This window comes from Streptomyces sp. H27-D2 (assembly GCF_035828615.1).
Lineage (GTDB): Bacteria > Actinomycetota > Actinomycetes > Streptomycetales > Streptomycetaceae > Streptomyces.
This window is the reverse complement of the sequence record NZ_JAYMZR010000004.1, coordinates 89,209-146,488: the sequence shown is the minus strand read 5'-3', so window position 1 is coordinate 146,488 and position 57,280 is coordinate 89,209. Positions and strand designations below refer to the sequence as shown.

The following is a 57,280-nucleotide window of genomic DNA, read 5'->3' as shown; positions in this document are numbered from 1 at the left end:
GACCCGGGCGCCGGCCTGATCCCCGGGGCCGGGGCTCGGCTCGGGCCCGCCCCGGCCCCGGGGCAGAGCTCGGCCCCAGGATCGAGCCCCGGCTCCCCCCGACTCCGGCCCGCCCCGCGTCGTGCCGGGTGGGGCACCCGCAGCGACTCCGCAGCGAGATCCTGTTATTTCGCCCATGACGTAGCTCCACGACGCAACTCCATGCCGCAGCTCCACGACGGACCGAAAGGGACACCAGCCATGCTCGACCACCTCATCCGGCGCGCGACCGTCGTGGACGGCACCGGCTCGCCCGCGCACCTCGCCGACGTCGGCATCCGCGACGGCAGGATCGCGGTGATCGCCGAACCCGGGACGGTCACCGAGGAGACGCGGACCAGCGAGGACGCCCGGGGACTGGTCCTGACGCCGGGCTTCGTCGACCCGCACACGCACTACGACGCGCAGCTGTTCTGGGACCCGTTCGCCACGCCGTCGATGAACCACGGGGTGACGACCGTCGCGGGCGGCAACTGCGGCTTCACGCTGGCGCCGCTCAACCCGGCGCGACCCGAGGACGCCGACTACACGCGGCGGATGATGAGCAAGGTCGAGGGCATGTCGCTGGTGGCGCTGGAGGAGGGCGCGCCCTGGAACTGGTCCTCCTTCGGCGAGTACCTCGACCGGCTGGAAGGGCGCACCGCGGTCAACGCGGGCTTCATGGTGGGGCACTGCGCGCTGCGCCGGTATGTGATGGGTGCGGACGCGGTCGGCGGGCAGCCGTCGGCGGAGCAGCTGGAGGAGATGCTGCGGCTGCTCCACGACGCGATGGCGGCGGGGGCATGGGGTCTCTCGACGACGCAGTCGTCCACCCACTCGGACGGCGACGGGCAGCCGGTGGCCTCGCGGCACGCGGAGCCCGCCGAGCTGCTGGCCCTGTCGCGGGCGGTCGGCGAGCACGAGGGCACGCAGCTCGAAGCGATCGTCGCGGGCTGTCTGGACCAGTTCGCGGACGAGGAGATCGACCTCTTCGTCGAGATGAGCGCGGCGGCGGGGCGGCCGCTCAACTGGAATGTGCTGACGATCGACGCGGCGGTGCCGGAGCGGGTGCCGCGACAGCTGCTCGCGTCCGAGCGGGCCCGCGAGGCGGGTGGCAGGGTCGTGGCGCTGACCATGCCGATCCTGACGCCGATGAACATGTCCCTGGGGACGTTCTGCGCGCTGAACCTCATACCGGGCTGGGGGGAGGTCCTCTCGCTCCCGGTGCCCGAGCGGATCGCCGCGCTGCGCGAGCCCGGCGTGCGGGCCGAGCTGCTGCGGCGCGCACAGAGCAAGGAGGCCGGGGTCTTCCGGCGGCTCGCGAATTTCGACCGGTACGTCATCGGCGACACCTATTCCGCGACGAACGAAGGGCTCAGCGGGCGGGTCGTACGGGACATCGCGGCCGAGCGCGGGCAGGACGCCTTCCACTGCCTGGTGGAGATCTGCGCGGCGGACGAGCTGCGTACGGTGCTGTGGCCGATGCCGGCCGACAACGATCCGGCCAGCTGGGAGCTGCGGCGGGCGACCTGGGAGCACCAGGACGTGCTGCTCGGCGGCTCCGACGCGGGCGCGCACCTGGACCGGATGTGCGGGGCCCCGTACACGACGCGGTTCATCGGGGACTGTCTGCGCGGGCGGAAGCTGGTCGCGCTGGAGCGGGCGGTGCAGATGCTCACCGATGACCCGGCGCGGCTGTTCGGGCTGCGGGAGCGGGGCCGGATCGCCGAGGGCTACCACGCGGACCTGGTGCTTTTCGACCCGGAGCGGATCGAGGCGGGGCCCGCGACGCTGGTGCACGACCTGCCGGGGGACAGCCCGCGGCTGGATTCGCGGGCCATCGGGATCGTGAGTGTGCGGGTGAACGGTGTGGAGACGATCCGGGACGACGAGGTGACCGGGGCGGTTCCGGGCACGGTGCTGCGCTCCGGGCGGGACACCCGGACGGTGCCGACGGCGGGTTGAGCCGCCGCGAGGAGCCTGGGCAACCCGGACACCTCCGGCAACGTCTTCGCGACGCTCGCCAACCCGGTCATGGGCCCGGTGCTCGGCGTCCTGCTGTTCGTCGCCGTCCTCGCCTCGGCCGCCGCGAGCCTTCAGACGACCTTCATCCCGGTCGCCCGCACCGTCCTGGCGATGAGCGCCTATGAGGCGCTGCCGCCCTCCTTCGCCCGCATCCACCCGCGCTTCAAGTCCCCTGGCCGGGCCACCATCGCGACGGGCGTCGCGACCGGCCTCTTCTACGCCGTGATGACGTTCCTCAGCGAGAATGTGCTGATCGACACGATCTACGCGCTCGGCCTCATGATCTGCTTCTACTACGCGATCACCGCGTTCGCCTGCGCCTGGTACTTCCGGCACGAACTGCTCAGCTCCCCCCGCGACTTGTTCTTCAAGGGCGTCTGCCCGGTGCTCGGCGGCACGCTGCTCGCCGGGGTCTTCGGCAAGACGCTCTACGACATGTGGGACCCGGCGTACGGCAGCGGCAGCTCCGTCTTCGGCGTCGGCAGCGTCTTCATCATCGGAGTCGGGCTGCTGCTGCTCGGCGTCGTGATCATGCTGGTGATGCAGCGCCGCAGTCCGGCCTTCTTCCGCGGTGAAGTCCTCACCCGGGACACCCCGGCGCTGATCGTTGCGGACTGACGGGCCGGGTCCCCGGCGGGCAGCGCTCAGCCCGAGCCCTGCCCGCCACCGCGCGCTGTCAGCCCGTCCCCGTCAGCCCGTCAGCGCTCGCCGAGGAACACCGGGTTGGTCATCGCAGCCATCGCCCCCGGCAGCCCGGACGCCCCGCCGTCCGCCGCCGGATGGCGTATCTCGGCCCGCGCATAGGCCGCGTAGGACGCGGTGGTCCGCCAGCTGACCGTGCCGCTGCCGGACGGCGGCAGCGGTTCGGCGTGCAGCTCGCCCTGGTCGGTGATGAAGCGGACCGTGCAGCCGGGGGCGCCCGAGACCTCCAGAGCGACCGTCACCTCGGTGTCGGGCGGCACGGACAGCCGTTCGCCGATGCCCGCGTGGCCGCCGCGCCCGCCGGTGGCCGCGAAGGACAGGCCGGTCTTCGAGGACTCGGCGATCCAGCTGCGCCCGGCCCTGATGCCGTCCTGGATCGCTTGCCGCGACAGGTCGTCGGCGAGCACTACGGTCTGCGGCAGTCCGACCGGCTGCGGCTCGCGGTGCGCGTCGCTGTTGCCCATCGCCGGAATCCAGCGCCTGTCGTCGCGGACCGAGGCGACCAGCATGCCGTCCCACAGGTTGAGCGACATCTCGTCGTCGGGCGTCCAGTCGCTGTTCCAGACCTCGATGGCGTCTGCTTCCTCGTAGCCGAACTTCCAGTTGCAGCCGACGCAGTTGCCGTACGGGTGCGCTGGCACCACCAGGCCGCCGGCCTGCCGGATGCGGCGGGCGTAGTGGGCGAAGACGTCATCGCGGGCGCGGTAGCGCCAGTCGATGAACGCGCCCGGCCGGCTGCCCAGCGCCACTAGGTGGCCGTTGCGGGTGGTGATCTCCTCGCCGGTCATGATGAGCAGGTCGTCACCCCACAGCCCCTCCCACGCGCGGTGCGAGGAGGTGGTGTTGTGCTCGGTCGTGGTGATGAAGTCGAGCCCGGCGGTGCGCGCGGCGGCAGCGATCTCGGCCGGGGTGCGCTTGCCGTCGGAGTGCACCGAGTGCAGATGGCAGTCGCCCCGGTACCAGGCGCGACCGCGCCCCCTGGCCCGCTCCGGGGGATACACCGGCTTCGGCGTCCGGCCAGGATCGCCGTACCGCAGGGTGATCCGCACGGAGTAGTCGAGTCCCTGCGGCGCGACCGTGTACGGGCCCAGCACGACATGCCAGGTGCCCGGCTTGACGGGCCCCGCGAGATAGCCGGGGGTCGCTTCGGCGGCGCTGATCGCGAATTCCGTACGGGCGCCGCCCGACCAGCCCCGGCAACTGCGGATGTGCGGGGCGTGGCCGCCGGAGACCGGGCCGCGCTCGTCGAATATCCCGATGTCGCACGCGTTGCCGGGGGTGCCGAGCGGGACCCTCGGCTTGTCGTAGCTGTACGACACGGCGATCTCACGGACTCCGTGCCCCACCTCGACCGGCAGGTAGACGAAGTCGGGCGCGCCGGTGGGCAGATGACCGGTGACCGTCCGGGTCTCTTCGTCCCCGTCACGGCCGCTGCCGGCCCTGCCGTTCCCGTCCGCTGCTCGGGCGAAAGTCACAGTGTCGAGCGTAAGCACGCCGGTCGCGCCCGCGATAGCCGAAAGCCCGAGTACCTCGCGTCGTCGCATCCGTTTCCCCCAGCGTCGGAAGTGTCGCGTGACACCGTTGTACGCCCGGGTGACGGGGAGCGAAAGGCCTGTGGATAACCCGGCGACGGCCGGGCGTCCGGTGAGGTGGCCACCGGCGGGAGGCCACCTCACCCGGCTTCAGGTCTTCGCCCGATCGTGTCCCGCCTCGACCGGATCTCAGCCCGACGGGGTTCCCGCCTCGACCGGATCTCAGTCCGGCGGGTGGATGGGTGTCTTACCTGGACCGGTGCCCTACCCGGACCGGGATCTCAGTCCGACGGGTGGCCGACCTCGACGTCCTCGAGGATGCCGAGGGCGTCGGGGACCAGGACGGCGGCCGAGTAGTAGGCGCTGACCAGGTACGAGATGACGGCCTGTTCGCTGATGCCCATGAAGCGGACGGACAGGCTGGGCTGGTATTCGTCGGGGATGCCGGTCTGGTGCAGGCCGACGACTCCCTCGTTGTCCTCGCCGGTCCGCATGGCCAGGATCGAGCTGGTGCCGGCGGCGGAGATGGGGATCTTGTTGCACGGCAGGACGGGGATGCCGCGCCAGGTGCGCACCGGATGCCCCTGGAGCTCGGTCTCCGGCGGGTAGATGCCCCGGCTGCTGCACTCCCGGCCGATCGCCGCGATCGCCTTGGGGTGCGCGAGCAGGAACTGCGTCTTGCGCCGCCGCGAGATCAGTTCGTCGAGGTCGTCGGGGGTGGGCGGCCCGCTGCGGGTATGGATGCGCTGCTTGAGGTCCGCGTTGTGCAGCAGCCCGAACTCGCGGTTGTTGACCATCTCGTGTTCCTGGCGCTCGCGCAGCGCCTCGACGGTGAGCCGCAGCTGCTGGTCGAGCTGGTTCATCGGTTCGTTGTAGAGGTCGGCGACGCGGGTGTGCACCTTGAGCACGGTCTGCGCGACGCTCAGTTCGTACTCGCGGGGGGCGAGGTCGTAGTCCGCGAAGGTGTCCGGCAGGGTGTACTCGCCGCTCTGGCCCGAGGCCAGTTCGATGACGGCCTCGCCGTGCTTGTTCTGCGCGGGCGTCGGGGCGGCGGCGGCCTGCTCCAGGTGGCCGCGCAGCGCCTCGGACCGCTCGGTGACCTCCTGGAACGTCTGCCGGGGCAGCACCAGGACGGTGCAGGCGGTGACGGCTTTGACGCTGTACTCCCAGGCCCTCTCCGATCCGAGGAGCGCGTGGTCGCCGAAGTGGTCGCCGTCCGCGAGGACGGCCAGCACGGTCCGTTCGTCGTACTTGCCGACGCCGAGCTTGTCGGTCTTGCCGTGCGCGATGAGCACGAGTTGGTCGGCCGGCTGCCCGGCCTCGACGATGAGCTGACCCGGCGCGTACTCCTGCTGGGTGAAGCGGCCGGCCAGTTCCTCCAGCGTCGCGGTGTCGTCGAAGTCGCGGAGCATCGGCAGTTCGCGCAGCTCGGCGGGGATGACGCGGACTTCGGCGCCGGTGGTCACGAAGTCGATCCGGCCGTCCCCGACCGTATAGCTGAGCCGCCGGTTCACCCGGTACGTACCGGCCGACACCTCGACCCAGGGGAGCACGCGCAGCAGCCACCGGGAGGAGATCCCCTGCATCTGCGGAACGGTCTTGGTCGTGGTCGCCAGATTGCGCGCTGCCGCTGTGCCCAGGCTGAGCTGCGGCTGTCCGTCCCCGGTGCCGGTACCGGATTCCACCGACGTTGTCACGAAGTACACCACCAATTTCTCTCAAGATCGCGCACGGAAGATTGCTGTTCGGATCTGCTGCACGGGCCTGCTGATGGGACCCGTTGTTCGGACCCGTTGTTCGGACCTGCTGCGAGAGCCGATTACGGGCGGCCCGCTGTCAGTGGCCGACCTCGACGTCCTCGAGGATGCCGAGGGCGTCGGGGACCAGGACGGCGGCCGAGTAGTAGGCGCTGACCAGGTACGAAGTGACGGCCTGTTCGCTGATGCCCATGAAGCGGACGGACAGGCTGGGCTGGTATTCGTCGGGGATGCCGGTCTGGTGCAGGCCGACGACTCCCTGGTTCTGCTCGCCGGTCCGCATGGCCAGGATCGAGCTGGTCCTGGCCCCGGTGACCGGGATCTTGTTGCACGGCAGAATCGGTACGCCTCGCCAGGCGGGCACCGCGTGGCCGTGGAAGTCGATGCTCTGCGGGTAGATGCCCCGGCTGCTGCACTCCCGGCCGATCGCCGCGATCGTCTTGGGGTGGGCCAGCAGCAGGCTGGGGTCCTTCCAGACCGTGGACAGCAGTTCGTCGAGGTCGTCGGGGGTGGGCGGCCCGCTGCGGGTGTGGATGCGCTGCCCCAGGTCCGCGTTGTGCAGCAGCCCGAACTCGCGGTTGTTGACCATCTCGTGTTCCTGGCGCTCGCGCAGCGCCTCGACGGTGAGCCGCAGCTGCTGGTCGAGCTGGCTCATCGGATCGTTGTACAGATCGCTGACGCGGCTGTGCACCTTGAGGACGGTCTGCGCGACGCTCAGCTCGTATTCACGGGGCGAGAGTTCGTAGTCGGCGAATGCCCCCGCGATCTGGGGCTCGCCGGTGTGGCCGGAGGCTACATTGATGTCGGCTTCACCGGAGCTGTTTTGCGAAAGTCGTGGCTCGGACCGGAATTCTTCGATATGGCTGCGAAGCGCTTCGGATCGGCTGGCGATTCGCTGGAAAGCCTGCCGGGGGAGGGACAATACGGTGGAGCGGGTAACCGCCTTGACCGTGAAGTCCCAAGTGCCCGGGGTGTCCGTGTCGGTCACGATCCGGTCGCCGAAGAAGTCACCGTCCGCGAGCACGGACAGCACGGTCCGCTCGTCGTACTTCCCGGTGCCCAGCTTGTGCAGCTTGCCGTGCGCGATCAGCACGATCTGGTCGGCGGGGTTGCCGGCTTCCACGATCACATCACCCGCGGCGTACTCACGCTGGACGAAGCGGCCCGCCATGGTCTCCAGCGTCGCGGTGTCGTCGAAGTCGCGCAGCGCGGGCAGTTCGCGCAGCTCGGCGGGGATGACGCGGACTTCGGCGCCGGTGGTCACGAAGTCGATCCGGCCGTCCCCGACCGTGTGGCAGAGCCGCCGGTTGACCCGGTAGGTGCCGCCCGACACCTGTACCCACGGCAGCATGCGCAGCAGCCACCGTGAGGTAATTCCTTGCATTTGCGGGACGGTTTTGGTCGTTGTCGCCAGATTGCGGGCAGCTGCCGTTCCCAGACTCAGCTGCTCTGGTTCACCCGACGTCGTCACGAAGGACACCACCGATCTCTGTGCGGAGAAGAGGAATTACCGGACCCGGGCAGCGACGCTAGTGCGGACATTCGGCGGGCGGCAATCGCTCGAAAGTGTGGGTTGATCTGTTAATGGCAGGAAAGGCCCGCGGGATTCCGGGCGTGTCGTGCGCGTCGCGCGTCATGTCGTGCGTCATTCCGGGCGCGTCGTGCGTCCGGGCACGGCTTCTTCTCTCCTGGTCCGCCAGCGGGTATGAAGGTCACCACGACCGAACCCGGAGGTGCGGACCACTGTGCGGATCGCGACGACCATCTTTCTGACCGACGAGACCATCCGACCCGACCGCCTCGCCCGGGAGTTGGAGGAGCGCGGCTTCGCCGGCCTCTACCTCCCCGAGCACACCCACATCCCGGTCGAGCGGACGACGCCCTACCCGGCGGGGGATCCGCTGCCGCCCGAGTACGGCCGCACCCTGGACCCCTTCATCGCGCTTGGCCAGGCCGCCGCCGTCACCGAGCGGCTCGGCCTCGGCACCGGCATCACGCTCGTCGCCCAGCACGACCCGATCGACCTCGCCAAGCAGGCGGCCACCCTCGACTTCCTGTCCGGCGGGCGCTTCACGCTGGGCGTCGGCTTCGGCTGGAACGTGGAGGAGGCCGCCGACCACGGGGTGGAGTGGGCGACCCGGCGCGAGCTGAGCCGGGACCGGATGGCCCTGATGCGCGCCCTGTGGGCCGCCGAGCCGACCGCGTACGAGGGCGCGTTCGGTTCCGTGCGCGCCAGCTTCGCGCACCCCAAGCCGGTGCGCGAGCCGCGCGAACGCAAGGGCGCGGACGCCCTGACCGGACCTCGCACGCTGATCGGCGGCGGGGCGGGACCCAAACTCTTCCGGCACATCGCGGAGTACGCGGACGGCTGGCTGCCGATCGGCGGCCGGGGACTGAGCGAGGCCATTCCGGTGCTGCGGACCGCCTGGGAGGAGGCCGGACGCGACCCGGAGGCGCTGCGGGTCGTCCCGTACGCGGTGCTGCCCTCGGCCGGGAAGCTCGCCCACTACCGCGACCTCGGGATCGACGAGGTGGTGCTGCAACTGCCGCCCAGCGGGGAGTCGGAGGTGCTGCGGGCGCTGGACGACTACGCGCAGTATCTGTGAGGGGAGCAGGGCGAGCGTCCGCGGCGGGACGCGTGGCCGAACCCGTGGCTGAATCCGTGGCGGAACCATCGAGTGCGGCCCGGCCGAATCCGCGATCCGGCCGGGGGGTGCGGACCCTGTCGGTGCTCGCTCGTATCCTCGAAGGATGACGACGAGCGCGCAGGGAACCGAGCAGGCTGCTCCCACTGCCAACGCGATGCGGCGCGCGTTGCGCCGCGCCAGGGACGGGGTCGCGCTGGACACCGGCGAGGCGGCGGTGCTGCTCCAGGCGCACGGCGCCGACCTCGCCGACCTCACCGCCTCCGCCGCGCGGGTGCGCGACGCGGGCCTCGAAGCCGCGGGCCGCCCCGGCGTCATCACGTACTCCCGCAAGGTCTTCATCCCGCTGACCCGGCTGTGCCGCGACACATGCCACTACTGCACTTTCGTGACTGTGCCAGGCAAGCTGCGCCGCGAGGGGCACGGGATGTTCCTGTCGCCCGACGAGGTGCTGGACATCGCCCGCAAGGGCGCCGAGCTGGGCTGTAAGGAAGCGCTCTTCACGCTGGGCGACCGCCCCGAGGACCGCTGGCCCGAGGCACGCGAGTGGCTGGAGGCGGAGGGCTACGACGACACGCTCGCCTATGTGCGCGCGATGGCGATCCGGGTGCTGGAGGAGACCGGGCTGCTGCCGCACCTCAACCCCGGCGTGCTGTCCTGGACCGACCTGCAGCGCCTCAAGCCCGTCGCGCCGTCCATGGGCATGATGCTGGAGACCACCGCGACCCGGCTGTGGAGCGAGCCCGGCGGCCCGCACTACGGCTCCCCCGACAAGGACCCGGCGGTCCGGCTGCGGGTGCTGGAGGACGCCGGCCGCTCCAACGTCCCGTTCACCAGCGGCATCCTGATCGGCATCGGGGAGAACTACGAGGAGCGCGCCGAGTCGCTGTTCGCGCTGCGCAAGACGGCCCGCTCCTACCACGGGCTGCAAGAGATCATCGTGCAGAACTTCCGCGCCAAGCCGGACACCGCGATGCGCGGCATGCCCGACGCGGAGCTGGACGAACTCGCCGCCACCATCGCCGTGGCCCGGCACATCCTCGGCCCCTCGGCCCGCCTCCAGGCCCCGCCGAACCTGGTGGACGCCGAGTACGCCCAGATGATCGGCGCCGGGATCGACGACTGGGGCGGCGTCTCGCCGCTCACCCCCGACCACGTCAACCCCGAGCGCCCCTGGCCGAACATCGACGAGCTCGCCGAGCAGACCGCCGCCTCCGGCTTCGCGCTGCGCGAACGCCTCACCATCTACCCCGAGTTCATCCAGCGCGGCGAGCCCTGGCTCGACCCCCGGCTGCTGCCGCACGTACGGGCGCTGGCCGACCCGGAGACCGGGATGGCGCTGGAGGGCGTCAAGCCGGTCGGGCTGCCCTGGCAGGAGCCAGACGAGGGCTTCACCGCCACCGGGCGCACGGATCTGCACCGCACCATCGACACCGACGGGCGCACCGCGGACCGCCGCGACGACTTCGACGACGTCTACGGCGACTGGGAGGCGCTGCGCGAGCAGGCCGCGCCCGGCATGGTGCCCTCGCGCATAGACGGCGATGTGCGCACGGCCCTGGCCACCGCCGCCGACGACCCGACCAAGCTGACCGACACCGAGGCGCTCGCGCTGCTGCACGCCGACGGCCCGGCGCTGGACGCGCTCTGCGAGATCGCCGACGGGGTGCGCCGCGCGGCGGTCGGCGACGACGTGACGTACATCGTGACCCGCAACATCAACTTCACCAACGTCTGCTACACCGGCTGCCGCTTCTGCGCGTTCGCCCAGCGGCGCACCGACGCCGACGCGTACACCCTGTCGCTGGACCAGGTCGCCGACCGTGCGCAGCAGGCGTGGGAGGTCGGCGCGACCGAGGTCTGCATGCAGGGCGGCATCCACCCCGACCTGCCCGGCACCGCGTACTTCGACATCGCGCGGGCGGTCAAGGAACGCGTCCCCGACATGCATGTGCACGCCTTCTCGCCGATGGAGGTCGTCAACGGCGCGACGCGCACCGGCATGTCGATCCGCGAGTGGCTCGCGGCGGCCAAGGAGGCCGGTCTCGACACCATCCCCGGCACCGCCGCCGAGATCCTCGACGACGAGGTCCGCTGGGTCCTGACCAAGGGCAAGCTCCCCACCGCCACTTGGATCGAGGTCGTCAAGACCGCCCATGAGCTGGGCATCCGGTCCAGCTCGACGATGATGTACGGACATGTGGACCAGCCCCGGCACTGGCTGGGCCATTTCCGGACGCTGGCGCGGATCCAGCAGGAGACCGGCGGCTTCACCGAGTTCGTGACGCTCCCGTTCATCCACACCAACGCCCCGGTCTACCTCGCCGGCATCGCCCGCCCCGGCCCGACCGCCCGCGACAACCGGGCCGTCATCGCGATGGCGCGGCTGCTGCTGCACCCGTACATCCCGAACATCCAGACCAGCTGGGTCAAGCTCGGCGCGGAGGGCGCGGCCGAGGCGCTGCGCTCCGGCGCGAACGACCTGGGCGGCACGCTGATGGAGGAGACCATCTCCCGGATGGCGGGCTCCTCGTACGGCTCGTACCGCTCGGTCCAGGACCTGATCGCGATCGCGGACGCGGCCGGCCGGCCGTCCAGGCCGCGCACCACGACATACGGTGAGGTCCCGGCGGAGCGGCAGCGGGCGGCCGTCGCCTCGGACGGCCATCTTCCGGAGCTGCTGCCAGTACTGGACTGAGACGGCGGCGTAGAGACCGCCGGGAGCAGGCGGTGAACCTTTCGGCTCCGGCTGACATCATGCTGGTCAGCGGGACATGCCGTTCAGCAGGTAAAAGAACGAAGGAGTCGGGGGACGCCAATGACCTTGTTTCTTGGTCTCGGCATAGCGGGCGTTGTCCTGCTGGCCCTGGCGCTGGTCTTCGACGGGATTCTGGAAGGGCTGTTCGGCGGTGTGCTGGAGGGGCTCTTCGCCGGGCTGCTGTCGCTGCCGGTGATCGCCGGCTTCGTTTCGATGTTCGGCTTCGGCGGCGCGATCGTGCTGGGGACCACGGGGCTGGGGGCCGTCGTGGCATCGGCGGTCGGCGTGGTCGCGGGTGCGGTCACCGGCCGGCTGACGCTGTCCTTCAGCCGCATGCTGATGCGCGACCAGACGACCGCCACCCCACGCGGCTCCGACCTCATCGGCAGCGCCGGCGCGGTGGTCACCCCGATCCCGGCCCAGGGGTACGGCGAGGTGCTGCTGTACATCGGCGGCGCGCGGGTGAAATACGCGGCGCGCAGCGCGGAACCGGTGGCGCGCGGCGCCGAGATCTGGGTCGAGGCGACGCTCTCCTCGACCTCGGTCCAGGTCCGCACGGTCGAGCGCTGAGCGCGCCGCCCGCGCCGAGCCGATGCCCAGCCCGGACCTGCCCCGACCTGCGGTGAACTCTCTTAACCGGCCCTGCCTTGAACTGCCCTGACCGACGCAAGAACGCAAGAACGCAAGCCATTCAGACCTGACATATCCGCAGCACACAACCCGCCGTTCCCTGTGGAAGGGCAGTGGGGATTTTCCCTGTGAACTCGGTCATCATCGCCGTGCTGGGAGTATTCGTACTCCTCGTGCTGCTGGCCCTCGTCGTGATCACCCGCTACAAGGTCGCGGGCCCCAGCCAGGCGTTCATCATCACCGGCCGCCGCGGCAAGGAGTCGACCGACCCGGTCACCGGCCGGGTCAGTACGGACCAGAGCGGCCAGAAGGTCGTCGTCGGAGGCGGCGTCTTCGTCGTCCCGTTCGTCCAGCAGCGCTTCACGCTGGACCTGTCCAGCCGGCACATCCCGATCGCGGTGCGCGGGGCCGTCACCCTGCGCGGCGTCAAGGCGAACCTCGAAGGCGTGGCGATCGTCAAGGTCGGCGGCAACGAGGACAGCATCCGCGCCGCCGCCCAGCGGTTCCTGCAACAGCAGGACGGCATCGTCGGATTCACCCAGGAAGTGCTTTCCGGAGCGCTGCGTTCCATCGTCGGCCGGATGTCGGTCGAGGACGTCATCCGGGATCGCGCGGCCTTCGCCGGCCAGGTCGCGGAGGAGGCCGAGGCCAGCCTCTCCGGGCAGGGCCTGGTACTGGACGCCTTCCAGATCCAGGACATCACCACCGAGGGCAGCTACTTGGAGGACCTCGGCCGCCCCGAGGCCGCCCGCGCCAAGCAGGAGGCGGACATCGCCGAGGCGGTCGCCCGGCGCGCCTCCGAGCAGGCCCGGCTGAAGGCGGCGGAGGAGATCGCCATCGCCGAGCGGACCTTCTACCTGCGCCAGGCGGAGATCAAGGCGGAGACCGAGGCGGCCGGAGCCACGGCCAACGCGGCCGGTCCGCTGGCCGACGCCGCGCGTCAGCAGGAAGTCCTCATGGAGCAGGAGAAGGTCGCCGAGCGCCAGGCCGCGCTGACCGACCGCCAGCTCGACAGCCAGGTCCGCAAGCCCGCCGACGCCGCCCGCTACCAGGCGGAGCAGGAGGCGGAGGCCCGCAAGGTCAGCCGGGTCAAGGAGGCCGAGGCGGAGAAGTCCGCGGTGATCGCCGACGCGCAGGCGGACGCGGAGCGTTCGCGGCTCACCGGTGAGGGCGAGAAGCAGCACCGCGTCGCGCTCGCCGAGGCGCTGCGCCAGGAGGGCGAGGCGCAGGCCGCGGCCACCGCGGCGATCGGCGCGGCCGAGGCCGAGGCGATGCGCAAGAAGGCGGAGGCGTTCGCGCAGTACGGCGACGCGGCCATCCTGCAGATGCTCGTCGAGGTGCTGCCGCAGATCGTCGCCAAGGCGGCCGAGCCGCTGTCCGCGATCGACAAGCTGACCGTGATCTCCACCGACGGCGCGGGCCAACTGCCCCGTACGGTGGCGAACAACGTGGCCCAGGGCGTCGAACTGCTCTCTTCGACCACCGGCATCGACGTAGCCCAGCTGCTCTCGGGGATCACCTCGCGCGGCAACCGGGGCGGCAGCGCCGGCGACGGCGGCACGGGGACGAGCGCGACCGGCGGCGCCAAGGACGGTGCCGGGGCCGGTGCGGATGCCAAGGACGCCTCCGCGGTGCCGGCGCAGCAGAACGGAAAGATCGACATCACCGACTGAGCGTGACGGTGGAGTGTGACGGTGCTGCTGCGGGGCCCGGACGGCTGAGGGAAAGCCGACCGGGCCCCGCAGCCTGTTCAGTTGCTTGTTCAGCTGTCTGTTCGGCCGTCCCTATGCCTGTCCGGGTGACTGTCGGTATGGCAGGGCCCGGGGCGGTTGCCGGGGGGAGCGGAAGTTGATCGTTCTGTTTCTAATACAGTGCTGCGCCAAGGCGGGTGCCGATCGTTTTTGTACGGATGGAGAGGCGCAGTGACCGGATCAGTGGGCGGGGCGACCGCCGTGTGGGGGCGCCGCGAGCAGCAGGACTTCCGCAGCCGGGTGCGCGGCTGCCTGCTCGGCGGCGCGATCGGTGACGCCCTCGGCGCGGCCGTCGAGTTCGAGTCGCTCGACGCCATCCGCACCGCCCACGGCGCCGACGGCGTCACCGACTACATTCCGGCGTACGGGCGGCGCGGCGCGATCACCGACGACACCCAGCTGACCCTGTTCACGACCGACGGCCTGATACGCGCCCAGGTGCGCCGAGACACCGGCGCCTGGCACCCGCCCAGCGACGTCCACCGCGCCTATCTCCGCTGGGCGGCCACCCAGCGGGACTGGGGCCCGGACGAGCGCAGGAAGGACGCGGGCTGGCTGGCCCGCGAGGAGTGGCTGTACGCCCGCCGCGCCCCCGGCCGGGCCTGCCTGACCGGTCTGGGCGACGAGACCATGGGCACGCTGGAGAAGCCCAAGAACCCGGACTCCAAGGGCTGCGGCGCGGTGATGCGCTCCGCGCCGTTCGGGCTGCTGGTGGGCTGGGAGCCGCAGCTCGTCTTCCAGCTCGCCGTCGAGTGCGCCGCCCAGACGCACGGCCACCCCACCGGCTATCTAGCGGCCGGCGCGATGGCCGTCATCGTGCACAGCCTCGCCCGTGGCGAGGGCCTCGACGGCGGCATCCAGCACGCCCTCGCCCTGCTGGGGACCCGCCCCGACCACCAGGAGACGACGGACGCCCTCCAGCGCGCCCTGGGGGCGGTCCGGCAGGGTCTGCCGACCCCCGCCCGGGTCGAGGCGCTGGGAGCGGGCTGGACCGGCGAGGAGGCCCTCGCGATGGGCGTCTACTGCGCGCTGGTCGCGGAGGACGTCCGGCATGGCCTGCTGCTCGCTGTGAACCACGGCGGCGACTCCGACTCGACCGGTTCCATCTGCGGCAATCTGCTGGGCGCGATGCACGGCGAGACGGCACTGCCACCCGGCTGGCTGGTCGAACTGGAGGGCCGCGGCACGATTCTGGAGCTGGCGGACGACTTCGCGATGGAGATGACGCAGGGCCCGGCGCTGCACAGCCCCGCGGCGGCGGCCCCGGGGTGGCTGGCCCGCTACCCGAGGGGGTAGCGGGCGCCCGCGGCGAGCGCCCGCGGCGAGCGCCCCCGAACAGGCCGGTGGCCGGACCCTGTCGAGGGCCCGGCCACCGGATACGGCGGGCTGAGCCCGCGCCTGCTGTGCGCGCTCGGGCCTGCTGCTCGCGCCCCGCGCACGCCGGCTCGTCAGTCGGCCGAGCCCGCGCCTCCGGCCCCGCCCCCGGCTCCGGCGCCCGCGCCGCTCCCCGCTCCCGTACGCGCCACCGGCTCACCCTGCTTCGGCAGCGGAAGCGCCCTCCCCGCGCTGCCCGTGCCGTCGTCGTCCGTGCTCAGCGAGGCGAGCAGCGCGTCGCGCTCCGGCGTGTCCTCCGGCTTGATGAAGCCGATCAGGATGTACAGCACGAGCGAGACCGCGAGCGGCAGCGAGATCTGGTATTGCAGCTCGACGCCGTCGACCCCGTACTTCAGCACCGCGAAGGCGGCCAGCCCCATCGCCCAGCTGAGCAGCGCCGCCGTCGGTCCCGACCTGCGGAACGGCCGCAGCAGACCGAGCATCAGCGGGATCGCGATCGGGCCCATCAGCCCGGCGACCCACTGGATGACGACGGTCAGGATGTCGCCGAAGAAGTCCGAGTCGACCTGGGTCGCGACCGCCATCGACAGCCCGAGGAAGCCGAGCGTGGTCCACCGGGCGGCCAGCAGACCGGCCCTGCTGTCCCAGGCCCGCACCCGCCGGGAGACCGCGGGCATGATGTCGCGGGTGACGACCGCGGCGATCACATTCGCGTCCGAGGAGCACATCGCCATGGTGTGCGAGAAGAAGCCGACGATGACCAGCCCCAGCAGACCGTGCGGCAACAGCTGTTCGGTCAGCAGGGCGTACGAGTCCGTCGGCTGGTCGGTCTTGATGATCAGCGGCGCGACCCACATCGGGAAGAAGAGGACGAGCGGCCAGACGGCCCACAGGATCGCGGACAGCCGCGCCGAGCGCTTCGCGGACTGCGCGCTGTCGGTGGCCATGTAGCGCTGGGCCTGGTTCCACATGCCGCCGTTGTACTCGAACGTCTTGATGAAGAGATACGCGAGCAGGAACGTCACCGTGTACGGGCCGACGGTCGGCTCGTGGTGCGCCTCCGGCAGCCGGTCCCAGACGTTCCACAGCGCGCTGACGCCGCCCAGTTCGGACAGCACCGCCACCAGCATCGCGATGCCGGCGAAGAACTGGATGATGAACTGCCCCAGTTCGGTGAGCGCGTCCGCCCAGAGCCCGCCGACCGTGCAGTAGACGGCGGTGACCACGCCGGTGATCAGGATGCCCTGGTTGAGCGTGATGCCGGTGAAGATGGACAGCAGGGTGGCGATGGCCGCCCACTTCGCCGCCACGTCCACGATCTTGAGCAGCACGCCGGACCAGGCCAGCGCCTGCTGCGTCGGCAGGTTGTAGCGGCTCTTGAGGTATTCGAGCGGTGACGAGACGTTCAGCCGGGAGCGCACCCGGTTGAGCCGGGGCGCGAACACCTGCGACCCGATCGCGATGCCGATGGCGATCGGCAGGGACCACGTGACATAGGAAGTAATGCCGTACTCATACGAGATGGCCGCGTAAACGGTGAACATCACGGCGCTGTAGCCGGACATATGGTGCGAGATGCCGGACAGCCACCAGGGCATCTTGCCGCCCGCGGTGAAGAAGTCGCTGACGTTGTCCACTCGCTTGTGCGACCAGACGCCGATCGCGATCATCACGCCGAAGTAGCCGATGAGCACGGCCCAGTCGAGACTGTTCATGCCCCCTCCAGGGGTCCGCCTTGTGAACGGGAACGCACTTCGCCGTGACGTCCTCGGTGGCGGGGCCCCCGCGCGGGAGTGGGGACTTCCGGGATTGAACCGCTTGGGAAGGGGCCCGGTCAAGGCCTTGGGCGGTCATGGATATGAACGGAAATCAGAAAGCAGAACGATTTTGCTTGTTCTTGACCCACGGGGGCGTTGTCGTGAACGTGACCGCGACCACACGATGGGCGGGCGCTTCGTCGGACGCTCCATCGCCAGTGCGGCCAGTAAGGCCAGTAAGGCCAGTAAGGCCAGTACGAGTGGATGGTCAGCCGGACCAGAGCCGGACCAGAGCCGGACCAGAGCCGGACCAGAGCCGGATACGCAGCAACACCAGCAGGCGCACGCGGGCTCGTTCCCGGATGCGCCTGCCCGATGGCCGTGCGGGAGCGGGATCCCGCACGGAAGAGAGGAGCGACGGCTGAGCCGCAGCGCACGGAGCCCGGCCCGCCGACCCCGGAAGCCCGGTCCGCGCCACCGCGTCAATCCGCGCTACCGCATCAACTCGCCCGCGTTGACCAGCAGTGACTGGCCGGTGATCGCCCGAGCGCGGTCGGAGGCCAGGAACACCGCGGCGTCCGCCACGTCTCCGTCCGTCGCCAGCTCAGGCAGCGCCATCCGGTCCGTCAGCCTCCCCAGCACCTCGTCCTCGAACACGCCCTCCCCCTGCGCCGCGAACCGTACGTACGCCTGCACCGGCGGGCCCCACATCCAGCCGGGCTGCACGGTGTTGACCCGGATCCGGTCCGGACCCAGCTCGCGCGCCAGCGAGTACATCGCCGAGACGAGCGCGCCCTTGGAGGCGGCGTACGCGGCCTGCCGCACCTGGCTGGGCGCGGCGATCGAGGACTGCGTTCCGATCATGACGACCGAGCCGCCGCGCTCCTTGAGCGCGGGCAGGCAGGCGCGGGTCATCCGCAGCGTGCCGAGGAGGTTCACGTCGAGAACGCGCTGCCAGGCCTCGAAATCGGCGTCCGCGAGGCCGCCGAAGTGACTGTCCAGGGCTGCGACGTGCACCACGGCGTCGATGCGGCCGAAGCGCTCGGCCGCCAGCGCGGCGAGCGAGACGCACTGGCTCTCGTCGGTGATGTCGGTGGCCCGCCAGGCGGTGCGCTCGCCGGCCGGGTCGATCTCCGCGGCGGTCTTGGCGAGGTTCGCCTCGGTACGCGCTCCGAGCACGGCGTTCGCGCCTTCCCGTACGCACGCGGCGGCGACCTGCTGCCCCAGCCCGGCTCCGACGCCCGACACCACGACGGTCCTGCCCCGCAACAACATCATGTCGCCTCCCAGCGCCGGGCACTTCTGACGATCAGTCAGATTAGGGTGGTGCTGCGCAGAAGGCCAGGGGTGCGCGGAAGGCCGGACGAGTAGGGTCGCGGGTCGGCGATCGCGGGCCGGGGATCGGCTGAGCCCGGCGCCGCCCTAACGCAGCGCCTTCGCCAGCCGGTTCAGGCCCTCGCGGATCTCGGCCGGCGTATGGGTCGTGAAGGACAGCCGCAGCGACGTGTTGTCGGCCGGCCCGGCGTAGAACGGCGCGCCGGGCACGTACGCCACGTCCTGCGCGGCCGCCGCGGTCAGCAGGGCCGTCGCGTCCATGCCCTCGGGGAGCTGCGCCCAGATGAACATGCCGCCCTCCGGCCGGTTCCAGCGGGAGCCCTCGGGCAGCGCGGCCGGCAGCCCGGCGAGCAGCGTGTCCCGGCGCTCCCGATAGGCCGCGCGTACCCTCTCCAGGTGCGCCTCCAGGTCGGTGTCGGCCAGGTAGTGCGCCGCCGCGAGCTGGTTGAGCGTCGAGGTGTGCAGGTCCGACGCCTGCTTGGCCACCACGCAGGCCCGCCGCAGCGGCTCGGGCGCGCGCAGCCAGCCCAGCCGCAGGCCGGGCACCATGATCTTCGAGAAGCTCCCGAGCAGCACGGACCGGTCCGAGACCTCGGGGTAGGAGGAGATCCACGGCACGGGCTCGCCCTCGTAGCGCAACTCGCCGTACGGGTCGTCCTCGACGATCCACACCCCGTGCCGCTCGGCGACTCGCGCGACCGCCCGCCGCCGGGCCTCGGGCAGGGTGCGGCCCGTCGGGTTCTGGAAGGTGGGCACCAGGTAGAGCAGCTTCGGGTGCTCGCGCTCGATCAGCCCGGCGAGCGCCTCGGTGTCCACGCCGTACTCGTCGCAGGGCACCGGCACCACCCGCGCGCCCGCGAAGGCGAAGCACTGCAACGCCGCCAGATAGCCCGGGTCCTCGACCAGCACCACGTCCCCCGGATCCAGCAGCGCCGTGCTGACCAGGGTGAGGGCCTGCTGCGACCCGCTGGTCACCACCAGGTCGTCCGCGTCCGTGGGCAGCCCGCGCGCCGCGATCCGCCCGGCGACGGCGGCCCGCAGCGCGGGGACGCCCTCGGACGTCGAGTACTGGAGCGCCTGCTGGGGGGATTCGGCCAGCGTCCGCGCGAAGGCGGCCCTGACGCCCTCCGCGTCGAACAGCTCGGGGGCGGGCAGTCCGCCCGCGAAGGAGATCATTCCCGGCCGGCCGGTGAGTTCGAGGATCTCGCGTACCGGAGAGCCCGCGACGGACATCGTGCGGCTGGACAGGGAGGGGGCGGCGGCACGCATGGGGCTCCTTCACTCGTACGTCTGGCACGCGCGCGTCTGCTTCATCGGCGTCGGCACCCGTACGTCTGGTTCATACGTCTGGTTCATGGGTGCGTCCGGCGCCGCGCGAGCCAGGCGCGGGATGCGGGCATCTTAAATGCGGGCATCCTAAACGGTGCGGACGAGCCGCGCCCCGGCCACCCGGATGCCGGACGGGTCGCACCCCTCCACATCTGACGTGACGTCAGCTACACCTGTGGCCATGGCAGAAGACACCCGCAGCGAGACCTACGCCGAACTGGCCTCCGTCGGACCGTACGGAGTGCGCCCCGGCCACGCCCTGATCACCATGGTCGAACCGCATCCCGGCCATGAGCACGCCTACAACCGCTGGTACGAGGACGACCACTACATGGCCGGCGCGATGGCCATGCCCTGGATGTACGCGGGCCGCCGCTGGGTTGCCACTCGCGAACTGCAACTCCTGCGCTATCCGGAGAAGTCCGCGGTCGCCCAGCCCGTCACGGCGGGCTGCTACCTCTCCACCTACTGGATCACCGAGGGGCGCTACGCCGACCACATGAAGTGGACCGTCGGCATCAACAAGCGGCTCAACCGGGACGGCCGTGTCCACCAGGACCGTACGCACGTCTTCACGGCCTTCCAGGACCACGAGGCCACCGTCTACCGCGACGGGGCCGCCGGGCCGCGGGACTTCCACGCCCTCGACCACCCGTACGCCGGCCTGGTCGTCGAGGTCATCGACGCGGACAGCCCCGAGCAGCGCGCCGAACTCCTGGCCTGGCTGCGGGCGAAGCGCCTGCCGGAGCGGCTGAGCGGCTCCCCGGCGGCCATGGTCACCGTCTTCAGGCCCACCCCGCTGCCGGGCGACCGGATGACGTACGTGAAGCAGGTGGAAGGCGTCGACACCCGCCTCACGCTGCTCTGGTTCCTCCAGCGGGACCCCCGCGAGATCTGGGCGGAGCGATTCGCCGGCCTCGGCGCGGAGGTGGCGGAGTCCGGGCTCGGGCGGGTGGAGTTGATGGCTCCGTTCATCCCGACGATTCCCGGCACGGATCGCTACGTCGACGAGCTGCGGTAGGGGGAGGGGGAGAGGGGAGGGCTGGGGCTTGGGAGGCACCGGGGGCTCGGGGGAGGCCGGGGGCTCGGGGTGCCGGGCGTGGCCGAGCCCCCTCGGCCGGGACGGCGTCCAGTCGAGAGGGCCCGTTGCTGTGTGTGATGCGATGCGGTTCAACCGCGGTACTGCGGTGACGTTTCACCGCGCGTTGTGCCGCACTGCTGTGGTGGCGGATGGGATACGACGTCCAGTGGTGGTGGCTGCCTCAGCCGAGGTCGAAGTTTCCGGCGCTGACGTCCGCGACGAAGGCGGACCAAGCACCGGTCTCGAAGGTGAGCCGGGGGCCGTCAGGGTCCTTCGAGTCGCGTACGGCGATCGCGCTTGTCACGGGAGCGGCTACCTCCACGCACGCGCCATTGCCCCCTGAGTGCGAGGACTTCTTCCAGGAGAAGGCGGAGTTCGGTTGCATGACCATGATCTACTCCAGCGTCACTGTGTGTTGCTCTGGTTACGACACAAGCGACGCTACGCCGCAACATCACTGTTGACAGCGGCCGTTCACCCGACCGGATGGCATATTTCTTGATCCCTGTTCAACGGTGGGTACTGGGGTGTAACCTGCCGCGTTTTGCCCGCGAGGCAAGGAAATCGCGGGACGTCATCCGGACTGGTCCGCATGCCGCTTGGCTGCCGCCGCGATGAACTCACGGCTCTGGTCGGCGGGCAGCGCCTGCGCCCTGAGGTGCTCGTACATGATCGTGTACTTGTGCACATCGTTGGTCTTCTCCAGATACAGGTCGCTGGTCACGCCCTCGATGTAGACCACGCTCGAATCCGCGGCGTCGTCGAACTCCAGGATCGAGAAGGTGCCCGACATGCCGGCGTGCGCGCCGGTTTCGTACGGGAGCACCTGGACGGTGACGTGCGGCAGCAGGCTGATCTGGGCGAGGTGCTCCAGCTGCTCGCGCATGACGAGGTGGCTGCCCACCACCCGGCGCAGCGCGCTCTCGTCCATGACGACCCAGAGCCGCAGCTCGGGCTCCGGCTGACTGACCCGCCCCTGGCGGCGCATCCGCACCTGGATGCGCTTGTCGAGCTGGTCGGGGGCCAGTTCCGGCACCGTGCCGGGGATGACGGCCTCCGCGTAGCCGGGCGTCTGGAGCAGCCCCGGCACCAGCAGCGACTCGTACACCCGGAGCGAGGCGGCCTCGGTCTCCAGGCCGATGTAGACGCTGTAGGGGATGTCGCCGAAGGCGTGCCACCAGCCCTGCTGGCGGGAGTCCTTGGCCATCTGCATCAGCGAGTCGACGATCCGGTGGTCCTCGACGTCGTAGACCCCGCACAGATCGCGGACATCGCGCTGGCTGATGCTGCGGCGGCCGTTCTCCAGCCTGCTGATCTTCGACTGGGAGACGAGCAGCCGCTCCGCGACCTCTTCGGCCGTCATGCCCTTGAGCTCGCGGAGCCGACGCAGCTCCTGCCCCAACCGTCGTCGCCTGACGGTGGGATTGACATTGGACGCCACGGGACGTGCACCTCCGGCTTTGTACTGCTTGTGCGGCTGTTGTCCCAGCAGACTGCCACCACTGGTCAGGGCCGCGCTGGGAAATGGGCACAGAGGGTTCCGCCGAGCTTCCGACGCGTACACGCCAGGCGCGCGAGGCCCGCGCGGCACAGGCCCGCGCGGCACAGGCCCGCGCGGCACAGGCCCGCGCGGCACAGGCCCGCGCGGCACAGGCCCGCGCGGCACAGGCCCGCGCGGCACAGAAATGCGCGCGGGGCGGGGGGGGGGGGGGGGAGGGTTCCGCCGAGCTTCCGACGCGTACACGCCAGGCGCGCGAGGCCCGCGCGTCACAGCGGCTCCCGAACCGGTCATTGGGGACTGCGGTGCGGTTGGCGGATCGATGGGATCCGGGTTGAGCGGTTGGTGCTCCGTGGGGCGGTTGAGGCCCCAGGGAGCGATCGGTGATCTTCGGTACTGCGGTCTTTCGGTACTTCGGTGCTGCGGACTTCCGAGCGGCGGTGCGCTCGTTCCCGCCCGCGCTGCTCCGGCCGTAGGGACCGGAACTCAGCGCGCCGCCCCGACGCGGGCCATGCTCCCGTGCCGCGACTGTGCGGGAACGCCCGCGGACTCGACTGCCGACTGGCGCATGGGCGCCACTACGGCCGGCGAGCGCCGCGGCTGGGCGCCGACGCCGTTCTGCACATCCATCACGGCGTGTGCGACGAGACCGCCCATGGGGTCGTGCCTGATCAGGTCCCGGAGCCGGGAGCGCGATGAGCGCCCCTCGTTCCCGGGGTAGAGGTGCTTGCCGAGCCCGACCGCGTGGGCCAGAGCGGCAAGCGCCGCGGTCCGCGGGTCCGGCGGAACGCCGGTGCGGATCGCATTGTCCAGTCGGGTCCTGATCTCCCGGCTGATCGCCGTTTCCGTCGCTTGGTAGCGAGTTGTCGGTAGTACCCCGCACATCTGGCCGGCCACGGCATGCACCATGCCGCACCGCTCCAGGTGGTTGAGATACGTCTGGCGCAGCCCCAGTCGGGGCCCGCCGATCCAGTTGACGGCCCGCACCGGACTGCCGCGGCGGCGCAACAGTTCGAGCGCGGAGTCCAAAGTCGGATCTCCTGTCGGCCGTGGCAGCACCACGGCGATACGATCCCCGTCAGGGGCTATCCGTCCTGCCAGAGCCAGCTCCACTAGCTGTGCCCCGGCCAGGCCGAGGTCGAGCGACTGCGGCTGCGCCGTTGTTCCCGTGGTCGGGTCCAAGGCGAGCAACAGAAGCTCCTCCGGAATTGTTCTGCGGCTCCTGCCCATCCATGCCTCCCCGCGTGGATGAATGACAGGGTGACCCCTCTCACACCGACCTGTCGAGAGTGCGTGGGTGCTTCGGGAGGGAACCAGTAGGTATGTCGTTCTCGTCTAGCACGTGGGCGACGCCTTCATGGGGGGTGTGGCTGCGTGGCGAGGAGGCCGCGCATCGGCGGACACAGGACACTGGGACAGCGGTAGAGGGCAGCGGGGCACGGCGTCACAGGGCGTTCGGATGTCCCGCGTGACGTATGGAGGCATCGGTGGCGGGCGAGTCCCCCGACAAGTTGGAGCAGCGGAAGTCGTCGGGGGAGACGACCCGGGAGAAGCGCGATCCGCGCTTGGCGGCTTTCCGCACAGCGGAAGTGCCGGGCGGTGGCGCGCGAGGCGGTGGAGTACTGGCCGATGAGGCCGGCGAACCCGGCGCGGGCGGTGCGCCCGAGGCCGAGCGTTCCCGGCCCGACGAAAGCGCTGAGGCCGGCGTGACCGGCCCGAAGAGCTCGGACGGCCCGGACGGTCCGGATAATCCGGACAGTCCGGACGACAGGAAGGCCGCGGACGAGAGCGGCACGGATGACAGCCCCGCGGGTACGAGCACAAGCCCCGCGGGTACGAGCACAGCGAAGCCCACTGCCGATGGCTCGCCCGGTAGCGAGGAGCGGCTGCGTGCCGCCGTCGCGGCCTGGGTCGCCGGTACTGGCCCGGACGAACTTGAGGAGGACGCCGACATCGAAATCGACCACGCGCAGAAGCCGCAGGTCGGCGACGACGCGCCCGAGGTTCCCGACGCGGACGGCTCCAAGGCCGCCGCCCCGACCGCGGCCACGCCGACTGCCGTCACGCCGACTCCTGAGACGTCGACTCCCGGCTCGTCCGGCTCGTCCGGCTCGTCCGGCACGTCCGGCACCAGCGATGAACCCACGGAACCCGCGCGAGCGGACCTCGCCGACGACCGCGAGAGCGACACCGGTGACGAGGCCGACAGCGCCGGCGAGGCCGACAGCGACAGCGGCAACGAGGGCGACAGCCCCGCCAAGGCTGCCGAGCGCCCCGCCGCGAAGCGTGTGGATCAGCCGACGACAACGTTCGCGGCTGTGAAGCGCGGCGCTCCCGAGCCGTCGAAGAAGACCGCTCCGAAGACCGCTCCGAAGGCCGATCCCAAGCCTGAGCCGGAAGCGAAAACGGCAGCGGAACCAGCAGCGAAGACAGCAGCGGAACCAGCCGAACCCACAGCGGAACCGGCTGCGAAGCCGGAGGCCGGAGCAGCGGACCGGCCGGCCGCCGGGGCGAAGCCCGTGGATCGGCCGACGACCGCGTTCAAGGCCGTACGGCCCCCGGCCGGCTGGGCGTCCAAGCCTGGCGGGGCGCAGCGCTCCGACGAGGAGTCGCCCGCCGAGCGGACCAGTCGCTTCGTGCCGTTGAAGTCCTCGGACGACCCGGCGACCAGCAAACCGCCGATGCCGGCGATGCCGCCGACAAAGCCGACGGTGGCCCCTGGCGAGGCGGCCAAGGCGACTCCCAACGCGGTTCCCGGCGCGCCCCCCACCCCCCGCGCGCCCTCGGCGCCGTCCGCCCCGCCCGTACCTCCGTCCGCCCCGCCCGCTCCACCCGCGCTCGCCCCCGCTGCCGCGCCCACCGCGGCTCGCGCGCCGGGTGTGCAGCCGGGGCTGCCCGAGGCGGAGCGGACCAAGCAGCAGCCGCTGCCTCCCGAGCCGCCCGGCACGGACGTGCCGTCCGACGGTCCGGGCGAACCGTCGGGTCCGCCGGCGCCGCTCGACCTGCTCGCCGCGCTCACCAACACCCCGCCCAAGCGCGAGACTCCGACCCGGACCATCGTGCGGCGGTTCAAGATCTGGACGCCGATCGCCGTGCTGCTGGCGGTCGTCTTCGCGGTCGTGCAGGCCGCCCGGCCGCTGCCGACGCCGACGCTGCCGCTGACCGCGCCCGCGACGCATACGTTCGACGGCGCGAAGCCGGCCATGCCGTGGCCGACCGAGGGCCAGGGGTACGTGGAGGTCACGGGCCTCGGCAGCCTCGGTACGTACGGTGCGCAGAAGCCGCTCCCGATCGGCAGTGTGGCCAAGGTGATGACGGCGTACGTCATCCTCAAGGAGCACCCGCTGAAGGTAGGCGAGAAGGGCCCGCTGATCCCCGTCGACAAGAAGGCGGAGGACGACGCGTCCGCCGAGGGCGAGTCGGTGCTCGACACCGTGAAGGCCGGCGACAAGATCAACGAGCTGGAGGCCATCAAGGCCATCATGATCCCGTCCGCGAACAACATCGCCCGGCTGCTGGCGCGTTGGGACGGCGGCTCCGAGACGGCGTTCGTGAAGAAGATGAACGCCGCCGCGAAGGATCTCGGGATGAAGAACACCACGTACACCGACCCGAGCGGGCTGCGCGAGGCGACGGTGAGCACCGCCGTGGACCAGGTGAAGCTGGGCAAGATGGCCATGCAGATCCCGGCGCTGAAGGCCGTCACCAAGCTGCCCTCGTTCAAGGACACTTCGGGCAAGACCTGGCAGAACTACAACAGGCTCGTCCCGTACGACGGCGCGGTCGGCATCAAGACCGGCAGCACGACGAAGGCCGGTGGCAACCTGCTCTTCGCTGGTGAGAAGCAGGTCGGCGGCACCACACAGCTGATCGTCGGCGCGGTGCTCGGGCAGCACAAGCCCTCGATCATCGACACCGTGAACGCCGCGAGCAAGAAGGTGCTGTTGGCGGCGCAGGCGACCCTCAAGTCCACCACGGTGGTGAAGAAGGGCGACGTCGTCGGGAAGGTGGACGACGGCCTGGGCGGCACGACGCCGGTCATCGCGACGAAGGACGTGACGGCGGTCGGCTGGTCCGGACTCAAGGTGCGGCTGGCGCTCAACGACGGCGGCAAGACCGTCCCGCACGAGGCGAAGGCGGGCACAGTGGTCGGCACGCTGACGGTGGGCAGCGGCCCCGGCCAGGTGAAGGTGCCGGTGGCGCTCCAGAAGGCGCTGACGGAACCGGCCTTCGGCTCGAAGCTGACGCGCGTCGGCTGATCGGGCAGCCGGTCAGCGATGATCACAGGGCTGAGCGGAGGAGCCCCCGCCGTCTTCTTGGACGGCGGGGGCTCCTCCGCGTTCGCTCTTGGGCTCAGCCGGGCCCACGCTCAGCCGGGCTTGCGGGCTTCGATCAGATAGCGCGTCGTGTGCGCGACGAACGGGCCCTGGCTCTCGATCCGGTCGTGCAACTGCCGCAGCCGGTCCCGGTACTGGTCGACGCTGAAGCCGGGGACCATCCAGATCACCTTCCGCAGGAAGTAGACGACCGCCCCGATGTCGTAGAACTCGGTGCGCAGGCTCTCCGGCCGCAGGTCGACGACCTCCAGCCCGGCGGCGACGGCCTCCCGTCGGGCGTCCTCGGGGTCGCGCTTGCGCCGGATCTCCTCGGGCTGCGGCCCGAGGAAGTACTCGACCAGCTCGAAGACGCTGGCCGGGCCGACCTGCTGGGAGAAGTACGTGCCGCCGGGGCGGAGCACCCGGGCGACCTCGGCCCACCACACGGTCACCGGGTGGCGGCTGGTCACCAGGTCGAAGGCCGCGTCGGCGAACGGCAGCGGCGGCTCGTCCTCGTCCGTGACGACGACGGCCCCGCGCGGGTGCAGCAGCGCGGTCGCCTTGGCGACATTCGGCGGCCAGGATTCGGTGGCCGCCATCAGAACGGGCAGCTTCGGGGCCCCGGCGAGGACTTCCCCGCCGCCGGTCTGGATGTCCAGCGCGGCGGACACGCGGGCCAGCCGCTCGCCCATCGCGCGCTGATAGCCCCACGAGGGGCGTTGTTCGGTGGCCCGGCCGTCCAGCCAGGAGAAGTCCCAGCCGTCCACCGGGACGGTCTCGGCCTCGGCCACCAGATCGTCGAAAGCATGTGACATATCTCGATCATCGCGGCAAAGCAGCGGATACGCCACCGAATACCGGCCGCCCCAGGAGCCGTTCCGAGAGCCGCCCCACCTGCCGTTCCACGGGGCCGCCGCACCTGTCGCTGCACGAGCCGCCCCACCGGCCGAGCCCGCGCCGCCTCCCTGAGCGCACCCGGTCCGCCGCGCCGACGACCCCCGAACCCGCCGTACGCCACGGGTGAGACGCGAGTCCAGCGCGCGCCGACCTGACGCCGCCGCGCGCCCGCGCGCGTGCTAGCGTCGCGACCGTCGCACGGTCGGTACGCCCGGTATGACCAGCTGGGGGAACCATGGGGAACCGGCGCAGCGTTAGACCTGGCAGGACGCCAGGGGAAGACGGGGAGAGCCGTAGTGACCACCGCTGAGCCGACGCGTGCCGATGACGATTCCGGCTGCGGGACGACTGCCGCGCGAATACGCATCCCGGCACAGCGGCAGCCGCCGGAGGCGGTGGACGGCGGGAAGGACGCCGGGCGAGGGGCGCCGCGGGTGCTGCGCGTACTGCGGCACCCGGTTACGGTCACGCTGTTCACGGCGGCCGTGCTGCACATTCTCTGGGTGTTCTTCCTCGCGAACAGCGGCGGCGACCTGGCCGCGCAGGACGCCTGGGCGGAGTTCGTCGGGCAGCACCCGGCCTCGGCGTACAACCTCGCCTGGTACGGCGGGATGCACCCGGTCTCGTACAGCGTCATCTCGCCGTATCTGATGGCGGTCCTCGGCGTGCGCACCACGATGGTGCTGGCGGGCACGCTGTCGGCCGGGCTGCTGGCGCTCATCCTGACCCGCAGTGGTGCGGTCAAGCGGCCGATGACGCCCGCGATCTACGGGGCCGTCGCGCTGACCTGCAACGCGATCTCCGGCCGGGTGACCTTCGGGCTCGGCATGCTCTTCGGGCTGGCCGCGGTGGCCGTGGTGTTCGTCTGGCCCGCGCGCTGGCGGACCATGCGGGTCTCGCACCGGTACGTACGGGCCGGGGTGGCGGTGCTGCTGACCGCGGTGGCGACCGCCGGCAGTCCGGTGGCGGGGTTGTTCATCGAGGTGGTCGCCGGCGGGCTGTTCCTGTCGAAGCGCCGTCAGGCGGCGTACGCGCTGGGCATCGGGCCGCCGCTGGTGGTCGGGCTGTCCGCGTGGCTGTTCCCCTTCTCCGGCACCCAGCCGATGTCCTTCGGGTCGGCGGTGCTGCCGATGACTCTCGGCGTCGCGGTGTGTCTGGTGGTGCCGAAGAACTGGCTCACGGTGCGGGTGGGGGCCGTGATCTACACCGTCGGCGTGCTGCTGACCTGGGTCGTCCCCTCCCAGGTGGGCACGAATGTCAGCCGGCTCGCGATGATCTTCGCGGGGGTCGTGCTGCTGTGCGCGCTGCCGCTCGTGGCGCGGGGCACCCGGCAGTGGAAGGCGCTGGTGCTCGCGCTGGTGACGGTCACCGTGTGGCACGGCTTCAAGACGATCGACGACATCATGCACACGAAGCCCGCGGCCGCCTGGGCCCGCGAACTGGCGCCGCTGGTCGACCAGCTGCAACGGCTCGACGCCGACCGCGGCCGGGTCGAGGTCGTCCCGGCGCGGAGCCACCGTGAGGCCTCGGCCCTCGCGCCGTACGTCAACCTCGCTCGCGGCTGGAACCGGCAGGCGGACCTCGAACGCAATCCGCTCTTCTATGACGAGAACGCGCTGACCTCCAGCACGTACCACGAGTGGTTGCACCGTTGGGCGGTGCGCTACGTCGTACTGCCCGCGGGCGAGCCGGACGGGGCGGGCCTCGACGAGGCGAAGCTCCTCACGGAAGGCCAGCCGTACCTGCGCGAGGTGTGGTCCGACGCGAACTGGAAGCTCTACCGCGTGAAGGACCCGACGCCGCTCGCCGACCCGCCCGCGTCCGTACAGCGGGCCGACGCCGGTGAGCTGACCATCACCGTGAAGTCCGCCGGGCCGGTGCTCATCCGGATTCCGTACTCGCCGTGGCTGGGACTGGTCGACGGCCAGGGCAAGAGCGTCAAGCCGCCGAACAAGCCGGAGGACGGCGCGTCCATGGTGAACCGCGACGGCTGTCTGACGAAGACGGAGACCATGGACGAGACGGGCGAGGTGGAGGACGAGTGGACCCTGCTGCACGCCCCGCACCCGGGTACGTACCGGCTGGCCGCCCCGTACCAACTGCCGCGCGGCACGCCGTGTCCGGACGAGTCGGACTGATCAGGCCGGACGGATCACGCTGCACTGATCTGCACTGATCACGCTGCACTGATCAGACGGGCTGATCAGACCGGGCTGATCAAGTCGGACGGACAAGTGGGACGGACAAGTCGGTGAGCGTGATGACGGCCGCGAGGCCGTCCGTGCGCAGCGTTGCCGGGGTGGCGGTGGTCAGCAGGGCGGCGTCGAAGCGGGCGAGGGTTGCCGGAGCGGGGGCCGTCGCGCCGGAGCCCGCCGTGTCGAGTGTCGTTGAGCCGGCCAGCGCGACGACGAGCACGCTCACGCCGGGACGGCATACGGGCAGCGTTTGCGGCTCCTCGTCCCGGCCGTTCCGGTTGTCACGGCTGTCCCGGTCATCCCGGACTATCTCGACGGTCGCGGCGGCCCGTGCTCGTCGGACCATGACGTTGAGGTTGACGATGGGCCCGCCCACGAGCCGGCAGTCCGTCGCCACGTTTCCGGGAAACGAGTACGGCGCGTACGGCTCGATCACGGAGGGCGGCCCGCCGTCGACAGTCAGCGTCATGCCCGGCCCTTCCACGACCGTGATGATCCGGTCGACTTCGGCGAAGGGCGAGTACGGGCCGTCCCGCGCCACGTCGGCCAGGCTGACGCGCCAGTCGAAGTCGGCGAGCGCCGCACCGGCAGGCCCGGCGGCGACCTCCCGGGTCACGCCGCCGCCGTTGGCCCACGGCACGGGCCTGCGATCACCGGCCCGCAGCAGCAGGACCTGAACCGCCGCGCTCTGCTTTCCGTCCATGCGGGCAACCGTACGGGCAGCCACTGACATCGACCCGAGAGCCCTGCCCGACCGCGCCGCCGGACCCCGCCCCCGGCGTCCCGCCCCCGGCGTCCCACCCCCGAACCGGCCTTCTGACGCTACGAGTCGGCCGTCCCTCAGCGGTGCTCCGGGTTGTCGAAGTCGAAGCGGCAGCCCGCGTCCCACTCGGAGCGCTGGTTGCCGTAGACCGGGAAGCCGCCCGCGTCCTTCAGCATCCGGGCCAGGTGCAGCAGGTTCCAGGTCATGAAGGTGGTGTTGCGGTTGGTGAAGTCGTTCTGCGGCCCGCCGGAGCCGGGGTCGAGGTAGTTGGGGCCAGGGCCCGCCTCGCCGATCCAGCCCGCGTCGGCCTGCGGGGGGATGCTGTAGCCGATGTGCTGGAGACTGTAGAGGATGTTCATCGCGCAGTGCTTGATGCCGTCCTCGTTGCCGGTGATCAGACAGCCGCCGGCCCGCCCGTAATAGGCGTACTGCCCGGCGTCGTTGAGCACGCCCGAGCAGCCGTAGAGCCGCTCGATGACGTGCTTCATCACCGAGCTGTTGTCGCCCAGCCAGATGGGGCCGGCCAGCACCAGGATGTCCGCGCCCATCACCTGTGAGTACAGGACCGGCCATTCATCGCTCTCGGCGCCGTACTCGGTCATGTCGGGGCGGACGCCGACGGCGATGTCGTGGTCGACGGCGCGGATCTCGTCCACCCGTACGCCCTGCTTCTCCATGATCGAACGGCTGATGTCGATGAGCCCCTGGGTGTTGCTCACCTGGGGCGAGGGCTTGAGCGTGCAGTTGATGAAGAGCGCGCGCAGGTCCTCGTAGCGGTGCGGCGGCTGTCCGGGGTTCCCGGATTCTGTGGTCACGGTATGCCTCCTCGGGCGGTGCGGTCCCTGCCCCACCCGAGCATGGTGGGGCAGGGACCGCACCCGCTGCTACTCCCAGGAGCCGCCGACCGCTGACTGACGGTTGTCCGGCTACTTACTGTCGCTGAGCGCGGCGTAGACCACGATGTTGTCGGCGTAGCGGTGGTCCGACTTGGAGTACTCGCCGCCGCAGGTGATCAGCCGCAGCCCGGCGTGGTCCAGGTTGCGGTAGACCTCCACGGTGGGGAACCGGTCCTTGGCGTAGCGGGCGATGCGCTGCACGGTGAACACGGCGGTGCGCCCGTCCCGGCGGGTGACGTCGATGCGGTCGCCGGCCTTGAGGGAGGCGAGCCGGAAGAACACCGACGGTTCGCCGTTCCAGGTGACGTGACCGGCGATGACGGACGGCCCCTGGGCGCCGGGGGCCGGGCCGGGGGTGTACCAGCCGGCCTTCGCCGGGTCGCGCGGGGTGTCCATGGCTCCGCCGGTGCCGAGGCCCAGTTTCTCCAGGCCGGCGGAGACCCTCAGCGCGGGGATCTTGATGCGGGCGGGCGTGGACGCCTTCAGGGGCGGATGGCGGGGGACGTCCACCTCCTTCCCCGAGTCCTTCCCCGAGCCGGAGCCGCCGCCGGCTTCGCCCGCCGGGGGCGGCTCGCCGGATGCCGCCGAGCCGCCGGCCTGGGGGTTGCCCGGCGCTGATGGCGGTGTTCCCGACGCGTTGCGCGCGGGTTCCGATTCCTGCTGGGAGACCCCTAAGGCCAGCAGCGTGATGGCGACGACGGCCAGGGTGCCGGCCGTGGCCAGGAGGGTGCGGCGGCCGCGCTTGGAGCGGCGGCCGGAGCGTGAACCGGAGCGTGAACCGGAGCGTGCACCCGATCGGTGCCCGGAGGCAGCGGGGTCATTCACGCCGGGCCTGTTCAACGGCTCTGCCGAGTCCGCAGCCGCATCGCGGCGAACGCCCCGGCGGAGGCGAGCAGCGCGGTGCCCCCGATGGCGAGCGCCGGGGTGTCCGCGATGCCCTCAGGGCTCCCGGACCCGGTCTCGACGCCGCCGACCGGCATCGCGCCGACCGACGCGCCCTTGACGATGCCGCAGACGGCCGGTGCGGTGGCTTCCTGCGGAAGCTTCGGGTCCAGTTCGCTCTTGCCCTTGCCGAAGTCGTATTCCTTGTTCTTGTTCGGGTCGATGCCGTGCTGCACGACGTGCAGGTCCTGGATGTGGGTCGCGACGGCCTTCGAGACGGTGATGGTGCGCTCGTAGGACACTTTCCCGTTCGCGTCGGCGGTGGGCATCCGGTCGATGGCGAGGCCGCTCTCCTTGGAGGTGTCGCCCTTGGTGGTCAGCGAGATGTTGATGTCGCCGTAGTGCGGGATCCCCTCGCCGGTGCTGACGATCCCGTCGCCGTCCTTGTCCGCGCTCGCCGGGGGGCAGTGGAAGTTGTGCCCCTGGGTGGAACCGTGGATGTGCTGGGCGTGCGGCTGGCCGGGCACCAGCCCCTCGGACTCGATCTTGACCGTCAGTTGGCTGCCGTTGATGCTCAGCATGGCCGTGCCGCTGCCACCGGAGTCGTTCAGCTGCTCGAGGTCGATCTGAAACGCCTGGGAGTCCGCGGCCAGGGCGGGGGAGGCCGCGCAGAGGGCGAAGACGGCGGGGAGAGCGGCCAGAGCCGCGATCCGTATCGAGCGCTTGACTGTCATGAGCGTGGAACCCCTTTCCGGGCGATCCCCGCGGGGGCGGGAACCGCAGAGCGGTCACGGATGCCGGGCGCCGACTGCCGCGCTTGATGCGCGGGCCGCTGCCCTGCATTGCGCATTCGGAGCCGCTGGGGGTTCGGATTGGTCCGGTGGGGCGTCAACTTGCTTGTGGGGTGGGCGAATTGACCGCTCAGGGGCGTTGGCCTGCGGGTTTGGCGGGTGGGTGACCCGAAAGAATCTTGGTTGGGGGGCGGATGTGTGTCCGGCCCCGCCGGGCTCTCGCGTCGTCGCATCGTTGCGTCGTCGAGCCGTCAGGCTGTCAGCCTTCGGCTCGCCGTCACTCACTCGTCGTCCGGCGGCGGTCCGTCCTCGTAGAACGAGGGCTCCTCCTGAGCCGCCCAGTCCTCGAACTCGCCCGCGCTGCCGCGGGCCGCGCCGCCGCGAGCCGACCCGCTGCGGGCCGTGCCACTCGTACCGCTCGCCCCGCCGGCGCTCGCCGCACCCCGTGCGGGAGCCGGCGCTGCTGCGGCGGCCGGTACGGGTGCTGCCGCAGCCGGTGCGGGGACCGCGCCCGGCGCAGGAGTCGCGCCCGCCGCATCCGGCTGACCCGACCCGCCCGCCGCACTCGCCGCGCCCGCCTCACCGCCGAGCGTGCTCAGGATCTGCTCCCCGAACTTCGCGAGTTTGTTCTCGCCGACGCCGCTGATCGTGCCGAGTTCGTCCAGCGTCGACGGCGCGGCCGTCGCGATCTCGCGCAGGGTCGCGTCGTGGAAGATGACGTACGCGGGCACGCCCTGCTCCTTCGCGGTGGCCCCGCGCCAGGCGCGGAGCCGCTCGAAGACCGGTACGGCCTCCTGGGGCAGGTCCACGGGCGTGGCGGAACGGCGGGACTTGGCGGCCTTCGCGGCGCGGGCCGGCTGCTCGGGCTCGCGGCGCAATTGCACCTCGCGCTGCCGGCTGAGCACCTCGGAGCTGGCGTCGGTGAGCACCAGCGTCCCGTAGTCGCCCTCGACGGAGACCAGCCCCTGCGCGAGCAGCTGGCGGGCCACTCCGCGCCACTCCGTGACGCTCAGCTCGGTGCCGATGCCGAAGACGCTCAGGGCGTCGTGGTCGAACTGGATGACCTTGGCCGTCTTCTTGCCGAGCAGGATGTCGATGATCTGGCCCGCGCCGAACTTCTGCCGCCGCTCGCGGGCGAGCCGGAGCACCGTCGAGAGGAACTTCTGCGCGGGGATCGTGCCGTCCCACGAGGCGGGCGGCGAGAGGCAGGTGTCGCAGTTGCCGCACGCGGTGCTCTGCTGGCCGAAGTAGGCGAGCAGCTGTATACGGCGGCACTCGACCGTCTCGCACAGCGACAGCATCGCTTCGAGGTGGGTGCCGAGCAGCCGGCGGTGTGCCTCGTCGCCCTCGGAAGTCTCGATCATCTTGCGCTGCTGGACGACGTCCTGGAGCCCGTAGGCGAGCCAGGCGGTGGAGGGCAGCCCGTCGCGCCCGGCGCGGCCGGTCTCCTGGTAGTAGCCCTCGACGGACTTGGGCAGGTCGAGGTGGGCGACGAAGCGTACGTCGGGCTTGTCGATGCCCATGCCGAACGCGATCGTGGCGACGACCACCACGCCGTCCTCGCGCAGGAAGCGCGACTGGTTCGCGGCGCGCACCCGGGAGTCGAGCCCCGCGTGGTACGGCACGGCGTCGACGCCGTTCTTGACCAGGAACTCGGCGGTCTTCTCGACGGAGTTCCTGGACAGGCAGTAGACGACGCCCGCGTCGCCGGGGTGCTCGGCCCGCAGCAGGTCCAGGAGCTGCCGCTTCGGCTCGTTCTTGGGCGCGATGCGGTACTGGATGTTCGGGCGGTCGAAGCTCGCCACGAAGTGACGGGCGTCTCCGAGGTTCAGCCGGGAGGCGATCTCGGTGTGGGTGGCCTCGGTGGCGGTCGCGGTCAGCGCGATGCGGGGCACGTCGGGCCAGCGCTCGTGCAGCGCGGACAGCGCGAGGTAGTCGGGGCGGAAGTCGTGCCCCCACTGGGCCACGCAGTGCGCCTCGTCGATGGCGAACAGCGAGATCTTGCCGCGGTCGAGCAGCCGCAGCGTCGCTTCGACCCGGAGCCGCTCCGGGGCCAGGTAGAGCATGTCCAGCTCACCCGCGAGGAAGGACGCCTCGACCATCCGGCGCTCGTCGAGGTCCTGCGTGGAGTTGAGGAAGCCCGCGCGCACGCCGAGCGCCCTGAGCGCGTCCACCTGGTCCTGCATGAGCGCGATCAGCGGCGAGACGACGACGCCGACACCCTCGCGGACCAGGGCGGGGATCTGGTAGCACAGCGACTTGCCGCCGCCGGTGGGCATGAGCACGAGGGCGTCCCCGCCACCGCACACATGGTCGATGATCTCCTGCTGGCTTCCGCGGAAGGAGTCGTAGCCGAAGACGCGGTGCAGGACCCGCAACGCGTCGCTTGTCTCGGGACGGTTGTCGAGGTCAGTCATTCGGGCAGTCTACGAGGAGCGTCGCGGCTCGTGTGACGCTGTGGATAACCCGGGGGCGACCGGGACCAAGTGACCCGGACCAAGTGAGCGGAGTACGTGAGACGGATGCGCATCGCACTGAGCCAGATCGCCGCCGGAACCGACCCGAAGGACAACCTCGCCGCCGTACGCGCCCAGGCGCGTGCGGCCGCGCAGGCGGGCGCACGGATCGTCGTCCTGCCCGAGGCAACCATGACGCGGTTCGGCATCCCGCTCGGCCCGGTCGCCGAACCGCTGGACGGCCCCTGGGCCACCGAGGTCCGCTCGATCGCCCAGGCCGAGGGCATCGTGGTGGTGGCCGGCATGTTCACCCCGGCGCCGGACGGCCGCGTCACCAACACGCTGATCGCGACCGGCCCGGGAGTCGAGGCGAGCTACGACAAGATCCACCTCTACGACGCCTTCGGCTTCGCGGAGTCCGACACGGTGGCGCCCGGCGCGGAAATCGTCACCATCGACGTGGACGACGTCCGTTTCGGCCTCGCCACCTGCTACGACATCCGCTTCCCGGAACTCTTCCGGGCCCACGCGGACGCGGGAGCCGCGGTCTCGCTGCTCCCCGCCTCCTGGGGCGCGGGACCGGGTAAACGGGACCAGTGGGACCTGCTCCTCCGCGCACGGGCCCTGGACGCGACGATCTGGCTGGCGGCGGTCGGCCAGGCCGACCCCACGACGATCGGCGAGCCGACGCGGGGGAGTGCGCCGACTGGCATCGGGTACAGCGCGGTGGTCGGCCCGGACGGCCGGATGCGGGAGCAGCTGGGTGCCGGGCCGGGGCTGCTGGTGGCGGACCTGGACATCGCGGAGGTCGCGTCCGTGCGGCAGAAGGTGTCCGTACTGGCCAACCGGCGCTTGCCGCTGGGGTAGGGGGCGGCCCCCGGCGGAGGCCCGGCCGGGGAAGCGCGGACCGCTACGGCGAGCGCGCGGCCGGGAACGCACGGTAGGGCCGCCGCCCGCGCCGGTACGCGGGTGGCGTCCCTCCGTCTCGGGTCACTCGGGTCACTCGGGTCACTGTCTTCGGGCCCGAGGTTCGACTCTCTCCGGACCTTCCTCAGGTCTCTCTGTTGTTGCGCATCACCATGCCCGCGGCTGTGAGTCCGAGCAGGCAGATGCAGGCTCCGACGATGATGTTGTTCCAGATCATGCCGGTGCCGGGATCGCGGGTGACCACCCACGGCGCCACGATCAACCACACGCCGATAGCCGCGCAGGCCCCGCTGAGGCCCTGCATCCGCTCCGGTGCCGCGGTCAGCGCCAGGCCGATAACGGCGACGGCGATGCCCATGATCAGGTTGTTCAACGCGAGTTCACTGCTCGATGCCGAGAAGTGAACCGTCCAGGGCGAGATCGCCGCGTACAGACCCGCGAGCAACAGCAGCCCGTCGACTGCCACGACACCCCGCTTCCCGAGCATGCGGGCATACCTGTCCCGCATTTCCGACGCGTCTGGGTGCCCTGCGAGATCACCTGGGCGGTGTGAGACGTCGGCCATACGACTCGCCTCCTTCGGCTTTTACAAGTCTGACCGCGTTGCGCGACGTGGAGTCGCGACTCCATTGTGCACTTATCTTCCCTTTATGTGTAGATGTAGCTTATGGGGGATTGAGAAAGTTCCGGGTAGCGCGGATGGCGGCGGTCGACGCCCAGGGCTGCCGCGGCCAGCCGGGCTGTTTGCCGAGATGACCTCCCCGGCGGGTGTCATGCCAGGAGCCGGGCGGACCGGTGCCTCAACGCATCCGCGCCGGTCAGCCCCTGGAAGCGGTTGAGTCGTGTCCGCATGTCGGCGGCGGCGGTGCGGACCTTCACCGAGCGGATGCCCTCCGCACAGCTGACGAACTGGCCCCAGGTGACCAGCGCCCCATCTACGTCGCCTCGGCGCAGACGGACTCCGCCGAGGTCGGCGAGGACGATCGCGCGGGTCCGACGGCGGTCGAGGCCGTGGATCTCCAGCGCGAGGCGCAGGTGTTCCTCGGCGGCGTCCAGGTCGCCGAGGCGGGTCAGGATCATGCCTGATTCGTGAGCCCACCGGCCTGGTGAGTAGTGGGCGGCCCACGATGCGCCCGAGCCGGAAGCGGGGCGGCCGATGGCTGCTTCCGAGAGTGCGAGGTGGCGGGCGGCTGCGTGCCGGTCGTCATCCTGCGCTGCCGCGTTCGCCAGGGTGGCTTCGTAATACGCCACAGCTCTCGGGTTCTCCAGGTGCCGGCCGTAGCTGACGCATGCTTCGCCCAACTGGACGGCTTCGGCCCGGTATCCGAGGTCGATGGCCTGCACCGCCATGCCGCGCAAGGCGGTGGCGGCGAGTTCGCGGTCACCCGCTTCGGCGGCGAGCCGGTATGCGTGCGCGTAGTACTGCTGGGCGCGGCCCTGGTTCTCGGGGGCGTTGCCCTCGTCCTGGGCCATCCAGCCTGCCAGGTGCACGAGTTGGCTGGTGGCGGCGAACAGTTCGCGGCCGGTGGCTTCGGTGTACTTCCCGTTCAGCCAGGGGGCCACGTCTTCGGTCAGGTAGCGCACGGCGAGGTGCCGGGCGTGGCCGCCGCCGAGTTCCGCGGCCGCGTCGCCGAGCGCCCTGACCATCTGCGCAATGGCCGCGACCTCACCGGCTCCGACGCGCACGGCTCCGGCCGGCGCGGTCCTGGTGCGGCGGGTGACGCTCTCCAGGTCGGGCAGTGCGAGGGCACTCAGCGCATAACCGCTGGTGGCGGCCAGGAAACTCCGGCGGTGCACGTCGCTCCTCCCCAGCTCGATGACTGATGTCACGGTATCGGTGGCTACGACTGCCGGCTCGGCGGATTCCTCAGCCTCTGAAGCAGCCGCTGAAGCCTCCGGCCCGTCCAAGTCCAGCTTGAGGACGTCAGCGATGTACGGAAGCCAGTAGGTGGGGCACCGCTTGCCCGTCATCCAGCGGCGAGCCGACTGCCGGTCGACGCCGTGCGGTCCGTGCCCCTCGGCGACACCGACCGCACGGGCGAGTTTGGAGGGCCCCCAGCCGCGCGCCGCGCAGGCCTGTCGAATTGCTTCCGCGATCTCCTCGCCGCCCAGCACCCCGCCTCCTTGCCGCTGGCCCACACGGGACTACGCCTGGCCCACATCCTGGCCCCTCCACGCGGGCTGCGTGAGGTCGTTGACTGGACATCACCCGCCCAATCCTCACGGTCCCGGTTGGGCCGGCCTCATCCATCGATGCTTCAGAGAGAGTGAATCCAATGCCCCGCTCACCTCGCGAAAGCGCCTCGGCCGACCGGACGCCCGATGCCGCCGACGAACCGCGAACCACCCCCGCCGACCAGCTGCCACCAGCCACTTCCGAGGAACAGGACGGCTCGACGATGATCCAGCACGTCACCATGCTCAAGCGGGATGTGCGCTACGACCACGGGGCCGAGCAGGCGTCGCTCCGCGTGCGGGTGCACTTCCGCGACGGCCGCACCACGGACACGGCCCTGCTGCTCGACCCGGCGCAGATGCAGGTGTTCGCCATCCAGATGGAGCGGGCTATCGACGCCCGGCAGGACGCGCTCTCGCGGCGGCTCGGGTGAGGCGCGGCCTGTGCCGGCGTGCCAGCTGCAACGCCGAGATCATTTGGGGCGGATTCGGGAGATTATCCCTCGAATCCACCCCGTACGCGGACCGTTTTGAGGCCGTACGCCGAGCGTGAGGGATGAGTAAGGCTCGGGCCGGAAGCTGCTCCGACCTGGGCCTTCTCTGCTGTTCCGGCTCGTACTACTGGTGCCCCCGGCAGGATTCGAACCTGCGGCACCCGCTTTAGGAGAGCGGTGCTCTATCCCCTGAGCTACGGAGGCGTGACTGCCGAAGCGGTCCAGGACAGGTTAGCGGATCTGCTGTACGGGCGGGGCGGGCGTCCTCGGCGGGGCCCCGGCGGGGTGGCCGCCGGGAGTGGGGGCGTTGAAGCGAGGAGGGGCGAGTCGGGGCGCTACGCGGGCAGGATTGTGGAACGAACGGTCAAATATGTATAGGGTCGACGTCGTGGGCAGGGGGAAGGGGTTCGACCCGAACGTGACGCTGGGGGGCCGGGCCGTGCGGGCTGCCTGGTCGGCAGGCGCTGGCTGGACAGCGCGGTGGGTCAGGTGTTGGGTCCGTCGCGCTCCGGGGCTTCCTCGGGGTGGGGGCGCGTCCCCGTCTGTCCGCTTATTGGAACGATCGGTCAGGAAAAGCGAAGGGTTGGCTGTACGGGCTCATCCCGCCCCACGGGATGCATTGGACGCAGGAGAGGGAGCACTCATCGTGCCTCGTGCTGTATATGTACTGGCCCTCGGCATCTTCGCCATGGTGACCAGCGAGTTCGTCGTCGCCGGGCTCATGCCGCAGATGGCCGGGGGGCTGGACGCCACCATCCCGCAGGTCGGCTACCTCATCACCGCCTTCGCGGTGGCCATGGCCGTCGGGGGGCCCGTGCTGACCGTCGCGATGCTGAAGGCGCGTCAAAAAGCAGCGCTGATGGTGCTGTTCGCGGTCTTCCTGGCGGGCAACATGCTGGCTGCCACAGCGACCGACTACTCGGTCATGGTGGTGGCGCGTGTCATCACCGGCATCGCCTCGTCCGCGTTCTTCGGCGTCTCCCTCTCGATGTGCGCCCAGCTGACGCGACCGGAGATACGGGGGCGGGCCATCGCGGTGGCCATGAACGGTCTGATGCTGGGCACACTGCTGGGGCTGCCGCTGGCCACGCTGATCGGAGAGCACCTGGGCTGGCGCGCGGCATTCTGGGCCATCGCCGTCCTGACGGTGATCGCAGCCTTGGCCACGGTCGTCGGCGTGCCACGGCTGGAGCGTGCCGAGGGGGGCGGGGATTTCCGGCAGGAACTCGGCGTCTTCAAGAATCCCAGGCTGTGGTTGGTGTTCGCCACGAGCACCCTCATCATCGGCGCGACGTTCTCCGTGTTCAGTTACCTCAACCCGATCCTCACCGAGGTCACCGGGTTCAGCACCGGCACCGTCCCGCTGCTGCTCATCGCCTACGGCGCCGCCACCGTGATCGGCAACCACATCGTCGGGCGGCTCGCGGACCGGCACACCATCGCCGTCCTGCTGTGCGGCTTGGTCCTGAACCTGATCTTTCTCGTCGGGTTCGCGCTGCTGGCCCACCTCAGCGTTCCGGCGGTGGTGTTCATGATGGGCATCGGTCTGGTCGGAGTCACCATGAATCCGGCGATGATCACCCGTGTCCAGCGCACGGCCAACGCCCGGCCGCTGGTCAACTCCGTCCACTCCTCCTTCATCACCCTCGGCGTCATCGTCGGCTCCTCGCTCGGCGGGCTGGGCATCGACTGGTTCGGACTGCGCGCCCCGGTGTGGCTCGGCGCCGGCATGGCTGTGATCGGAATCGCCACCCTCATCCCCGATCTCAGGCGCCGTCTCGCACCCGGTCTCGCGGACGCTCCTGTGTCTGCCACACCCGTACCCGCACCGGTACCGGTGCTCGCGGCCGTGCCTGTCCCCTGCGCCGGCGGTCGCGGCTGAGTCCACCGGCGTCACGCCGGCCGGAGCGGGCCGGCCGCCCGCGTCCGGCGGTCGGCCGGCCCCCGCAGCACCAGCGCCAGCAGCGCCGCCATCGCGCACAGCGCGCCCGACGCGATCCAGACCAGGTCGTACGAGCCGAAGGCGTCGCGCGCCAGGCCGCCGAGGAAGGCGATGAGGCCGGCGCCGAGTTGGTGGGCGGCGAGGATCCAGCCGAAGACGATGGCACTGTCGTCGCCGTAGAACTCGCGGCACAGGGCGATGGTCGGCGGGACCGTGGCCACGTCCAGGAGGCCGAAGAAAATGACGAAGGTGACGAGTGAGGGCTGGACCGTCGAGGACAGCAGCAGCGGCAGCAGGACCAGCGAGAGCCCGCGCAGCGCGTAGTAGACGGCTAGCAGACGGCGCGGGTCCAGGCGGTCGGTGAGCCAGCCCGAGGCGACGGTTCCCGCCACGTTGAAGACGCCGATCATGGCGAGCAGCGAGGCCGCGGCGGTCGCGGGCATGCCGTGGTCGTGGGCCGCCGGGGTGAAATGCGTCCACATCACGCCGTTCGTCGACGCGCCGCAGATCGCGAAAGTCACCGCCAGCAGCCAGAACGGGCCTGTTCTGGCCGCGTCGCGGAGGACGCGTACGGTGCGGCGGGCCGCCCCGGGTGTCGGGCCGGGGGCAGGGGCGGGGGTCGGAGCGGGGGTCGGAGCGGGGGTCGGGGGGCTCCCTGGTGCCCCCTGCGTCGGGGCGGATTTCGGGGTGAACTCCGTTGCCCCGTACGGCTTCGGGATCGGAGCCGGCCCCGACGCCCCGTACGGCATCCGGATCGGAGCCGACCCCTCCGCCCCGTACGGCCTCAACCCCACGTCCGCCGGGTGGTCGCGCAGCAGGAACCAGGCGAACGGGACCACGATCAGCGCTGTCAGCATCACCGTCACGGTCGCCGTGCGCCATTCGTAGCGCTCGATGACCCAGGCCAGCAGCGGCAGGAAGACGAACTGGCCGAAGACGCCGGCCGCCGTCAGCGCGCCGGTGACCAGGCCGCGGCGGCGGGTGAACCAGCGGTTGGTTACGGTCGCGGCGAAGGCCATCGCCATCGAGCCGCAGCCCAGGCCGACCAGGACGCCCCAGTAGAGGGCCAGTTGCCAGGCCGAGGTCATGACCGTCGTGAGCGCCGCGCCGACCGCCACCGTCGTCAGCGCCCCGGCCACGACGCGGCGGATGCCGAAGCGGTCCATCAGCGCCGCGGCGAACGGCGCGGCCAGGCCGTTGAGCGCCATGTTCACCCACACCGCGAAGCCGATCGTGCCGCGCGACCAGCCGAACTCCTCGTGCAGCGGGCCGACCAGCAGGCCCGGCATGGTGCTGAAGGCTCCCGCCGCGATGATCGCGAGCGCGGCCGCCGCGGCTACCCACCAGGCGCGGTGGATGCGGCGCGCGGTCCGCGGGCGGGGCGTGGTCCGCGGGCCGGGCGTGGCCTGTGGCAGCGGTTCGGTCCGCTGCTCAGTGCTCCGTTCCATGCTGCGTGTCATGCAAAAAATCATGCTGCGCCCGTCCCGGCCGAACGAGTGGCCCGATGGCCATCCTGTGCAAGAATCGGGCCATGGCCGCATTCGCGCACCCCGACCGGCACCACGTCGCCGTCCTGGTACGGAACGGTGTGCTGCCGATGGAGCTGGGCCTCGTGCACCAGCTGTTCGGCGCGGCAACGGCGACGACGACGGCGTCAGCGGCTTCGGTGGCGGGCGGCGAGCCGCTGTACGAGGTCGTGACCTGCGCGCTCGTCCCCGGTCTGATCCGTACGGACGCGGATTTCCCCATCTACGTCGAGCACGGTCCCGAAGCGCTGGGCGAAGCCGGCACCGTGGTGATTCCGGCCTCTCATGAGGAGGATGAATCGCTCGGGGGAGGGTGTCTCCCGGCAGCGCTCGGCGACGCCCTCGCCCGTATCCGTCCCGGTGCCCGGACCGCCTCGATCTGCACCGGGGCCTTCGTGCTGGCGGCGGCCGGGCTGCTCGACGGGCGGCGGGCGACGACGCACTGGAAGTCGTCCGGCCGCTTCCGGGAGCTGCATCCGGACGTGGATCTCGACCCGGATGTGCTCTACACCGAGGACGGGGACGTCTTCACCTCGGCCGGCGAGGCGTCCGGCATCGACCTGTGTCTGCACATGATCCGCCGCGATCACGGCGCTGCGGTCGCCAATGACGTGGCCCGCAGTACGGTCGTCCCGCCGCACCGCGAGGGCGGACAGGCCCAGTACATCCAACGTCCCGTCCCCGAGCCGCAGTTCTCCTCCACCGGCGCGGCTCGCGCGTGGGCGCTCGGGCATCTCGACCGGCCGCTGTCGCTGCGCGAGCTGGCCGCGCGGGAGTCGATGAGCGTGCGGACCTTCACCCGGCGCTTCCGGGAGGAGGTCGGGATCTCGCCGGTGCAGTGGCTCACCCAGCAACGCATCGAGCGCGCCCGGCAGTTGCTGGAGGAGACGGACCGTCCCGTCGACCGGATCGCGGCGGACGCGGGGTTCGGCACGGGGGCTTCGCTGCGGCAGCATCTGCATGCGGCTCTCGGCGTCTCGCCGAGGGCTTACCGCAGTACGTTCCGGGGGGCGGGAGCGGCAGCGGAGGCGGCGCTGATCAGCCGCCGAACTGCCAGATGACGCTGCCGTGGATGTTCACCAGCACGCCGAGGATGATCAGGTCGGCCGCGCCGAGGGCGAGGCCGAGGCAGGCCCTGCCGCGTCGGTCGGTGCCGCGTACGAGTGCGAGGCCGGCCAGTACGAGGGCGCAGGGGCCGAGCACGATGTTGAACATCAGCAGGCCGAGCAGGCCCAGGATGAACGAGGCGACCGCCATGCCGTCGGCCTGCGTTCGCGCGGCGGGACGGGAGCCGGGACCGGAGGTCGGCTTCGCGGCGTCCTGCGCGGGGGCCGGTGTGGCGTCTGGGGCGTCTGCTGCGGTGACTGCGGCTGCGGCTGTGGCGGTGTCGGTGTGGTCAGTGGATGTGCGAGTCGGTGCGTAGAGGTTCACGGGTCAGCTCCCTGAGTGAGGTGGTGTCCTGCGCCTCGACGGAACGGGGTGGGGGACGTCGGGGTCGGGGTCAGTGGCTGTGGCTGTGGTGCTGGTGGGTGTGGGCGATGCGCTCGCGGACTCCGAAGATCAGCAGCCAGCCGCCGATGGCGGCCAGGGCGGCGAAGAAGATCGGGAGCGGGATGTGGGCCGCTGCGCCCAGCAGGACCCCCATCAGGGCGAAGGCTGCGACGAGGAACAACATGTTCGGCCTTTCCTGGTACCAGAGTGGGGACTTGAGCGTGGACTTGGCGGGGCGTGGACTTGGGCTGACGGTCCGAGACTGCCCGGTCGGGATTTCCGGCCGGAGTCGTTCGGGAGTGCGTTCAGTAAACAGTTGGTGTAACACTTGTTCACTGAGTTTGAGTCTACGCTGGCCAAAGTGAGAGAACGGTTGTTTACTGAATGACATGAGTCACACGCTTGGGGTCCGGCAGGCCCAGAAACAGAAGACGCGCCAGGCGCTGATGGACGCGGGTCTCCACCTGCTGGAGGAACAGAGCCTCAGCAGCCTGGGATTGCGCGAGGTCACACGGGTGGTCGGGGTGTCCCCGGCCGCGTTCTACCGGCACTTCCGGGACATGGGCGACCTCGGTGTCGCGCTCGTCGAGGAGTCCCTCGAAAGCCTGCACACGATGATCCGCGCGACCCTCGCCGAACAGGACGACGCCGAGGCCCGGATCGACCGCACGGTCGACCTGATCGCCGAGTACGTCCGCCACCACGGCCCCCACGTGCGCTTCATCGCCCGCGAGCGGCACGGCGGCGTACGGCCCGTACGGGAGGCGATAGCGGCGGAGCTCGACCGGTTCAGCGAGGAGGTCGCCTCGGCGCTCGCCGTCCAGACGGTGTCCGACGGCTGGAGCCGGGAGGACATCCGGATGCTCGCCGGGCTGTACGTCGACCACATGGTGATGACCGCCGCGGCCTTCCTGGAGGCGCTGGCCGTCGAGCCCGGAGGCGACCGGTCCGCGACGGAGGCGAGCGAGGCCGAGCAGCGCATCGCCCGTACGGCCCGGCTCGCCCGTCGGCAGCTCCGGCTGGTCAGCCTCGGGCGGCTGCACTGGAAGGACGGCGACAAGTAGCCGGGGACAAGTAGCCGGGGGCGACTGGCTGGCGGCGACCGGCCGGGGGTGACCGGCAGTCCTCAGCCCCGCAAGCCCGCAGGGCTCACTCGCTCACCCGCTCAGCGGTGCCCAGACGTCCAGCGGGATCACGCCCACCGCGCGCCCGCCCGGACCGACCCTGCGCCTCATCAGCTTCACCTGGCGCAGCGCGATGGCGCGGTCCAGCAGGGTCAGGTGCGGCAGCCGTTCGGCGAGCTGGGCTTCCAGCCGCTGGACGTCGGCGACCGAGCGCAGCCAGACGGTGAAGAGCAGGTTGTGCGGGCCGGTGACCGAGGCGCACAGCCGGACCTCGGCGAGCGAGAGCAGGCCGCGGGCGGTGGACTCCAGGATGTCGGCGGGGACGCGGGCCGGATCGTCGACCGGGCGACCGAGAAGGCCGACCGGCGCGCGATGCTCCGCGAGGCGCGGCCCAACATGGTCGCCGTCTTCCTGGCGAGCGGTGCGCTGCCGGTGTGGGGCGCGACGCTGATCCAACTCCTGTGCCTGGCCGCGCCGCTCGCGCTCGCCAACGTCTTCTTCGCCCGGCTCTTCCCGGTCCGCATCCGGGTCGTCGCGATGGGGCTGCCGTTCACCTTGGCGGTCGGCCTGTTCGGCGGTACGTTCCCGCTGCTCGCCGAGGTGCTGGCGACCGCCGGGCGCATCGGTCTCGTCCCGCGGGTCGCGGCGGGCGCGGCAGCCGTCTCCTTCGGCGCGACGTTCCTCGTCCGCGAGCGCTGAACCGTGGGCATGCGGGCAGGCCCACGGGCATACACGTACCGACGGGCATACACGTACTGACGGGCATACACGTACTGAACCGCCGACGCCGAACCTGTCGGCGCCGAAACCTCCGCGCAGCTCACCCTCCGCACCGCTCAACCCCGGGAGATCCCATGAATCTGCTCGAAGACGCCCACTCCCTTCAGGACGGCCTGGCCCGGCTGCGCCACACGCTGCACCGCGCCCCGGAGACGGGCCTCGACCTGCCCCGGACCCAGGAGACCGTGCTCGGCGCGATCGACGGGCTCGGCCTGGAGGTGTCGCTGGGCGGCGGGGTCAGCTCGGTCACCGCCGTGCTGCGCGGGGCCCGGCCGGGGCCGACCGTGCTGTTGCGCGGGGACATGGACGCGCTGCCCGTCGCCGAGCGCACCGGGCTGGACTTCGCCTCCGAGAACGGCAACATGCACGCCTGCGGGCACGACCTGCACACCGCGATGCTGGCCGGCTCGGCCCGGCTGCTCGCGCAGCACCGGGACCGGCTCGCGGGTGACGTGGTGTTCATGTTCCAGCCGGGCGAGGAGGGCTTCGACGGGGCGCGTCACATGGTCGCGGAAGGGGTCCTGGACGCCTCGGGGCGGCGGGCCGAGGCGGCGTACGCGATCCATGTCATGTCGGCCGGTACGGAGCGGGGCCGCTTCACCACGCGCGGCGGGCCGACCATGGCGGCGTCCAACATCCTCACCGTCACCGTGCGGGGCGCGGGCGGCCACGGCTCGATGCCGTACCGCGCGAAGGACCCGGTGCCGGCCGCGTGCGAGATGGTGACCGCGCTCCAGACCTGGATCAGCCGGTCCTTCGACATCTTCGACCCGGTCGTGCTGACCGTGGGCATGTTCCACGCGGGCACCCAGCAGAACATCATCCCGGACTCGGCCACCTTCTCCGCCACCGTCCGGTCCTTCTCACCGGCGGCCCAGGCGCTGGTCAAGGACGGCACGGTGCGGGTCTGCCGGGGGATCGCCGCCGCACACGGGCTGGAAGTCGACGCGGAGTTCCGGGAGTTGTACCCGGTGACCGTCAACGACGCCGCCGAGGCCGCCTTCGTCGCGCGTACCGTCGCCGAGTTGCACGGCGAGGAGCGCTTTCTCGCGATGCCGCAGCCGCTCGCGGGCTCCGAGGACTTCTCGCGGGTCCTGGACGAGGTGCCGGGAGCGATGATCATCCTCGGCGCGGCCCCGGACGGCGCGGACCCGGCCACCGCGCCCAACAACCACTCCCCGCTCGCCACCTTCGACGACTCGGTCCTCGCGGACGGGGCGGCGCTGTACGCGCGGCTCGCGGTGGACCGGCTCGCGCTGGACGAGACGGTGGCGGACCGGCTCGCGGTGGACGCGATCGCGGCGAAAGCGGCGGACGGCGTCGCGGGCGAGTGACCGGAGCCGAGTGGCCGGAGCGGAGTGAGCGGTGCCGAGCGGCCGGAGCGGACTGACCGTGGCGGGCCGCCTCAAGGCCGAGTGACCCGTAGCCGGACCGCTTCACAGCAAGCGCCCCGTGGCGGGGTCCCCACGGCCGATTGCCCCGTAGCAGCCCCCCTCACGGCCGAGTGACCCGTACCCGCCAGTCCCCGTCCGCCCGCTGCTCGGTGACCGCGACGCCGATGCCGCTGCGCGCGTCCTGGTAGGTGTCGCCCACCTGGTGGGTGGCGTCGGAGAGGTCGGCGTCCACGTTCACGTCGTGCAGGTAGCAGCCCTGGCTGCCGGGGGTGGCGTCGGCGACCCGGACCGGGCCGTCGCCGCTGTCGGTTCTGGTGTCCACCCGGTAGACGAGGACGCCGGGCCGGCAGACGGCCTGGTCGAGCTCGCCGTTCTCGCGCGCCTCCACGACCAGCGCGCTGCTCGGTGAGGTCGGCACGACCACGATCTTCGTGCCGCCGTCGCGCCCGGTCGGGGTGAGGGTGTGGTCGCTGCCGCCGGGCAGGCCGGCGCAGTCGACCTGCCCGGCGTCGAGCCAGCCCATCTTCCACTTGTGCCAGCCGAGGAAGTCGTTGCTGGGGCCCCAGCCCTCGTCCATCAGGTCCCAGTGGCCGGTGGGCGCGCGGGTGGCGTCCTCGCGCCCCAGATAGAGATCGGGCAGCCCGAAGGAGTGCGCCGTCTCGTGGTTGAGGACGCGGAAGGGGCTGGGGCCGGTCTGCCGGCTCCAGATGAAGCTGACGTTGCCGAACCGCACGCCGTCGCCCGTCTCCAGCGGCGTCCCCATGCCACCGCTGAACGTCACTGAGAGCACGTCGTCGGTGGCCTCCGGACCGGCGTCGGGGCTGGCCAGGACGTTGATGACGTCGTACGCGGCGAAGTCGACCGAGGCGTCGACGGCGTTCACGATCTCCCGCGAGAGCGCGCCGTAGCCGAATCGGGAGCCGGGGTCGAAGCCCGTGCCCCGCCGGATCCGATAGCCCGCGAACGGCCGTGCCATCCGGATCCACCGGAGGTGCGGGGTGGGCCGGTAGGCGAGCTTGCCGTACGAGCTGCGGTCGAAGTAGCGGGTCGCCGCGGGGAAGAACTCGGCGAAGCGGTCGCTCGGGCTGTTGCTCCAGGCCGGGGCGTCGGGGAAGTCGATGAAGAGGGTCAGCGCCTTGACGGTGCCTTGCGAGCGGGCGAAACCGGCCGGGGTGGGCAGGCCCTCGTAGGTCCCGCCGCGCTCCGGTCCGCCGAGCGCGCACGCACCGGTAGGGATGGAGGCGGCGTCGGCCCGGCTCCCGGGCCCGGTGGCCGCCCCCGAGAGCCCCGACGCGGTCGACAGGGCCGCCGGAACCGCCTCGGCGGGGGCGAGCCCGAGGGCGAGCGCGGCGGCGGCGACAACGAGCGCTACGCCCCGCAGTCCCCGGCTTCGGGCCTGGGTTCGGGCCTGGGTTCGGACCCGGCCCTGGCCCCGGCGGACCCGACCCCGGCCCCGGGAGCGGCCGAGGGGGCAGCGGATCTCCCGGCGGAGGCCACGGCTGTGCTCACCGACGCGCGTGGCGTGCTGCTCCATGCCGCTGACCTCCGGGTGCGGGCAGCCATATCCGGGTGGCCGCGCTCTGTGATCAGCCTGTGGCGCTGCGTACCGGGGCGCTCGCGGAGTGGGCCGATCGGCGGTCCGGGGGCACGTGGAGCGGGGTGCGTGGAGCGGAGGGCCTGGGGCGGGCGTCGAGGTTCGGGGTCAGGGCCGAGTTCGGGTCAGCCTCGCGGGGCGGGGCGTGCGGACCGTACGAGCCGGCGCGCCGCCGCCACCGGGTCCCAGCCGCCGAGTCCCGGCCGGCCGCGGACCAGCGGGAAGCAGGCGAAGCCGAGGAGTACGGCGCTGACGTGGCCGATGTCGGTGAAGGTCCGGCCGTTGACCAGGGGGAGGCCGTAGAAGACGAGCACGCAGAAGGCGTAGAGCGGTCGCCAGGACGCGGCGACGCGGTACGTCAGCACCGCCGCCACCCCCGCGAGGGCGTAGCTGACGCCGACGTCCAGGGTGTCCGCCGCCGCCGCGGGCGCGTGGCCGTGCCGGATCGCCCAGAACAGGACGCCCTCGCTGAGATAGGTCGCCCCGATGTGCGCGACGGCCACCACGCCGAGCCAGCGCAGCGTGCCGAGCCAGCGCTCGGCGGGGACGTGGAAGACGTTGTAGGCGACGAAATAGAGGATCCAGCCGCCGCCGCCGAGCCAGAAGGCGCTGGAGATCAGCACCCGGACCGGGTCGTGGGCCAGATTGTGCAGATTGGTCGAGCGCTCGCCCAGGAAGTCGTTCAGCAGTCGGGGGGAGAGGTGCCGCATCAGGTAGGTCGTCGCGAACAGGACCGCGAGCCAGAGGTAGCTGCCGGGGGCGCGCCGCACGTACGTCCAGACGCCGCGAGGGAGGGACAGGAGGTGCGACCTCCGGGTGGTGTCCACGCTGCGAGTGTGGCGGACTGAGCCCTTCCGGGCCGTTATTTCCGCCCTAAGTAACCCAATTCGCAATGTGGCGCAGGTCACATACCGGTTCTGAAATATCCGGGGAGGGTTTCCCCGTTTAATCGGGTGTCTTAACGAAGTGGGGAATCCATCCCCGGTTCCGCGTCCGGAAGCAGAAGGGAGTGCCGTCGTGAGCAGCAACACCGCAGTCGCCACCGAGGCCGCAGTCGTCACCGTCACCGAGACCGACACCGCGGTCAAGCGTGCGAAGCCGCGCGAAGAAGCGCGTCAGGAACCACGCCTGCGAGCCGACGCCCTGCGCAACCGGGAGCGGATCATCGCCGTGGCCCGTGAGGCGTTCGTGGAGCACGGGCCCGAGGTCCCGCTCGACGAGGTCGCCCGGCGGGCCGGAGTCGGCAACGCCACCCTCTACCGGCACTTCGCCGACCGGCATGAGCTGGTCCACCGCGTCGTGCTGTCGGTCATGGCCCGCACCGCGGACCAGGCGGAGACCGCGCTCGCCGAGGAGCCCGACGCCTTCGCGGCGCTGCGGCGCTTCGTGCACGCGGCGGCGGACGAGCGCATCGGCGCGCTCTGCCCGATGATCTCCGACGGAATCGACAAGTCCGATCCCGAACTCCTCGCCTCCCGAGCCCGGCTGGACCAATCCGTCGAAGCGATCATGCGGCTGGGGCGCGAGGCGGGCCAGCTGCGAACCGACATCGCCGTCGGCGACCTGATGGTCGCGCTCGCCCAACTCACCCGGCCGCTGCCCGGCACGGTCTGTGTGGACGTGGACCAGTTCGTCCATCGCCACCTCCAGATCTTCCTCGACGGCCTGATGGCCCCGGCCCGGTCGGTGCTGCCCGGTTCGGCCGCCACCCTGGAGCGCTTGGAGCGCCTCTCCCGGCAGCCGTAACCCACCACCCGGCATCCGCCCGGAATCCACCACCGGAATCCACCACCGGAATCCACCACCGGAATCCACCACCGGAATCCACCACCGGAATCCACCACCGGAATCCACCCGGCATTCATCGCCCGGCCCGGCCGCGGGACTTCCCCCGTAGCCCGGTCGCACCACGTCACCCGTGACCCGGTCGCATGACCACGCGCCCCCACGGCCGCAAGACTTCTCGACATTTCGACTGCGCGGATTCGGCGTCACGGATTCGACTGCGCAGAACCGTACGACCTCACGACCTCACAACTTCACGTCCTCAACGTCCGTTTTCAGTGTCTCCGCACCCTTAGGTGAGTCCCGCCATGCCTGTTGCCTCCAAGCCCGACCCTCTGCGCTGGAAAGCGCTCATATTCATCGCCCTCGCGCAGCTGATGGTCGTCCTCGACGCGACCATCGTGAACATCGCGCTGCCCTCCGCCCAGGCCGACCTCGGGATCTCCGACGGCAACCGGCAGTGGGTCATCACCGCGTACGCCCTCGCCTTCGGCGGACTGCTGCTCTTCGGCGGCCGGCTCGCCGACCTGTGGGGCCGTAAGCGCACCTTCATCGTCGGTCTGACCGGCTTCGCGGTCGCCTCCGCGCTCGGCGGCGCCGCGATCAACACCGGCATGCTGCTCGGCGCCCGCGCCCTCCAGGGCGTCTTCGGCGCGCTGCTCGCGCCGGCCGCGCTCTCGCTGCTCGCGGTGATGTTCACCGAGGCCAAGGAGCGCGCCAAGGCGTTCGGCATCTTCGGCGCCATCGCGGGCGGTGGCGGTGCCATCGGCCTGATCCTCGGTGGTGTGCTGACCGAGTACCTGGACTGGCGCTGGACCTTCTTCGTCAACATCCCGTTCGCGATCGTCGCCGCCATCGGCGCCATCGCGGTGATCCACGAGCCCGCTGAGGGCCGCAACCCGTCCAAGCTGGACGTCCCCGGCGTCATCCTGGCCACCCTCGGCCTGGTCTCGCTGGTCTACGCCTTCACTCGCGCGGAAGGGGACGGCTGGCTCGCGAACACCACCGTCGGCCTCTTCATCACCGCCGTCGTGCTGCTGGGCGCCTTCGTCTTCGTCGAGTCGAAGGTCAAGGCCCCGCTGCTGCCGCTGCGCGTGATCCTGGACCGGAACCGGGGCGGCGTGTACCTGTCGCTGGGTCTCGCGGTCATCGGCATGTTCGGGCTGTTCCTGTTCCTGACCTACTACATGCAGATCGTCAAGGGGTACACCCCGGTCGTCACCGGCCTGGCGTTCCTCCCGATGATCGTGGGCATGATCACCGGCTCGACCCAGATCGGCGCCCGGCTGATGACCCGGGTCGCACCGCGCCTGCTGATGGGGCCGGGCTTCCTGCTCGCCGCCGTCGGCATGCTGATCCTCACCCAGATCGACCTCGACACCTCGTACGCGGGGCTGATCCTGCCCGGCCTGCTGCTGATGGGCCTGGGCATGGGCACGGCCTTCATGCCGGCCATGAGCCTGGCCACGCACGGCGTCCAGCCGCGTGACGCGGGTGTCGCCTCGGCGATGGTCAACACCTCGCAGCAGGTCGGCGGCGCCATCGGCACCGCGCTGCTCAACACCATCGCGGCCAGCGCCACCACGGCGTACGTCGCCTCGCACGCGGCCGGGGCGAAGTCCCTGGGCGCGCTGAAGCTGCAGTCGATGGTGCACGGCTACTCGACCGCGATCTGGTGGGCGGTCGCCATCCTGGCCGTCGCCTCGCTGATCGCGTTCACCTTCATCAACACCGGCCACCAGGGCGGCGACCCGGCCGCGGCCGGCTCCGACCAGGACGGCGAGCCGGCGGACGAGCTCGCGGTCCCGGTGATGGCTCACTGATCCGTACGGGCCGTACCGCTCGTACGGCCCGGATGGACCCGCGGACTCCGCGGTAGGCATGGCAACGCGGTGAGGCTCCGCTCCTGACAGTTCAGGAGCGGAGCCTCACTGTATTTCGTCGGTCCGTCGGTCCGTCGGTCCGCCGTCTCCCCGGGTCGCCGCGCCTTCTCGGCCGGGGTCCTCAGCGCAGCCAGGGGAGGTCGGCACCGGTCTCCGGTTGCAGGCCCTCGGCCATGATCCGGCAGATGTCGCCGAGCTGCTGGACCTGTTCGGGACTGAGCCGGTCGAACAGCGCCCCGCGCACCGCCTCCACATGGCCCGGCGCGGTCTCCTCCAGCACCGCGTAGCCCGCGTCGGTGAGGATGGCGAGCTGCCCGCGTCTGTCGGACGGGCAGCTCTCGCGACGCACCCAGCCGCTCTTCTCCAGCCGGGCGACGGCGTGCGAGAGCCGGGACCGGGTGATCTTCGCGTTCTGGGCCAGCTCGGTCATCCGCATCCGCCGCCGGGGCGCGCGGGCGAGCCAGACCAGCAGGCCGTAGTACGTATGGGGCATTCCCGCGTCACGCTGGAGCTGTCGGTCGAGGTGGTCCTCCAGCAGCGCGCCGGCTTGGAGGTATGCCTGCCAGGTCCGCTGCTCGTCGTCGCTGAGCCAGCGCGGCTCGTCGTCGGTTCCGGTGCTCATGGCATCTAGTGTACTGACCACTTCTTGAAAGTTAAATAACTTCGCGTTAGGGTTGCTTGGTAGAGCTTGAGAGTTCAATCAATCTTGTCCGGTCAGTTTCCCGGCCGCCGACGTCCCCGTACTCCAGATCTCGATGCCCACCCTCGACCCGCGGCGCCTCTTCGAGATCGGCCGCAAGCTCGCGCCGCTCCGCGACGAGGGCGTGCTGATCTCCCCCAGCCTTCGACCGGGAGGTGCCCCCTGGCGGCGGCTTCTTCACCCACAACCTGGCCGCCCTGCGCGACCAGGGCCCCACGCCTCCGGGCTGGTCGGCCGAGTTCGACGACTGGGGCCGCCGCGCGCTCGACGCTCAGGACATCGACGGCCTGCTCGACTTCGAGCACAAGTCGCCCGCCGGCAAGCTCGCGCACCCGCGCACCGAGCACTTCGCGCCGCTGTTCGTGACGCTGGGAGCGGCGGACGCGTCGGGCGGGGTGGGCGACCAGCGCAGCACCATCGACGGGTTCTGGATGGGGCTGTCGAAGCGGTCCGTGCGATTCGGCTGATTCCGCTGATGGCGGGGTGTGTTGGGCGGGGGTGTCGGGCGGCTGGGGCAACTCGGGAGCAGCGCCGCCGCGCACTGTTCCGCGCGTTCGGCGGTGTGCCGTTGCGAGTCGGCCGCCGTCAGTCCGACCGGCTGTGGAAGACGTAGTACGACGCGATGAACATCGCCCCCGCGAACACCAGCCCCATCGACGAGGCGCGCAGCACCGAGACGCCGGTGAGGCTGTCCAGGAAGCCGATGCCGCCGCCGAGGAGCGTCGCGTACGACGCCGCGCGGACCTCCGCGATCATGGCGGGCTGCAGTCGGGCGACGAGGTAGCACAGGAGCGCGGCCGCGGCGGCCGACACCAGGCCCAGCGTCACCGCGCGGGACGTGCTGCCGCTGCGGTCGAGGAAGACGGCGTACGCGCCGAAGACCATGCCGAGCAGCACGGGCATGGCCCGGACGACCGACAGGTGGGGACGCGTCCGGGCCCCCGGGCGGGCGCGCCCGGGAACGTGCGCCGACTGATGAGCGGGAACGTGCATGGCGGGCTCCTTCTCTCTCGCCCTCCCACTGCCTTGCCCCTCCTCACCAGGAGGCACCCGACGGCCGGGGTCGGCAACTCGATCACGCCCCCGATCGGCGGAGGTGGCGTACGCGGTCGGGCGGATCGGGCCGCTGGTGGCATATCCCGGAATTCGCCCTTCTGGGGGGATTCGGGCAACCACAAGGCGGTCGGGGCCGTCTTCAGGGTGGGAGGGCAGTCGCGGACGGTGTTCCTCGGGTGCGAAGGCCGCGATGCCGAGGGATGCCCAGGCGGGTGTCCAAGGCGGGTGTCAAAGGTGATCGGCGTCTCACGCACCTGGTGGTCGCAAGCGTCGGTCAGGGCCGCCGGATCGATCTCGGCGCCCGCGCTGACCTGCGCTTCTGTACGCATCGGCCGCACCTGACCTCCTCGATGGGCGCGACAGGGTACTGCATGATCAGAAAAATCGATGTACGCCGTGGGAATTCTGTCCGGATTCCAGTCGTTGTTTCCATCGGAACGGGCACTCGTGAAGTGTTCGTAGACCACTGTTCCGCGACCCACTCATCGCAAGGGAGCAAACGCAATGGCAACCCGTGCCGTCGCCCGTCGTCAGGCCACCTCCACCGGGGCCGGCAGGGCAAGCAGTGCGCGCGCCGGAAGCGGGGAGATCGCCGATCGCGACCTGGTCGGCATGTACCTCGACGAAATCGCGCGTACGCCGCTGCTCGACGCCGCCAAGGAAGTCGAGCTGTCGCAGATCATCGAGGCAGGCGTCTACGCCGAGCAGCTACTGAGCGGTGCGGTCGAGGACCGGAGCGAGGCCCCGGGCGAGGGTGCGTCCACGGAGGGTGCGTCCGGACAGGGCGCGGACTCAACGCAGGGCGCGGAGCCAGACTCAGCGGAGAGCGCGGAGTCATCGGGCGCCACGACCGCTGAGGACGCGAAGAAGGCCGCAGCCGCCAAGAGGGCCGCCACGCGTCGTAAGAAGGCGACGGCCGCGAGCGCCGACGCGCGTCGCGAAGAGCTTGAGGCGATAGTCGCCGAGGGCGGTCGTGCGAAGGACCTCTTCATCCGCGCCAACCTGCGGCTCGTCGTCGCCGTCGCGCGGCGCTACCCGCGCAGCGGCCTGCCGCTGCTCGACCTCATCCAGGAGGGCAACGCGGGCCTGGTGCGCGCGGTCGAGAAGTTCGATTACGCCAAGGGCTTCAAGTTCTCCACGTACGCGACCTGGTGGATCCGTCAGGCCATCACCCGGTCGATCGCCGACCAGTCCCGCACCATCCGGCTGCCCGTCCACCTGGTCGAGGAGCTGGGCCGGATCCGCCGTGTGCAGCGCGAGTTCAACCGCGAGAACGGCCGCGACCCGGAACACGCGCAGATCGCCGCCGAACTGGACAGCACTGAGCGCCGGGTCGGCGATGTGCTCGACTGGGCCCGCGACCCGGTCAGCCTCAACATGTCCGTCGACGACGACGGCGACACCCAGTTCGGCGACCTGCTGGAGGACACCTCCGCGGAGTCCCCGGAGCAGTCCGTGCTGGTGATGCTGCGCAGCGAAGAGCTGGAGAGCCTGCTCAAGAAGCTCGACGACCGCACCGCGTCGATCATCAAGTCGCGCTACGGCATCGAGGACGGCCGCGAGCGCACCCTCACCGAGGTCGGCAAGCAGCACGGCCTGACCCGCGAGCGAATCCGTCAGATCGAGAAGCACGCGCTGCTCGAACTGAAGAAGATGGCCCACGACACCGGCTTCGACGCGGCGGCGTAACCGCCGGGCGGCTTCCGCCCCGAAGCCCCTGAAGTCGAAGCATCCGGAGTCGAAGCCTCTGGAACCGAGCCCCGGCGCGCCCCCTTTTGCGCCGGGGCTCACCCATGCCCGGATGCGGCGGGGGGCAGCGCCGGCATGATGCTGATGTCCGGCTCTGCCCGCTTCAATGCCCGAGTCTGTTTACTTTTTGGTAATCCGGTCGTAGCCTGCTGGTGAAACCACAGAGTCGGGCATGAAACGGATGCAAATCAACATGTACGCACCGGAGCGCCAGCAGGAGATCCTCCGCCTCGCCCGCGAGAGCGGCCGAGTCGACGTGCTGTCCCTGGCCGAGGAATTCCAGGTCACCGCCGAGACGGTCCGCCGCGACCTCAAGGCGCTGGACAGGGCCGGGCTGCTGCGCCGGGTGCACGGCGGGGCGATCCCGGCCGGGCGGCTCGACTTCGAGCCCGACCTCGCCGAGCGCGACGCCGTCGCCGCCGACGAGAAGGACCGCATCGCGCACGCCGCCCTCGGCGAACTCCCCACCGCCGGCAGCGTGATCATCGACGCGGGCACCACGGCAGCCCGGCTCACCGCGGCCTTCCCGCTCGAAGCCGACCTCACCGTGGTCACCCACGCGCTGCCCGTAGCCGCCCGCCTCGCCGACCACCCGGGCATCGCGCTGCACCTCGTCGGGGGCCGGGTCCGGCACCGTACGCGGGCCGCCGTCGACGCGTGGGCACTGCGCGGCTACGGCGAGATCAACGCGGACGTCGTCTTCCTCGGCACCAACGGGTTCTCCCTCGACGGCGGCCTCACCACGCCCGACCTCGCCGAAGCGGCGGTCAAGCGCGCGATCATCGCAGCCGCCCGCCGGGTGGTGCTGCTCGCCGACTCCGCGAAGTTCGGCCAGGAGCACTTCGCCCGCTTCGGCGACCTGTCCCATGTGGACGTGCTCATCACCGACACCGGGCTCAGCCCGGACGACGCCCTCGCCATCGAGCGCGCGGGCACGGAAGTGGTCCGCGCATGATCCTCACCGTCACCCCCAACCCCAGCCTCGACCGGACGTATGAAGTCCCGTCCCTCGACCGGGGCGAGGTGCTGAGGGCCACCGCCGACCGGATGGACCCCGGTGGCAAGGGCGTCAACGTCTCCCGCGCCGTCGCCGCCGCCGGGCAGCGCACCGTCGCCGTTCTGCCGCTCGGCGGCCCCGCCGGGGCGGTGATCGCCCAACTGCTCGGCGCCGAGGGCATCTCGGTGGCGGAGGTCCCGGTGTTCGGTCAGACCCGCTCCAACATCACCATCGTCGAACCCGACGGCACCCTCACCAAACTCAACGCGACCGGCCCCGAACTCACCCCCGCCGAGGCCGAAGCGCCGCGGACG

The 57,280-nt window shown here is 71.1% G+C and carries 45 protein-coding genes, 1 tRNA gene and 4 pseudogenes; 24 read left to right on the top strand and 26 right to left on the bottom strand.

Annotated elements, in window-relative coordinates; genetic code table 11:
- Window positions 1-240 precede the first annotated feature (240 nt).
- Window positions 241-1,983, top strand: a complete 1,743-nt coding sequence (locus QMK28_RS03135; protein WP_326435391.1) for an N-acyl-D-amino-acid deacylase family protein — start codon at window positions 241-243, stop codon at window positions 1,981-1,983.
- Between the two features lie 15 nt (window positions 1,984-1,998).
- Window positions 1,999-2,661: pseudogene (locus QMK28_RS03130) on the top strand (amino acid transporter); the annotation flags it as partial.
- A gap of 80 nt (window positions 2,662-2,741) precedes the next feature.
- Here the strand turns inward: QMK28_RS03130 and QMK28_RS03125 are convergent.
- From QMK28_RS03125 to QMK28_RS03115, 3 genes are all read right to left on the bottom strand, one after another.
- A complete protein-coding gene (locus QMK28_RS03125) occupies window positions 2,742-4,289 on the bottom strand; it encodes a CehA/McbA family metallohydrolase (RefSeq protein ID WP_326435390.1) in 1,548 nt (515 codons plus the stop codon).
- A 269-nt stretch (window positions 4,290-4,558) separates the two neighbouring features.
- Window positions 4,559-5,974 (bottom strand): family 2B encapsulin nanocompartment shell protein, encoded by a 1,416-nt coding sequence (locus QMK28_RS03120; RefSeq protein WP_326435389.1) that lies wholly within the window; start codon window positions 5,972-5,974, stop codon window positions 4,559-4,561.
- 139 nt (window positions 5,975-6,113) lie between these two features.
- Window positions 6,114-7,505, bottom strand: a complete 1,392-nt coding sequence (locus QMK28_RS03115) for a family 2B encapsulin nanocompartment shell protein (protein WP_326435424.1) — start codon at window positions 7,503-7,505, stop codon at window positions 6,114-6,116.
- A gap of 274 nt (window positions 7,506-7,779) precedes the next feature.
- Here QMK28_RS03115 and QMK28_RS03110 point away from each other — a divergent pair, with 274 nt between their 5' ends.
- The 5 genes from QMK28_RS03110 to QMK28_RS03090 all read left to right on the top strand — a co-directional run bounded on the left by QMK28_RS03110 (window position 7,780) and on the right by QMK28_RS03090 (window position 15,114).
- Window positions 7,780-8,640, top strand: a complete 861-nt coding sequence (locus QMK28_RS03110) for an LLM class F420-dependent oxidoreductase (RefSeq protein ID WP_326435388.1) — start codon at window positions 7,780-7,782, stop codon at window positions 8,638-8,640.
- A gap of 145 nt (window positions 8,641-8,785) precedes the next feature.
- Window positions 8,786-11,377 (top strand): bifunctional FO biosynthesis protein CofGH, encoded by a 2,592-nt coding sequence (locus QMK28_RS03105; RefSeq protein ID WP_326435387.1) that lies wholly within the window; start codon window positions 8,786-8,788, stop codon window positions 11,375-11,377.
- 120 nt (window positions 11,378-11,497) lie between these two features.
- Window positions 11,498-12,007 (top strand): hypothetical protein, encoded by a 510-nt coding sequence (locus QMK28_RS03100; protein WP_326435386.1) that lies wholly within the window; start codon window positions 11,498-11,500, stop codon window positions 12,005-12,007.
- 188 nt (window positions 12,008-12,195) lie between these two features.
- Complete coding sequence (locus tag QMK28_RS03095; protein WP_326435385.1) at window positions 12,196-13,740, top strand: flotillin family protein; 1,545 nt, start codon at window positions 12,196-12,198, stop codon at window positions 13,738-13,740.
- Between the two features lie 249 nt (window positions 13,741-13,989).
- Window positions 13,990-15,114 (top strand): ADP-ribosylglycohydrolase family protein, encoded by a 1,125-nt coding sequence (locus tag QMK28_RS03090; RefSeq protein WP_326435384.1) that lies wholly within the window; start codon window positions 13,990-13,992, stop codon window positions 15,112-15,114.
- 152 nt (window positions 15,115-15,266) lie between these two features.
- Here the strand turns inward: QMK28_RS03090 and QMK28_RS03085 are convergent, their stop codons facing one another.
- The 3 genes from QMK28_RS03085 to QMK28_RS03075 all read right to left on the bottom strand — a co-directional run bounded on the left by QMK28_RS03085 (window position 15,267) and on the right by QMK28_RS03075 (window position 19,514).
- Window positions 15,267-16,868 (bottom strand): sodium:solute symporter family protein, encoded by a 1,602-nt coding sequence (locus QMK28_RS03085; RefSeq protein ID WP_326435383.1) that lies wholly within the window; start codon window positions 16,866-16,868, stop codon window positions 15,267-15,269.
- 534 nt (window positions 16,869-17,402) lie between these two features.
- Complete coding sequence (locus tag QMK28_RS03080; protein WP_326435382.1) at window positions 17,403-18,188, bottom strand: SDR family oxidoreductase; 786 nt, start codon at window positions 18,186-18,188, stop codon at window positions 17,403-17,405.
- 144 nt (window positions 18,189-18,332) lie between these two features.
- A complete protein-coding gene (locus QMK28_RS03075; protein WP_326435381.1) occupies window positions 18,333-19,514 on the bottom strand; it encodes an aminotransferase-like domain-containing protein in 1,182 nt (393 codons plus the stop codon).
- A gap of 241 nt (window positions 19,515-19,755) precedes the next feature.
- Here QMK28_RS03075 and QMK28_RS03070 point away from each other — a divergent pair, with 241 nt between their 5' ends.
- Complete coding sequence (locus tag QMK28_RS03070; RefSeq protein ID WP_326435380.1) at window positions 19,756-20,595, top strand: hypothetical protein; 840 nt, start codon at window positions 19,756-19,758, stop codon at window positions 20,593-20,595.
- A 241-nt stretch (window positions 20,596-20,836) separates the two neighbouring features.
- On the opposite strand, the gene QMK28_RS03065 is transcribed toward QMK28_RS03070, so the two are convergent.
- From QMK28_RS03065 to QMK28_RS03055, 3 genes are all read right to left on the bottom strand, one after another.
- Window positions 20,837-21,046 carry a DUF397 domain-containing protein gene (locus QMK28_RS03065; protein ID WP_326435379.1) on the bottom strand — a complete coding sequence of 70 codons (210 nt, stop codon included), beginning with the start codon at window positions 21,044-21,046 and terminating at the stop codon, window positions 20,837-20,839.
- Between the two features lie 183 nt (window positions 21,047-21,229).
- The gene (locus tag QMK28_RS03060) at window positions 21,230-22,096 is read right to left on the bottom strand and encodes a helix-turn-helix domain-containing protein (protein WP_326435378.1); all 867 of its coding nucleotides are present in this window, start codon (window positions 22,094-22,096) and stop codon (window positions 21,230-21,232) included.
- A gap of 543 nt (window positions 22,097-22,639) precedes the next feature.
- Window positions 22,640-23,383, bottom strand: a complete 744-nt coding sequence (locus QMK28_RS03055) for a GOLPH3/VPS74 family protein (protein WP_326435377.1) — start codon at window positions 23,381-23,383, stop codon at window positions 22,640-22,642.
- A 257-nt stretch (window positions 23,384-23,640) separates the two neighbouring features.
- Here QMK28_RS03055 and QMK28_RS03050 point away from each other — a divergent pair, with 257 nt between their 5' ends.
- Window positions 23,641-26,412, top strand: coding sequence for a D-alanyl-D-alanine carboxypeptidase (locus QMK28_RS03050; protein ID WP_326435376.1), 2,772 nt, complete (start codon window positions 23,641-23,643; stop codon window positions 26,410-26,412).
- A gap of 110 nt (window positions 26,413-26,522) precedes the next feature.
- Here QMK28_RS03050 and QMK28_RS03045 read toward each other — a convergent pair whose 3' ends face one another.
- Entirely contained in the window at window positions 26,523-27,284 is a 762-nt protein-coding gene (locus QMK28_RS03045) for a methyltransferase domain-containing protein (RefSeq protein ID WP_326435375.1), read from the bottom strand.
- Between the two features lie 378 nt (window positions 27,285-27,662).
- Between QMK28_RS03045 and QMK28_RS03040 the strand changes: the two genes are divergently transcribed.
- Window positions 27,663-29,504: an MFS transporter gene (locus QMK28_RS03040; RefSeq protein ID WP_326435374.1), complete on the top strand. Its 1,842-nt coding sequence runs from the start codon at window positions 27,663-27,665 to the stop codon at window positions 29,502-29,504.
- Between the two features lie 79 nt (window positions 29,505-29,583).
- Here the strand turns inward: QMK28_RS03040 and QMK28_RS03035 are convergent, their stop codons facing one another.
- From QMK28_RS03035 to recQ, 5 genes are all read right to left on the bottom strand, one after another.
- Complete coding sequence (locus QMK28_RS03035) at window positions 29,584-30,264, bottom strand: HutD/Ves family protein (RefSeq protein ID WP_326435373.1); 681 nt, start codon at window positions 30,262-30,264, stop codon at window positions 29,584-29,586.
- Between the two features lie 137 nt (window positions 30,265-30,401).
- Window positions 30,402-31,139 (bottom strand): flavodoxin family protein, encoded by a 738-nt coding sequence (locus QMK28_RS03030; protein ID WP_326435372.1) that lies wholly within the window; start codon window positions 31,137-31,139, stop codon window positions 30,402-30,404.
- A 111-nt stretch (window positions 31,140-31,250) separates the two neighbouring features.
- On the bottom strand, window positions 31,251-32,045 hold the full coding sequence (locus QMK28_RS03025; RefSeq protein WP_326435371.1) for a class F sortase: 795 nt from the start codon (window positions 32,043-32,045) through the stop codon (window positions 31,251-31,253).
- An 11-nt stretch (window positions 32,046-32,056) separates the two neighbouring features.
- On the bottom strand, window positions 32,057-32,836 hold the full coding sequence (locus QMK28_RS03020) for a hypothetical protein (RefSeq protein WP_326435370.1): 780 nt from the start codon (window positions 32,834-32,836) through the stop codon (window positions 32,057-32,059).
- A gap of 338 nt (window positions 32,837-33,174) precedes the next feature.
- Complete coding sequence (gene recQ / locus QMK28_RS03015) at window positions 33,175-35,310, bottom strand: DNA helicase RecQ (protein WP_326435369.1); 2,136 nt, start codon at window positions 35,308-35,310, stop codon at window positions 33,175-33,177.
- Window positions 35,311-35,415: 105 nt separating this feature from the next.
- On the opposite strand from recQ, the gene QMK28_RS03010 reads away from it, so the two are divergent.
- Complete coding sequence (locus QMK28_RS03010; RefSeq protein ID WP_326435368.1) at window positions 35,416-36,216, top strand: carbon-nitrogen hydrolase family protein; 801 nt, start codon at window positions 35,416-35,418, stop codon at window positions 36,214-36,216.
- A 184-nt stretch (window positions 36,217-36,400) separates the two neighbouring features.
- On the opposite strand, the gene QMK28_RS03005 is transcribed toward QMK28_RS03010, so the two are convergent.
- Window positions 36,401-36,841: an SPW repeat protein gene (locus QMK28_RS03005; RefSeq protein ID WP_326435367.1), complete on the bottom strand. Its 441-nt coding sequence runs from the start codon at window positions 36,839-36,841 to the stop codon at window positions 36,401-36,403.
- A gap of 206 nt (window positions 36,842-37,047) precedes the next feature.
- Window positions 37,048-38,391, bottom strand: a complete 1,344-nt coding sequence (locus QMK28_RS03000; protein WP_326435366.1) for a tetratricopeptide repeat protein — start codon at window positions 38,389-38,391, stop codon at window positions 37,048-37,050.
- A 161-nt stretch (window positions 38,392-38,552) separates the two neighbouring features.
- Here QMK28_RS03000 and QMK28_RS02995 point away from each other — a divergent pair, with 161 nt between their 5' ends.
- Window positions 38,553-38,885, top strand: coding sequence for a hypothetical protein (locus tag QMK28_RS02995; protein WP_326435365.1), 333 nt, complete (start codon window positions 38,553-38,555; stop codon window positions 38,883-38,885).
- 188 nt (window positions 38,886-39,073) lie between these two features.
- Here QMK28_RS02995 and QMK28_RS02990 read toward each other — a convergent pair.
- A tRNA-Arg gene (locus QMK28_RS02990) sits at window positions 39,074-39,149 on the bottom strand.
- 442 nt (window positions 39,150-39,591) lie between these two features.
- Here QMK28_RS02990 and QMK28_RS02985 point away from each other — a divergent pair.
- On the top strand, window positions 39,592-40,827 hold the full coding sequence (locus QMK28_RS02985) for an MFS transporter (RefSeq protein WP_326435364.1): 1,236 nt from the start codon (window positions 39,592-39,594) through the stop codon (window positions 40,825-40,827).
- A gap of 11 nt (window positions 40,828-40,838) precedes the next feature.
- On the opposite strand, the gene QMK28_RS02980 is transcribed toward QMK28_RS02985, so the two are convergent.
- Window positions 40,839-42,347 (bottom strand): MFS transporter, encoded by a 1,509-nt coding sequence (locus QMK28_RS02980; RefSeq protein WP_326435363.1) that lies wholly within the window; start codon window positions 42,345-42,347, stop codon window positions 40,839-40,841.
- A 71-nt stretch (window positions 42,348-42,418) separates the two neighbouring features.
- Here QMK28_RS02980 and QMK28_RS02975 point away from each other — a divergent pair, with 71 nt between their 5' ends.
- Entirely contained in the window at window positions 42,419-43,474 is a 1,056-nt protein-coding gene (locus tag QMK28_RS02975) for a GlxA family transcriptional regulator (protein WP_326435362.1), read from the top strand.
- On the opposite strand, the gene QMK28_RS02970 is transcribed toward QMK28_RS02975, so the two are convergent.
- Window positions 43,452-43,844: a hypothetical protein gene (locus tag QMK28_RS02970; RefSeq protein ID WP_326435361.1), complete on the bottom strand. Its 393-nt coding sequence runs from the start codon at window positions 43,842-43,844 to the stop codon at window positions 43,452-43,454. The two genes, QMK28_RS02975 and QMK28_RS02970, sit on opposite strands and share 23 nt — an antisense overlap.
- A gap of 70 nt (window positions 43,845-43,914) precedes the next feature.
- Window positions 43,915-44,088, bottom strand: a complete 174-nt coding sequence (locus tag QMK28_RS02965) for a hypothetical protein (RefSeq protein ID WP_326435360.1) — start codon at window positions 44,086-44,088, stop codon at window positions 43,915-43,917.
- Between the two features lie 205 nt (window positions 44,089-44,293).
- Here QMK28_RS02965 and QMK28_RS02960 point away from each other — a divergent pair, with 205 nt between their 5' ends.
- Window positions 44,294-44,968, top strand: coding sequence for a TetR family transcriptional regulator (locus tag QMK28_RS02960; RefSeq protein WP_326435359.1), 675 nt, complete (start codon window positions 44,294-44,296; stop codon window positions 44,966-44,968).
- Between the two features lie 93 nt (window positions 44,969-45,061).
- Here QMK28_RS02960 and QMK28_RS02955 read toward each other — a convergent pair whose 3' ends face one another.
- Window positions 45,062-45,484: an Lrp/AsnC ligand binding domain-containing protein gene (locus QMK28_RS02955; protein WP_326435358.1), complete on the bottom strand. Its 423-nt coding sequence runs from the start codon at window positions 45,482-45,484 to the stop codon at window positions 45,062-45,064.
- Here QMK28_RS02955 and QMK28_RS02950 point away from each other — a divergent pair.
- Both QMK28_RS02950 and QMK28_RS02945 read left to right on the top strand, forming a co-directional pair.
- Window positions 45,461-45,727, top strand: coding sequence for a hypothetical protein (locus QMK28_RS02950; protein WP_326435357.1), 267 nt, complete (start codon window positions 45,461-45,463; stop codon window positions 45,725-45,727). The genes QMK28_RS02955 and QMK28_RS02950 overlap by 24 nt on opposite strands.
- A 155-nt stretch (window positions 45,728-45,882) precedes the next feature.
- Entirely contained in the window at window positions 45,883-47,142 is a 1,260-nt protein-coding gene (locus QMK28_RS02945) for a M20 metallopeptidase family protein (RefSeq protein WP_326435356.1), read from the top strand.
- 160 nt (window positions 47,143-47,302) lie between these two features.
- Here QMK28_RS02945 and QMK28_RS02940 read toward each other — a convergent pair whose 3' ends face one another.
- Together QMK28_RS02940 and QMK28_RS02935 are read right to left on the bottom strand one after the other, a co-directional pair.
- Window positions 47,303-48,736 carry a M6 family metalloprotease domain-containing protein gene (locus QMK28_RS02940; RefSeq protein ID WP_326435355.1) on the bottom strand — a complete coding sequence of 478 codons (1,434 nt, stop codon included), beginning with the start codon at window positions 48,734-48,736 and terminating at the stop codon, window positions 47,303-47,305.
- A 185-nt stretch (window positions 48,737-48,921) separates the two neighbouring features.
- Entirely contained in the window at window positions 48,922-49,623 is a 702-nt protein-coding gene (locus QMK28_RS02935; protein ID WP_326435354.1) for a rhomboid-like protein, read from the bottom strand.
- A 301-nt stretch (window positions 49,624-49,924) separates the two neighbouring features.
- Between QMK28_RS02935 and QMK28_RS02930 the strand changes: the two genes are divergently transcribed.
- Both QMK28_RS02930 and QMK28_RS02925 read left to right on the top strand, forming a co-directional pair.
- On the top strand, window positions 49,925-50,542 hold the full coding sequence (locus QMK28_RS02930; protein WP_326435423.1) for a TetR/AcrR family transcriptional regulator: 618 nt from the start codon (window positions 49,925-49,927) through the stop codon (window positions 50,540-50,542).
- Between the two features lie 347 nt (window positions 50,543-50,889).
- Complete coding sequence (locus QMK28_RS02925; RefSeq protein WP_326435353.1) at window positions 50,890-52,404, top strand: MFS transporter; 1,515 nt, start codon at window positions 50,890-50,892, stop codon at window positions 52,402-52,404.
- Between the two features lie 181 nt (window positions 52,405-52,585).
- On the opposite strand, the gene QMK28_RS02920 is transcribed toward QMK28_RS02925, so the two are convergent.
- On the bottom strand, window positions 52,586-53,086 hold the full coding sequence (locus QMK28_RS02920) for a MarR family winged helix-turn-helix transcriptional regulator (protein WP_326435352.1): 501 nt from the start codon (window positions 53,084-53,086) through the stop codon (window positions 52,586-52,588).
- Window positions 53,087-53,183: 97 nt separating this feature from the next.
- Here QMK28_RS02920 and QMK28_RS02915 point away from each other — a divergent pair.
- Window positions 53,184-53,631, top strand: a pseudogene (locus QMK28_RS02915) (dioxygenase family protein); the annotation flags it as partial.
- Between the two features lie 118 nt (window positions 53,632-53,749).
- Here QMK28_RS02915 and QMK28_RS02910 read toward each other — a convergent pair.
- Entirely contained in the window at window positions 53,750-54,157 is a 408-nt protein-coding gene (locus QMK28_RS02910) for a hypothetical protein (protein ID WP_326435422.1), read from the bottom strand.
- Between the two features lie 567 nt (window positions 54,158-54,724).
- Here QMK28_RS02910 and QMK28_RS02900 point away from each other — a divergent pair.
- The 4 genes and pseudogenes from QMK28_RS02900 to QMK28_RS02885 all read left to right on the top strand — a co-directional run.
- Window positions 54,725-54,949, top strand: a pseudogene (locus QMK28_RS02900) (sigma-70 factor domain-containing protein); the annotation flags it as partial.
- A 198-nt stretch (window positions 54,950-55,147) separates the two neighbouring features.
- Window positions 55,148-55,909: pseudogene (locus QMK28_RS02895) on the top strand (sigma-70 family RNA polymerase sigma factor); the annotation flags it as partial.
- A 253-nt stretch (window positions 55,910-56,162) separates the two neighbouring features.
- Window positions 56,163-56,924: a DeoR/GlpR family DNA-binding transcription regulator gene (locus QMK28_RS02890; RefSeq protein ID WP_326435421.1), complete on the top strand. Its 762-nt coding sequence runs from the start codon at window positions 56,163-56,165 to the stop codon at window positions 56,922-56,924.
- A partial coding sequence (locus QMK28_RS02885) for a PfkB family carbohydrate kinase (protein ID WP_326435351.1) occupies window positions 56,921-57,280 on the top strand: 360 nt, incomplete at its 3' end. The genes QMK28_RS02890 and QMK28_RS02885, both read left to right, overlap by 4 nt.

Bases quoted from the DNA above. Each gene is read 5' to 3' on its own strand.
- QMK28_RS03100 (WP_326435386.1), top strand. From the start codon at position 11,498: ATGACCTTGTTTCTTGGTCTCGGCATAGCGGGCGTTGTCCTGCTGGCC.
- QMK28_RS02995 (WP_326435365.1), top strand. From the start codon at position 38,553: ATGCCCCGCTCACCTCGCGAAAGCGCCTCGGCCGACCGGACGCCCGAT.
- QMK28_RS03070 (WP_326435380.1), top strand. From the start codon at position 19,756: ATGGCAGAAGACACCCGCAGCGAGACCTACGCCGAACTGGCCTCCGTC.
- QMK28_RS02965 (WP_326435360.1), bottom strand. From the start codon at position 44,088: ATGTTGTTCCTCGTCGCAGCCTTCGCCCTGATGGGGGTCCTGCTGGGC.
- QMK28_RS02890 (WP_326435421.1), top strand. From the start codon at position 56,163: ATGTACGCACCGGAGCGCCAGCAGGAGATCCTCCGCCTCGCCCGCGAG.
- QMK28_RS03020 (WP_326435370.1), bottom strand. From the start codon at position 32,836: ATGACAGTCAAGCGCTCGATACGGATCGCGGCTCTGGCCGCTCTCCCC.
- QMK28_RS02910 (WP_326435422.1), bottom strand. From the start codon at position 54,157: ATGCACGTTCCCGCTCATCAGTCGGCGCACGTTCCCGGGCGCGCCCGC.
- QMK28_RS03080 (WP_326435382.1), bottom strand. From the start codon at position 18,188: ATGATGTTGTTGCGGGGCAGGACCGTCGTGGTGTCGGGCGTCGGAGCC.
- QMK28_RS03065 (WP_326435379.1), bottom strand. From the start codon at position 21,046: ATGGTCATGCAACCGAACTCCGCCTTCTCCTGGAAGAAGTCCTCGCAC.
- QMK28_RS03010 (WP_326435368.1), top strand. From the start codon at position 35,416: ATGCGCATCGCACTGAGCCAGATCGCCGCCGGAACCGACCCGAAGGAC.
- QMK28_RS03005 (WP_326435367.1), bottom strand. From the start codon at position 36,841: ATGGCCGACGTCTCACACCGCCCAGGTGATCTCGCAGGGCACCCAGAC.
- QMK28_RS02925 (WP_326435353.1), top strand. From the start codon at position 50,890: ATGCCTGTTGCCTCCAAGCCCGACCCTCTGCGCTGGAAAGCGCTCATA.
- QMK28_RS02945 (WP_326435356.1), top strand. From the start codon at position 45,883: ATGAATCTGCTCGAAGACGCCCACTCCCTTCAGGACGGCCTGGCCCGG.
- recQ (WP_326435369.1), bottom strand. From the start codon at position 35,310: ATGACTGACCTCGACAACCGTCCCGAGACAAGCGACGCGTTGCGGGTC.
- QMK28_RS03085 (WP_326435383.1), bottom strand. From the start codon at position 16,868: ATGAACAGTCTCGACTGGGCCGTGCTCATCGGCTACTTCGGCGTGATG.
- QMK28_RS03135 (WP_326435391.1), top strand. From the start codon at position 241: ATGCTCGACCACCTCATCCGGCGCGCGACCGTCGTGGACGGCACCGGC.
- QMK28_RS02975 (WP_326435362.1), top strand. From the start codon at position 42,419: ATGGCCGCATTCGCGCACCCCGACCGGCACCACGTCGCCGTCCTGGTA.
- QMK28_RS03125 (WP_326435390.1), bottom strand. From the start codon at position 4,289: ATGCGACGACGCGAGGTACTCGGGCTTTCGGCTATCGCGGGCGCGACC.
- QMK28_RS03075 (WP_326435381.1), bottom strand. From the start codon at position 19,514: ATGCGTGCCGCCGCCCCCTCCCTGTCCAGCCGCACGATGTCCGTCGCG.
- QMK28_RS03055 (WP_326435377.1), bottom strand. From the start codon at position 23,383: ATGGGCAGGAGCCGCAGAACAATTCCGGAGGAGCTTCTGTTGCTCGCC.
- QMK28_RS03035 (WP_326435373.1), bottom strand. From the start codon at position 30,264: ATGGACGGAAAGCAGAGCGCGGCGGTTCAGGTCCTGCTGCTGCGGGCC.
- QMK28_RS02980 (WP_326435363.1), bottom strand. From the start codon at position 42,347: ATGACACGCAGCATGGAACGGAGCACTGAGCAGCGGACCGAACCGCTG.
- QMK28_RS03105 (WP_326435387.1), top strand. From the start codon at position 8,786: ATGACGACGAGCGCGCAGGGAACCGAGCAGGCTGCTCCCACTGCCAAC.
- QMK28_RS02920 (WP_326435352.1), bottom strand. From the start codon at position 53,086: ATGAGCACCGGAACCGACGACGAGCCGCGCTGGCTCAGCGACGACGAG.
- QMK28_RS02960 (WP_326435359.1), top strand. From the start codon at position 44,294: ATGAGTCACACGCTTGGGGTCCGGCAGGCCCAGAAACAGAAGACGCGC.
- QMK28_RS02940 (WP_326435355.1), bottom strand. From the start codon at position 48,736: ATGGAGCAGCACGCCACGCGCGTCGGTGAGCACAGCCGTGGCCTCCGC.
- QMK28_RS03045 (WP_326435375.1), bottom strand. From the start codon at position 27,284: ATGTCACATGCTTTCGACGATCTGGTGGCCGAGGCCGAGACCGTCCCG.